The following is a 54,871-nucleotide window of genomic DNA, read 5'->3' as shown; positions in this document are numbered from 1 at the left end:
GACGATGACGACGACGTCCAGACCGTGTGGGGCAATTACGAAGTCTCCGACGCGGTCATGGAAAAGCTGGGGTGAAGATCTTTCCCTCTCCCGTCGGGAGAGGGAGGGAGGCGCGGCAGGGCACCCATGAAAGTAATATTTTCATGGAAACCGAAAGCGCCGGAAGGGTGAGTGCAGTGACGCGCCCGAGCCTGCCCTCACCCTCCCATGCTTCGCATGGAGCCCTCCCTCTCACGATGGGAGAGGGGCTTTGATCATCCTCGGCCTCGATCCCGGCCTCGGCACCACCGGCTGGGGCGTCATCCGTGCGGAGGGCAACCGGCTGTCGCATGTCGCCAACGGGCGGCTGAAGACCGCGACCGCCGAGCCGCTTGCGCGCCGGCTCGCCCATCTCGACACGATGCTCGCCGCGGTGATCGCCGACCACGCGCCTCAGGCCGCGGCGGTGGAGGAAGTGTTCGTCAACTCGAACGCGCAATCCACCCTAAAGCTCGGGCAGGCGCGCGGCGTCGTGCTGCTGGGCGTCGCGCGGGTGGGGATCGACCCCGGCGAATATGCCGCGACTTTGGTCAAGAAGGCGGTGGTCGGCACCGGCGGCGCGGAAAAGGCGCAGGTCCATGCGATGGTGTCCATCCTGCTGCCCGGCGTGAAGATCGACGGCCCCGACGCAGCGGACGCGCTGGCGGTAGCGATCTGCCACGCGCATCACTTGGCCAGCGCGCGGGCGCTACGCTGATCCTCCCCGGCACGGGGAGGTGGCTGGCGCAGCCAGACGGAGGGGGCGGGCGGCAAGCGATGCGCTCACGAGAGAATCATCGCGCACATTTGCCTTCCCAGGCATGCGGTGTTCCGCTTATGTCCCAACCGTGACTTTCGCCTCATTCCGCCACGCCGTCAGACGGGACGGCTGCGCCGCCCCGCTGCCCGCCGTGGCGTCTCCGCGATTTGCTTGCGCAAATCGCTGGGCGCCCGCGCCATGATCGCACATCTCAAAGGTATCCTGACCAGCACCGCCGCCGATCACGCCGTGATCGACGTCGGCGGGGTCGGCTATCTCGTCGGCGCGTCGGCGCGCACGCTCGATGCGCTCGGCGCCGTGGGCGATGGCGTGACGCTGCACACCGAGATGCTGGTGGGCGAGGATTTCCTGCGCCTCGTCGGCTTCGCGACCGCCGCCGAGCGCGACTGGTTCCGCCTGCTGACCGGCGTGCAGGGCGTCGGCGCGCGCGTGGCGCTCGGCATCCTCTCCGCATTCGGTCCGGACGAACTCGTCCGCGCGGTCGCCGCACAGGACAAGGCAATGGTCGCGCGCGCCAACGGTGTCGGCCCGAAACTCGCCGAACGCATTGTCCGCGAATTGAAGGACAAGGTCGGCGCCGTGTCGTTGGGCGCCCTTGGCACCACCCCGATCACCGCCGGCAGCGCCGCCGGCGACGCGCTCTCCGCCCTCGGCAACCTCGGCTTCAAACCCGCCGAGGCCACCGCCGCAGTGACCGCGGCTGAGGAGGAACTGGGCCCGGGCGCCACCCTCGACGCGCTGGTGCGACTAGCGCTGCGGAAGGCGGCGAAGTAAAGGGAGATTACGCCATGCAGTATCATTTTGAAGCCTATGGCCCCTTTGTTGTCGACTTTGACGAAGGATATGATTGGGTGCCTGGTAAGATCTGGTGGTCGGGCGTAGATGAGAATTATGATGGAGTTTCATCAGCAATAGGATGTTATGCTTTCGCATCCGGAGGTGCAAACCCCATCCCTTGGTACGTTGGCAAATGTGAAAATAGTAAAGGTTTCAAGAATGAAGTTTTTGCTACTCACAAAGTGGCTCATTTCCGCGCGATGGCGAGTCAATGTTCCGGGCCATATCATATTTACCTGTTTCCTTTGATATCCGGAGAATTTGACTCGGATTGGATATACGCAACAGGTAAATCCGCGAAACAAGTAATTGCTTGGCTAGAAACGTCACTTATTGCTATGGCTTATGCTAGAAATCCAGAATTGTTGAATTGGGCGCATACACGATTTTTAAGGTCGGCGCGGGTTCGCGGATTGATGGATCACAACCTCGATGGCGCACACGATGAGGCTCGAATGGCACGCAAGACCTTTTTAGGCCGTGGATGACCGACGACCGCATCCTGACCCCTGCGCGCCGCGCTGAGGACGTCGACGCCGCGCTACGTCCCAAGACGCTCGACGAATTCGTTGGGCAGCGGGCGGCGCGCGACAATCTGCGGGTGTTTATCGACGCGGCGAAGTCGCGCGGCGATGCGCTCGATCATGTGCTGTTCTTCGGGCCGCCGGGGCTCGGCAAGACGACGCTCGCGCAGATCGTCGCGCGCGAGATGGGGGTGGGCTTCCGAGCCACGTCCGGGCCGGTCATCGCCAAATCGGGCGACCTTGCCGCGCTGCTGACCAATCTGGAGGACGGCGAAGTCCTGTTCATCGACGAGATCCACCGCCTGAACCCCGCGGTCGAGGAGGTGCTGTATCCGGCGATGGAGGACCGCGCGCTCGACCTGATGATCGGGGAGGGGCCGTCGGCGCGCAGCGTCCGCATCGATTTGCCGAAATTCACGCTCGTCGGCGCGACGACGCGGCAGGGTCTGCTGACGACACCCCTGCGCGACCGCTTCGGCATCCCGGTGCGACTACAGTTCTATACCGAGGACGAATTGCTGCGCGTCGTCACCCGCGCCGCCGGGCTGCTCGACCTGCATGTCGCAGAGGACGGCGCGCGCGAGATCGCCCGGCGCTCCCGCGGCACGCCGCGCATCGCCGGGCGGCTGCTGCGCCGGGTGCGTGATTTCGCCAATGTCGCGGGCGAAGTGACCGTCGACGCCCGCGCCGCCGACCGCGCGCTGACCCGGCTCGAGGTCGACGGGCTCGGCCTCGACGCGATGGACCGCCGCTATCTGACCATGATCGCCGACATCTACCGCGGAGGGCCGGTGGGCGTCGAAACACTCGCCGCGGGCCTCAGCGAACCGCGCGACACGATCGAGGAAGTGATCGAGCCCTATCTGATCCAGCTCGGCCTGGTCGCCCGCACCGCGCGCGGGCGGTGCCTGAATGGGGCGGCGTGGAAGCATCTGGGGCTCGATCCGCCGGCGGCAGTGCAGGATGGGTTGTTCGACTAGAAGGGGAAACTGTTCAGGGAAGGCGCGAAGGCGCTAAGAGGTATTCGCGCAGAGGCGCAGAGGGCGCAGGGGCGGTGCGGTCGAGGCGTCGCAGGCTTCAACCAACGCGTCGTTGGAAGGCGCTCCGCGCCGATCGGATCGGAGCCGTCCCCACTTCCTCTGCGTCCTCTGCGCCTCCGCGCCTCTGCGCGGAAACCCCTTTCTACCTTCGCGCCTTCGCGCCTTCCCCAAACCGTTTCCTGCCTACCCCCAGACAACCGGTGCGATTCCGCCGACGAACGGGGTTACGCGCGCAGCCCGCATCGGTTAACAGCCTGTGGCATGACGGCCACAGTGGACAATCTCCCGCTCGAAGGGCGCTTCGAGGGGGTCGAGCATCACTTTCCGCTGCGCGTCTATTTCGAGGACACCGACCTGTCGGGCGTCGTCTATCACGCCAATTATCTGCGCTACATGGAGCGCGCCCGATCGGCGATGCTGCGCGCGGCGGGGATCGACCAGCGCGCGGTGTTCGAAGCCGGGGAGGGGGTGTACGCCATCCGCGACCTCGCGATCCGCTTCGCCGCGCCTGCGCGGCTCGACGACACGCTGACCGTCGTCTCGCGGCTGGTGACCTTGCGCGCGGCGGCGGTCGTCATTCATCAACAGGTCATGCGCGGCACGCTTGTCTTGACTCAGGCGACGGTCGAGGCCGCGTTCGTCACGCCATCGGGCCGACCGCGGCGCCAGCCGTCCGACTGGATGGCGACGTTCGAACGGCTTTTGAGCCAGGGGGAATAAAGTACGACATGGAATTGATCGCCAATGCCGATGCCGCGACGCTGTCGCCGGTCGCGCTGTTCCTGCAGGCCGATTTCGTCGTGAAGGCGGTGATGCTCGGCCTGATAGCGGCCAGCATCTGGACGTGGGGCATCATCGCGATGTTCCGGACGCGCCTGGGCAAGGTGCGCAAGGGTACCGAGCAGTTCGAGGTCGATTACCGCAAGGCCGCCGATATCGACGCCTTCTACAAGGCGCAGAGCGACCGCGACCTGCCGGTGGCGCGGGTCTTCGCCGCGGGGGTCGCCGAATGGCGGCGATCGACCGCGGGCAAGGTCGTGGATCGCGACGGCACGCGCGAGCGGCTGGCGACGACGATGGGCGCCGCCGCGGCGCATGAGGTGGACGTGCTGAGCGACCGGCTGAACGTGCTCGCCACCATCGGATCGGTCGCGCCGTTCGTCGGGCTGTTCGGCACCGTCTGGGGCATCATGCGCGCCTTCACCAGCATCGCCAGCCAGCAGAATTCCTCGCTCGCCGTCGTCGCGCCGGGCATCGCCGAGGCACTGTTCGCCACCGCGATCGGCCTGTTCGCGGCGATTCCCGCTGTCATCGCCTACAACCGCTTCTCGCACGGCGTGAACCGGATCGAGGCGCGGCTGAACCGCTTCGCCGACGGCTTCCACGCGACGCTCAGCCGGCAGCTGGATTCGGATCGGTGACGCCGTGGCGATGAACCTCCCCTCCCAGCGTGGCCGGGGCCGCCGGGCGCCGATGGCGGACATCAATGTCACCCCGCTGGTCGACGTGATGCTGGTGCTGCTCATCATCTTCATGGTCACCGCGCCGCTCCTGACCGCGGGTGTGCCCGTCAACCTGCCCGACAGCCGCGCGAAGCCGCTCGACCAGGATGCCAAGCCCATCGACATGGCGATCGACGAGCAGGGCCGGGTGTTCCTCGACAAGGCCGACGTCACCGCGACCCTGCCCGAAACGCTCGCCGGGATCGCTGCAAAGGCGCCCGCCGCGAAGCCGCCGCAGGTGTTCCTGCGCGCCGACACGACGCTTGGCTACGGCAAGGTGATGGGCGTGATGGGCGAACTCAACCGCGCCGGGCTGAACCGCGTCGCGCTGGTGACGAACGCGGAAGCGCCGGGCACCTGATGGAGCGGGCGGAGAAATACGGGCTGGGGGTGGCGGCGGCAGGGCATATCCTGCTGTTCGGGCTGCTGTCGGTCGGGTTCCTCGCCACGCCCAATCCGCTGAAGCTGGAAACCAAGCCGATCGACATCTCGCTGGTCGACGCGGTCGCGCTGGAGAGCGCCGCCCCGGCCGCGACCGAGGCACCGGCAACGTCGCAGGCCCCTGACGTAGGCCCGCCCGAGGATGCTGCGCCAGCGCCGGCCCCCGAGGTAGCTGAACCCGCGCCCGCTCCCGTGCCGCCCGCGCCGACCCCGCCACGCTCAGCGCCACCCAAGCCGCAGCCGACGCCGCCCGAGCCGGCCAAGCCCGCGCCGCCGCGCCCGGCGCCGGCGCCGAAGCCCGCACCCGTGACGAAGCCCGCTCCGCCAAAGCCCGCCGCTGCCAAGCCCGCGCCGGCCAAGCCTGCGCCTGCAAAGGCCGCGCCCGCTCAGCCGGCCCGCACCCGCCCCGGATTGGCCCGCCCGAACGTCGCGCCCGAACGCGCCGGCACCAGCCCGGCATCGAAGGCCACGCGCCCGCGCGGCAGCATGCTCGGCGACGATTTCCGCAAGAGCCTCGCGATCTCGAGCGAAAAGGGCACGGGCCAGGCCCCCCGCGCCGCCGCGGTGAGTGCGCAGGCTCAGGCGGGGCTTGGAAGCGCGATCATACGGCAGGTGCAGCCTTGCGCGAATCGGATTCCAAATCCTGGACCAGGTGCGAACCAGATTGTCACAAAACTTAGGATCAGGATGAACCCTGACGGTGCTCTCGCCGGTCGCCCTGCCGTACTCAGCCAGAGTGGCGTGTCGGACGAGAATGAGCGCTACTCCCAGCGCGTCGGCGAACTCGCCGCCGCCGCGGTCATCCAGTGCGCGCCCTACAAGCTGCCGTCCGAGCTGTACGAGAACGGGTGGAAGGATATCATCATCAATTATCGGCTGCCGGGATGACCAGCGGCCAACACACCCGTTCGTGTCGAGTAGAGACCGAGCTTGTCGAGGGCTCGTATCGAGACATCGGCGCCGCGGGTGAACACCTCTCGATGACGCGCTCTCGACGTTGCTCGATCGCTACTCGAGGCGAACGGTAGGAATAGGAACATGGTTCGTCGCATAGCTTATCTGGTTGGGGCGCTTGCTGCATCGCTCGCCACCCCCGCACTCGCGCAGGTCGAGGTCGATGTCGTCGGCGGCATTTCCGCGCCGATGCCGATCGCGATCCCGGCGATGCCGACGCCCGCGCCGCAGCAGACCGCCGCCGGCTCCACCGACGCGCTCGGGCGGCAGCTGGCGGAGATCGTCACCAACGACCTGCGCAACTCCGGGCTGTTCAAGCCGATCGGCCCCGACAAGCTGCGCACCATCGGCCAGGATCAGGTCACAGCGCCCGATTTTCCGTACTGGGGCGGCACCGGCGCGCAGGCGCTGGTGCAGGGCTTCGTCCGTGCCAACGGCGACGGCACGCTGACGGTCGGCTGCTATCTGTACGACGTGTTCGCGAAGACCGAACTGACGCGGCAGGGCTTCGTCGTGCCGCCATCCGACTGGCGCCGCGCCGCGCATAAATGCGCCGACACCGTCTATACCCGCCTGTCGGGCGAGGGGCCGTATTTCGACAGCCGCATCGTCTATGTTTCGGAGACGGGGCCGAAGGCACGACGCGTCAAGCGGCTCGCCATCATGGATCAGGACGGCGCCAACCACCGTTTCCTGACCAACGGCCAGTCGATTGTGCTGACCCCGCGCTTCGCACCCAACCAGCAGCAGATCGTCTATATGAGCTATCTCGACGACCGGCCCACGCTCTACGTCTACGACATCGGCGCCCAGCGCCAGCGCCGCCTGGTGAGCAGCAACGCACTCACCTTCGCACCGCGGGTGTCGCCGAACGGCCAGTGGGTCATCTTCTCGATGGCGCAGGCCGGCACCACCAACATCTACCGCGTGCCGATCGGCGGGGGCGCGCCGCAGCGGCTGACCAACGGCGCCAGCATCGACACCGGCGGCAGCTATTCGCCCGACGGGTCGAAGATCGTATTCGAAAGCGATCGTTCGGGCACGCAGCAGCTCTATGTGATGAACGCCGACGGGTCGAACCAGCAGCGCATCAGCTTCGGCGGCGGGCGCTATGCGACCCCGGCGTGGAGCCCGCGCGGTGACCTGATCGCCTTCACCCGCATCGGCGGCGGCGCGTTCCGCATCGGCGTGATGTCGCCGTCGGGCGGGGGCGAGAAATTGCTGACCGAGGCATGGGGTGACGAGGGGCCGAGCTGGTCGCCGAACGGCCGCGTCCTCACCTTCTTCCGCGCCGCACAGGGCTCGGCCAAGGCCGATGTCTGGTCGGTCGACCTGACCGGCGTCAACGAACGCCGCATCCCGACCCCGCTCGACGGGTCCGATCCCAGCTGGGGGCCGCTGCGCCCCTGACATTTCCGCCATCGAAAAGGAGACCCGATCATGGCCACTACGAAAACTCGCGCGATCGTCATCGCCGCCGCGCTGATCGCAACCGCCGGCTGCGCCAAGAAGCGCCCCGCCGTCCTGCCGCCCGCGCCCGAGGGCATCGCGGGTCAGGTCGATCCCAACGCCGGCCAGAACACCGGCCCGGGTACCGGCGCGGTCGTGCCCGGCAGCCGGGAGGACTTCATGCGCTCCGTCACCAGCGACACGGTGCTGTTCGGGCTCGACATGTTCGACATCGATTCGCAAGCGCGCGCCGTGCTCGACACCCAGGCGCAGTGGCTTCAGCGGTATCCGAACGTCCGCATCTCGGTCGAGGGCCACTGCGATGAGCGCGGCACCCGCGAATACAACCTCGCGCTTGGCGATCGCCGCGCCAACGCCGCCAAGAACTATCTGATCGCGCGCGGCGTCGACGCAGGCCGCATTTCGACCATCAGCTACGGCAAGGAACGCCCCGCCGCGCAAGGGTCGGACGAGGCCAGCTACGCTCAGAACCGCCGCGCCGTGACGGTGACGTTGCAGTAGTCCCTTTAAGCCCTCTCCCCGTTGGGGAGAGGGTTGGGAGAGGGGCCTACCACGGGCGCCAAGTCTCGGTGAGACACCATCCCCTCTCCCAAACCCTCTCTCCAAGGGGAGAGGGCTTCATGACCTTGACCCCTCCATAATCCCGATATAAATGTGATATCACATTAACGGGAGGTGGAGATGATCGAGTCGTCACGTGAGCGCCGCGCGCTGAGCCATAGCGTCGAGGTGCCGGCCAGCACCGCGAACGGCTTTGCGATGCTGGGCTTCATGCTGGTTGCGGTGCTGGTCGCCGGATTTTTCGTCGTGTCGCTGGCGAACGATCGCCTGGACCCCGTGTTCGCGCTGGTGCCGGCGGGGGCCATGCTGGTCGCGGCGTTCGTCGCCTGCGGCTTCTACATGCTCCAGCCCAATCAGGCGGCGGCGATCACGTTGTTCGGCGCGTACCGCGGTACCGACCGGACGGAAGGGCTGCGCTGGGTCCTCCCGTGGATGATCCGCAAGAAGATCGCGGTGCGCGCCAACAACATCATTTCCGACCGGATCAAGGTCAACGACCTGCGCGGCAACCCGATCGAGATGGCGGCGCAGGTGGTGTGGCGCGTGACCGACACCGCGCAGGCGCTGTTCGACGTCGACGATTACCGCGCGTTCGTGCTGGTGCAGATCGAGGCGGCGGTGCGGACGATCGGGTCACGTTATCCGTACGACGATTTCGAGCATCAGGAAGTGACGCTACGCGGCAACCACGACCAGATCGGCGGCGAACTGCGTGAGGAGTTGATCGCGCGGCTTACCGTTTCGGGCATCACCGTCGACGAATGCGGTTTCACGCACTTGGCCTACGCACAGGAGATCGCGGGCGCGATGCTGCGGCGTCAACAGGCGCAGGCGGTCGTCGCCGCGCGCCAGACCCTGGTCGAGGGTGCGGTCGGCATGGTCGAAATGGCGCTCGACCTTTTGAGCGAAAAGAACGTCGTCGAGCTGGATGACGAACGCCGCGCGTCGATGGTCAGCAACCTGATGGTCGTGCTGTGCGGCGACCGCGATGCGCAACCCGTGGTGAACGCCGGCACGCTGTATCAATAGGCCGGGCCGGTGACCGCTCCCCCGAAAAAGGCGTTCCCCCTGCGCCTCGATCCCGCGCTCCACGCGGCGATCGAGCGCGCGGCGGCGGCGGACCTGCGCAGCGTGAACGCTGAGGTCGAATGCCTGCTGCGCGAGGCGCTGGCGCGGCGGGGGGTAAAAGTCGCAGCACCGGAAAAGGCACGGCGGGGGCGGCCGCCCAAGACGGGAGAGGGTGAATGATGTCGGGATATTTCAGGCAGTTCGGATGGTCGCAGCCGGTACGTGACGGCTATTGGTTCGCCCAGAAGCGATACGGTTTCGGCGCGGTGCCGGCGACGCTTGCCGGGTGGGTTGCCACCGCGCTCTATGTCCTCGCGATCGGCCTGATCGTGAAGGCGATGCATTCGGACGAGGTGAAGCTGATCCTCGGCGGCGCACTCACGGTCGCCTTCCTGGCGATCACGTGGCTCAAGACCGATGGCGGCTGGCGCTGGCGGTGGGGGTCGTCCGATCGCTAGATGCGTCCGCAGTCGCTTGGCGCGGGCCGTCCGGCGAAGCGGTCGCCGATCCAGTCGAGCGTCGTCGTCGCACTGTCGGCGGCGCTGGTGATGTGGCCGCCCTTCGTCGCCATCGTCACGTAGCGCACGCGCGCGCGGCCCGTGCACAGCCGGCGGGCGAAGGCGCGCGTCACCTCTGGCGCCACGATCTTGTCGCCGCTGTTCTGCGCGATCAGCAGCGGTGCACCCGGCGGATTCTGTCCGGCACTGTTGATCCGCGCCAACCGTGCCCACGGCTGGATCCTGCCCAGATCGACCCCGCGCAGGTCGCGACGCAGCGCGAGCAGCCCGATCGCGGTGCCGATCTTCAGTGGTTTGCCCGTCGTCAGGCAATTCTGCGCAAGCCGCCCGATCAGCCGCCCGGTCGCCGGCCTGCCCAGCGTCGACAGGTCGGCGCGGTAGAACGCCTGCCAGCTATGTGCGGCGAACGCGGTCAGATACGCGCGCGCCGTGGGATCGGCACCACCGGTCAGATTGGCCACCAGGTCGGTCGGCGGCGCCGCCGCGGCGATCCCGACCAGACGCAACTCGGGCGCATAGCTGCGCGCGCGCTCGCCCGTGAACAGCGCGGCGTGGCCCCCTTGCGATTCGCCCCACACCGCGAAACTGTCCCCCGCGCCGGCGACCCGTATCCCCCGCGCCGCGCGCACCGAATCGAGTACGGCATGCGCGGCATTGTCGCCGACCAGGAACGGATGCGGCTGCGGCGTGCCGAGGCCGGGATAGTCGGTCGCAACCACGACATAGCCGCGCCGCAGCGCATCGGTCAGGCCGGGCGTCATCGTGAAGAACGCCGGGCTGAGCGACGGCGCGCACGCCGGGGTGACGCCCCAGGTGCCGTGCGCCCAGGCGATGACGCGGCGTCCTTCGCGCGGCGGCGACGCGGTCGGCGCGACGACCACGCCGGTCACTTGTTCGGGCGCGCCGCGATCGGTGCGCGATGTGTAGCGGATGCGCCATGCCTGCGCCCCGGCGGGCGCGCCGGCCAGCGGCTCGGCGGCGATCAGCGTGCCGGCGGCCTGGGCGATTGCGGGAAGCGGCGACACCGCGATGGCGATCGCGCCGATCCTAGCGGCCCGCACCCACATCCCGCCCGAATGCATCATCGACTCGGTCTCCGCGCCACGACAGCGCGCGGAGCGTCGCATGTTTACTTCGCGGGCGGTAGCGCCGCCGGAGCGAACGCCTCGTCGAGCAACCGCGCCAGCCGCAGTCCGCCCTTCATCACCTGCTCGCGCGCCGGCACGACCAGCTTCGCGATCGTCGCCTCGTCGAGGTGCGAGCGCGCCGGCGCAGGGCCGCACGGATCGCCCATCGCGGTCGCGTACACCGATGCCTTCGCGACCTGCCAGCTGTCGCGGCTCCAGTCCTCGATCGATCCGGCCTGCACCGGCGCCTTCGCAGCGGGCGAATAGACCCGCACCAGGCTCGGCGGGGTGGAGATCGCGCGCTCGGCGAGTGGCCCATCCCAGATCGAATGGAGGTTGAACTTCTCCGGCGCATAGATGCCGTAGTCGGCCCGCGCGCGATTGCCGCCCAGGTCGCCGCGATCGCCGGCGTGCAGCGGCTGGTGAAGATCGCCGACGAAGTGGACCAGGAACGCGAGCGCCTGCACCTTCTCGCGCACCGGCACGGCCTTGTCCTGCAACAGCTTCACGTCGCGTTCGATCTGCGCGGATACGCAATTGCCGTCCCTGCACGCCGACTTCACGTCGAACGGCTTGCAGATGTCGACGTTCTGGTAGTGCCACGAATAGGCATAGCTGAACCGCTGGCCGAGCGGTTTCACGCAGTCCGCCCACACGCTCGCCTGCTCGATGGTGCGCGCCGGGCACGTCGGCGTCTCGAGCAAACGCGACTGTCGCAGCAGCGCATCGATCTTCGCGCGGGTGGCGGGCGATACGTTGCGGTAGGCAATGCTCGCGACCGTCTCGTGGCCATATTCCCAATAGGCCGAAGCCGGGGCGGCAATGATGGTCGCGACGAACGCGAGGGCGGCGGCGAGGGTGCGGATCATAGCGGCAGACCTAGCGCTCGCCCGCGCCGCGGGAAAGCGCGTTCGCTGCACCGGCGGGGCGGTCAGCGGATTGAGCGGCGCTGCCGATCGGCGTATCCCGGCGCGATGGACATTCATGGCAGCTGTCACTGCGGCGCGGTGCGGATCGAAGTACCGGCGGCGCCGACATGGGTCGCCGACTGCAACTGCTCGCTGTGCCGCAAGCTCGCGTGGCGCGTCGCCTATTACCCGCCCGAACAGGTCCGCGTGACCGGCCCGACCACTGCCTATGTCTGGGGCGACCGCATGATCGGCATCCACCACTGCCCGACCTGCGGCTGCGGCACCCACTGGGATACGCTCGGCGAAGACTTCGGCAAGATGGGCATCAACGCCCGCCTGCTCGACGGTTTCGACGAAAGCGCGGTCGAGGTGCGCAAGTTCGACAACGCGGCCGACTAGGCGGCTCCCCCCGAGCGCCGGACGGCTAGCCTATTTCTCGTCGCCGTAGATCGCCACCACCCGTTCTCCCTCCGCCGACGCGCGCCCGCGGTACATGCCCGGCGTGTTAAAGCTCCACGCCATTTCGCCCGACGGCCCGGTCAGGATCACGCCGCCGCTGCCGCCCATCGTCTTCACTTCGCCCATCACCGTGTCGCCGGCGGCCTTCAGCGTCTCGCCCTTGAAGCGGACGCGCGCGCAGATTTCGTGGGCGACGCCCTCGCGGATGAAGAACTCGCCCGCGCCGGTGGCGGAGACGGCGCAGGCGCGGTCGTCGGCGTAGGTGCCGGCGCCGATCAGCGGGCTGTCGCCGACGCGGCCCCACCGCTTGCCGGTGACCCCGCCGGTCGAGGTCGCGGCGGCGACATGGCCCGCCGCGTCGCGCGCCACCGCGCCGACGGTGCCGTATTTCATGTCGACGTCGAACCAGCCGACCTTCTTCGCCTTCAATTCGTCCAGCTGCCGCTTGCGCTCGGGCGTCGCGAACCAGCTCGGGTCGGCCTGTTCGAGCCCGTTCTCGGCTGAGAAGACGTCGGCGCCCTTGCCGGCCAGCATCACGTGCGGGCTGTCAGTCATCACCTTGCGCGCGAGGCTCACCGGGTGGCGGGTGCGCGTGACGCCGGCGACCGCTCCGGCGGCGCGCGTCGACCCGTCCATGATCGCGGCGTCGAGTTCGTTGGTGCCTTCATAGGTGAACACCGCGCCGCGCCCGGCGTTGAACTGGGGATCGTCCTCCAGCACCTGGATCGCCGCCTCGACCGCGTCGACCGCGCTGCCGCCTTTGGCCAGCACCGCCTGTCCCGCATCGAGCGCGGCGTTCAGCCCGGCGCGCGCCGCCGCTTCCTTCTCCGGCGTCATCCGGTCGCGCTCGATCACTCCCGCACCGCCGTGGATGACGAGCGTCCAGCCGGGCTTGGCGGTCTGGGCGGCAACAGGGGCGGACATGACAAGGGCTCCGATCAGCAGGATGAGGCGCATGGGCACGACTTTCGTCATAGGGTCGGCGTCATAGGGTCGGCTCGGTCGTAGCAGGTTGCGCAGGCGTCGCCACCTTCGGCCGCAACCCGATCAGCGGGCGGGCCCAGCCGATCTCGCGGCCGCCCAGGTAGAACACCCAGCAGGCGGCGATGGTGATGAGCGTGAGCGCGCCGAACTCCGCCGCCGCTGGCAGCGCGAGCGGCAGCAGCCACCACACGCCGACGACGATCGCGGTCTGGTGGATGATATAGAAGGGGAACACCGCCTCGGTCAGCATCGGGCGCCAGCGGTGGTCGCGGTTCAGATACGCCTCCGCCACGCCGATCAGCGCGACGATCGCCGCCCAGGTGTGCGGCTGGCGTGCCCACACCGACAGGTCGGACACCCACTGCGGCGGGCGAGCGAGGCCGGGATACGCGACCTCGATCACGACGGTGACGGCGTAGCTGGCAATCGCGAGGAACGCCGCCGGCTTCCACCATCGCACCATCGCCGCCATCGCCGCGTCCGACCCGGCCAGGCCGTAGCCGAACAGGAAGGCAGGGAAATAGGCGAGGTGGGCGACCCCGTCGTTCCAGACGTCGTGGCTGTCGCTCCACCGCTGGAACACGACCACCTGCGTCGCGAACAACCAAAGGATCGGCAGCGTGAGGACACCGATGCCCCCGAACACCCGGTCGAACGCGGCCTGCGCGCGTGGCGGCGTGGGGAGGGCGACGAGCACGCCGAGCACCACCGTGTAGAGCCACAGATAGGCGACGAACCACAGGTGGTTCCACGTCGGCAGCACCAGCCCGTCGAGCATGCCGAAGCGGAAGTAATCATGGGTCAGGAAGTGCCAGTAGGACGCGGTATAGCCATGCTGGGTGGTAAGCTCGACCCACGACTGCGGCGGCACGATGACGAGGATGCCGAACGCGAGCGGCACCAGCAGCCGCCACGATCGGTGCACGACAAAACTCCCCGCCGACCGCCACCGCCGCAACAGCGCGCGGCTGGCATAGCCCGACACTAGGAACAGCAGCGTCAACCGCCACGGGCTGATCGCCAGCATCGGGATCGCCACCCAGTCGATCGTCGGCGCCACCTTCGCGTGGAACGGCCAAGCCACGAAGACCATGCCGATATGGTAGAGGATCAGGATCGCAAACGCCCCGATCCGCAGCCAGTCCATGCCATAATGCCGTGCCATCGCGCGGCGGCGTAGCGGAGGGGCCGGGCGGGGGGAAGCGCAGGAATCCTCCCCGGCACGGGGGGGGGGGACCGCGAAGCGGTGGAGGGGGAGCGGCACAAACGGTGCGTGCGCGGAGGCCCCCTCCGTCGCGCGTTCCGCGCGTCACCCCTACCGCGGTGGCATCCCGATCACCGTCCCGATCCACCCCACCCGGCTCCCGATCGCATAGCCTGCGAAACACGCCGCGAGGCTCGCGACGGCTAGGATGGCGAACTCCGCCAGCAGCGCAAACCCCATCGGCAGCGTCCACCATGCCGCGACGATCAGTGCGGTATGGTGGAGGATGTACGCCGGGAACACCGCCCGCGCGAGCGGCCCGCGCCACGCATGGTCGCGGTTCAGCCAGCGATCGGCAGCCTGGAACAGCACGCAGATCATGCTCCACGCCATCGCGATCCGCGCCGCACGGTCGAGCGCCATCAGCGCGTGCGGGGGGAGCGCCTCGCCCGGATAGCGCACCTCTATTCCGACGACGACCATCCCGGCGAGCAGCGCGGTGGCGATCGCCGGCACGAACACGCTCGCCAGCGGCGGCCACAGCGTGCGGTGGCCGGCCAGCACGAACCCTAGGCCGAACATCGGCGCATATTCGGCATGCCCCGCCCAGTCGCTGAACAGCCCCTGCCGCTCGGCGACCACGAACATCAGCGCGAGCTTTACGGTCGCCAGCGCCACGATCGGCGCCCACAAAAGCCGCCGTCCCTCCGCCAGCCACGCGGCCAGCGGCGCTGCGCGCCATCCCAGCGCCAGCACTGCGCCCAGCCCCAGCGTGTACGCCCACAGATACGCGACGAACCACAGATGCTCCCAGCTCGGGAAGCCGACGCCGTGGAATGCGCCGACGCGCCAGTAATCGACCGCCCAGAAATGCAGATAGCCCGGTGCATAGCCGCCGCCGCGCACTCGCACCCACATCTCGACCGGCACGAACACCGCCATGCCGAACGCCAGCGGCACCAGCAGCCGGGCGCTGCGCGATCGCAAAAAGACGGTGACATCGGGCGTCCGCACGAACAGCTTCGCGCTGGCATAGCCCGATACCGCGAACAGCAGCGCGAGGCGCCACGGCGTCAGGAAGGCCATCGGCGCGATCAGCGCGGGGTAGGTCGTGGCGGACTTCACCACCCAGCCCCACGGCGCGAAGACCATGCCGATGTGATACAGGATCAGCAGCGCGAACGCGCCGATGCGCAGCCAGTCCATGCCGTAATGGCGCTGGCGGGCCGGCATCGCGGCGGTAATGTTCGGCTCGTGGCGCACGCCCCGCCGTTACCGGGTCTAGGATAACGATGCGTTAGCGTTTGCGCCGGTTTCCCTCATCCTTTCGGAGGGCTATATGGCGGCGCATCAGTCTGGAGCGTTTCCCCATGTCCGTTCGACCCTGGCGCGATATCGTGCGCCGCCAAAGCCGCCAGATCATGGTCGGCAACGTGCCCGTCGGCGGCGATGCGCCGGTCACGGTCCAGACGATGACGAACACGCCGACCAGCGATGCAGTCGCGACGATCGACCAGATCCGCCGCTGCGAGGATGCCGGGGTCGACATCATCCGCGTGTCCTGCCCCGATGTGGAAAGCACCGCCGCGCTGAAGACCATCGTCCGTGCCGCGCGCGTGCCGATCGTCGCCGACATCCATTTCCACTACAAGCGCGCGCTGGAAGCGGCGGACGCGGGTGCTGCGTGCCTGCGCATCAATCCGGGCAACATCGGCTCGTCCGAGCGCGTGCGCGAAGTCGTCAACGCCGCCAAGGCCAATGGCTGCGCGATCCGCATCGGGGTGAACGCCGGTAGCCTGGAAAAGGACCTGCTCGAGAAATACGGCGAGCCCTGTCCCGAGGCGCTGGTCGAAAGCGCGCTCGACCATATCAAGCTGCTCCAGGACCACGATTTCCACGAATTCAAGGTGGCGGTGAAGGCGTCCGACCTGTTCCTCGCGGTCGCCGCCTATCAGCAGCTCGCCGAGGCGGTCGATTGCCCGCTGCACCTTGGCATCACCGAAGCCGGCGGGTTCGTCGGCGGTACCGTCAAGTCGGCGATCGGGATCGGCAGCCTGCTCTGGTACGGCATCGGCGATACCATCCGCGTGTCGTTGTCGGCGGAGCCCGAGGAGGAAGTCCGCGTCGGGTTCGAGATCCTGAAGGCGCTCGGCATCCGCAACCGCGGCGTCCGCGTCGTCAGCTGCCCCAGCTGCGCGCGTCAGGGCTTCGACGTGATCCGCACCGTCCAGGCGCTGGAGGAACGCCTCCAGCACATCCGCACGCCGATGAGCCTCTCGGTCCTCGGCTGCGTCGTCAACGGCCCCGGCGAGGCGCGCGAAACCGACATCGGCCTGACCGGCGGCGGCAACGGCAAGCACATGGTGTACCTGTCGGGCGTCACCGACCACACGGTCGAGAGCGCCGACATGCTCGACCACATCGTCAAGCTGGTCGAGGCCAAGGCGCACGAGATCGAGACGGGCGTGTCGAAGGCGGCGGCGTGAAGTGTGCGGGGCTGGCGGTCGCGATCGCCCTCATCCTATCCCCGTTCGTGCTGAGCGCAGTCGAAGCACATGCCCCAAACGCCGCGCTTGAGGCACGTGCTTCGACTTCGGCGCGTGGCGCCGAAGTTTATCCTGAGCCTGTCGAAGGGCTCAGCACGAACGGGGTGGGGGCAGAATCGGAAGGCGAGACGAGCGCGAGCGGTGCGGCCCACCCCGAAGCCAAACCCTTCCCATCCCCCTCCCGCGCCCGCGCCGACATCGCCGCCGCGCTCACCCGCGCGCGCGCGAACGGCCACCGCGTCCTCGTCATCTTCGGCGGCAACTGGTGCCACGACAGCCGCGCGCTCGCCGGCTGGTTCGCGACCCCGCGGTTCCGGGCGATGCTCGACCCCCACTATGAGATCGTATGGGTGAATGTCGGCAAGAAGACGAAGAACCTCGACATCGCGCGCAGCTATGGTCTCGATGGCGTGCCGGGCACCCCGACCGTCCTGATGCTCGATGCCGCGGGAAAGCCGCTCAACCTTGCCGACGCACCCACGTGGCGCAACGCCGCGTCGCGCAGCGCGGACGCGATCTACGACCATTTCGCGAGAGGCTAGCTGCCGCCGATCACGTTGATCGTGAAGGCGATGACCCCCAGATTGAACACGAACGCCGCCAGGCAGTGGAAAGTCACCGTGCGGCGTACGCCGCGATCGGTGATGCTCACGTCCGACGTCTGGAATGTCATCCCCAGCGTGAACGCGAAATAGATGAAGTCCCAGTAATCGGGCTCGTCGCACTCCGGGAAATCGAGTCCCGCCGCATCCCCTGAATCGTCACCCTTCGAATAATAGAGGTGCGCATAGTGGAGTGCGTAGACGGTGTTGGCGAACAGCCACGATAGCGCCAGCGTACCGATGACCAGCGCGATCGTCAGCGGCGGCGGCGCGCCCTTCGCGGCCAGCTCGCCGACCACTGCGGCCAGGATCGCGATGGAGGTCGCGCCCGTGATGCCCAGCAGAACGACGCGGTTGGCGTCGTTGCGCTCGGCGGCGTCGCGCATCGCATCGGCATCCGACCTGGTCAGCAGCGGGACGATCGACAGCAGGAACACCGTAGCCGCGATATCGAAGCCGACCATGATCCCCGTCGACCAGCCCGATCGCGCGATCGCGATCGGCACCGCGACCGCGGCGATGACGCAGAACGCCAGGAAACGGGGCGGGGCGATGCGGTTGCCGATCGATTGCTGGCGCGTGCTCATCGCGCTGGTATAGGCGCTCGCAATGCCAACGCCAGCGGGGGAAGGGGCGCATGACGAACGACACGCCAGTCCGCCCCGCGACCGCCTTCGCCGTCGCCGCGCTCGGCATCTTCGTGTTCTCCGGCATGGACGCGGTGATGAAGGGCCTCGTGCTCGCGCTCGGCGTCTATACGACGATGTTCTGGCGCAGCCTGGCCGGCGCCATCCTGTCGGGGGCGCTCTACGCCGGCACGCGCAGCCCCTGGCCGACGCGTGCGGCGATGCGGCTGCACCTGATCCGCGGTCTCGTCAGTGTCGTGATGGCGCTCAGCTTCTTCTGGGGGCTGGCGCGCATCCCGATGGCGCAGGCGATCGCGCTCGCCTTCATCGCGCCGATCCTCTCGCTGTTCCTCGCCGCCCTGATCCTGAAGGAACACGTGCCGCGCGGGTCGGTCATCGCCTGCGCGTGCGCTGCGGGCGGGGTCGCGCTGATCCTGACCGGGCAGGCACGCGCCGACCTGGGGCGCGAGGCGCTGGCCGGTACCATCGCCGTGCTGCTCTCGGCGGTCTGCTATGCCTTCAACATCATCCTGATGCGCGCGCAGGCGCAGGTCGCCAAACCGATCGAAGTCGCGTTCTGGCAAAGCCTGATCGTGTCCACCTGCCTGCTCATCGCCGCGCCGTGGTTCGCGGACGTGCCCGACAGCCAGCATATCCCGACGATCCTGGGCGCCGCGGTGCTCGCCACCGTCTCGCTGCTGCTGCTCGGCTGGGCGTATCAGCACGGCGAGGCGAGCTATCTCGCGCCGACCGAATATACGTCGTTCGTGTGGGCGGCGATCCTCGGCTGGCTGGTGTTCGCCGAACCGCTGTCGCCGTGGACGCTGGCCGGTGCCGCGCTCATCGTCGCGGGCTGTTTCATCGCGGCGCGGGGGAAACCCACCGCCGTCCCCCAACTCGAGGTAGCTCCATGACCGTCGCCATCCGCCCCGCCGTCCTCGCCGACGTTCCGGTCATCCTGCGCTTCGTCCGCGAGCTCGCGGAGTATGAGCGCGCCGCCGACAAGGTCGTCGCGACCGAAACACTGCTGGCCGACGCGCTGTTCGCGCAGCAGCCCGCGGCCTATGCGGTCGTCGCTGAGGTGGATGGCGTGCCGGTCGGCATGGCGCTCTACTTCTTCAATTTCTCGACCTGGACCGGCTGGCGCGGGCTGTATCTGGAGGATCTCTACGTCACCCCCGATGCGCGCGGGAGCGGGGTGGGCGGCGCACTGCTCACGCATCTCGCCGGCATCGCGGTCGCGCGCGGCTGTACGCGGTTCGAATGGGCGGTGCTCGACTGGAACGCGCCGGCGATCGCCTTCTACCTGTCGAAGGGCGCGGAGCCGATGAACGAATGGCGCACGTACCGCGTGTCGGGCGATGCGCTGACCCGGCTGGCGGAGGGCGCATAATGGCGGCGGACGAGGGCCTGATCGCCTGGGTCGCGGAGGCGACCGAGCCGCTCGGCACGCTGACGAAGCGCGCGATGATGGGCGGCGCGACGCTGTACCTCGACGGACAGGTCTTCGGAATCGTCGACGATGACGCGCTGTGGCTGAAGTCCGATAAGGTCAGCGATCCCGAATGGGACGCCGCCGGATGCGAACGGTTCAGCTTCACCGCCAGCGACGGCAGCGTCGCGACGATGAACTACCGCCGCGCGCCCGACGATGTGTACGACGACGCCGACGCGCTCAGGCGCTGGGCGGCGCTGGCACTGGAGGCGGGGCTGCGCGCGCCGAAAAAAGCGAAGGCCGCCAGGAAGCCAAAAGCGCCGAAAGCAGGATCGTCACCCAGGAAATCGTGAAGCCGAGCATCATGACCGGCGAGGGGCCGTTCAGCCATCCCGCGACTGCGGTGCAGACGCCGATGGTAACGAACAGCGCCGCGACGAAGCCGGGCAGGCGCATATGTGACAGCAGCAGGATCGCGATGCCCGCCGTGCCCGCCGCGAGCAGCGCGAACTTGATGTGCACCGGCCACCACAAGGCGTCGATGAGCGTGGGGGGGCCGGGCAGGTCGGCAAGAATGCGGTAGAGCAGCGCGCCCTCGATCTGGTCGCACAGCGCCGCGAGCAGGATCGCGCCGATCACCAACCACCTGATCCGTTCCCCGGCGAAGGCCGGGGCCGAGCTATGGGCCGCTCGCGACTGAACCCCGGCCTTCGCCGGGGAACAGGCAAGCGCCGCGAACACCAGGAACGCCGCATACGCCGGGATGAACCCCAGCGCATCGAGCAGCAGCCCGGTCTTCTGCGCCGCAACCAGCGCCGACCGGCACGGCTCCGCACCGAACAGCATCGCAACGTGCGCCGGCGACCGCACGAACTCGAACGCGATAATCGGCCCCAGTCCACCGGTCGGCCCGCACGCCACCAGCCCCGGTATCTGCCCGAAGCCCCACGAACACAGGAACGCCGCCACGCCTGCCGCTGCACACCAGCGCCAGGCGTTGGCAGGGGTCATTCGCCGTTGTCGGCCCGGGCGGCCTTGTCGGCCTTGTACGCCTCGATGGCTTCGAGCGTGATCCGCTTGGCTTCCTCGGCATCGCCCCACTGGCCGATGCGCACCCACTTCTCGGACTCCAGGTCCTTGTAGTGCTTGAAGAAATGCTCGATCTGCTGGAGCACGATCGACGGCAGATCCTGCCGCTCGCCGACGTCCGAATAATAGGGGAAGGTCGTGTCGACCGGCACGCACACCAGCTTCTCGTCGCCGCCGGCCTCGTCTTCCAGCTTCAGCACGCCGATCGGGCGCGCGCGCACGACGCAGCCCGGTACGAACGGCGAGCGTGCGACGACCAGCGCGTCCAATGGATCGCCGTCGGGCGACAGCGTATGGGGCACGAAGCCGTAGTTCGCCGGATAGCGCATCGGTGTGTGCAGGATGCGATCGACGAACAGCGCGCCGCTGGCCTTGTCGAACTCGTACTTGACGGGCTCGCCGCCCACCGGAACCTCGATGATGACGTTCAGGCTGTTGGGCGGATCGTCGCCCACCGGGATCAGGTCGATCCGCATGTCTGTACCTTCCTTCTCAACTAGACCGTTCGTGTCGAGTAGCGACCGAGTAGCGTGGAACACGCGTATCGAGGGCGCGTATCGAGACAATGTTCCCGATACGCCGCCTCGACAGGCTCGACGGCTACTCGAAACGAACGGTTCGGGCTAAATCACTTCGCCGTCAGCAGGCGGTCCAGACCATTGGTCGCGGTGCCCACTTTCTCGAGGCGCGGGTAGCGCAGGCCCCCGTGATAGTCGAGCGCGACGTCGCGATATTTGCTGCCCGTCTTGGTCAGCAGCCGGATCGGCTCCTTCGACGTCTTGGCCGCCTTCACCGCGTCCTTCAGCTTGTCGCCGGTGTACGCGTCGCCGTTGACCGCGACGATCGTCGTGGCGACGTCGAAGCCGGCATCGAACGCCGGCGAATCCCACATCACCGCGCGCACCGCGCCGTCGCTCGCCACCGTCATGCCCAGCGAATAGGCGAAGCTCACGGTCTTCGACGCCTTCTCGCCCGCCTTGGCCACCGCGTTCGGCTCGTCGCCATAGACCAGCTTGTAGCCGTTCCCCTCGAACCCGCCGAGCGGCGCGCGGTCGCTGACCTTGTTGACGCGGGTGTCGAGGAAGGTCGCCCAGTCATAGGGGGTGACGCCATTCAGCGTCTTCACCACGTCGTCGAACGTGTAGGTCACCTCACCCCAGTCGCCGTCGTTGATCCCGAAGAAGGCGCGCGCGAAATCGTCCATCGACTTCGCACCGCGGGTCTGCTTGCGGATGATCGCATCTGCCTCCAGCCAGATCAGCGCACCCTCGATGTAATAATCCTCGGGCCGCTGCCAGCTCGTCCAGCCCTTGGGCTTGCGCGCGGCCATGATCGGGTCGTTGGTGGTGTCGACCAGCGGGCGCCACGTGCGGCCCTTGCTGGCATCAAGGCCCGCCGCCCAGCCGGCGAAATTGTCGAGCGCTTCCTGCTTCGACAACATCCCCGATCGCGCGCCCAGCACCACGCCCCAGAATTGCGTCTGCCCCTCGTACACCCAGAGCAGGCTGTCGCGCATCGGCGTGCGGAAATCGGGGGTCCACAGGTCGGCGCCGCGGCGGAACTTGCCGTTCCAGCTGTGCGTGAATTCATGCGGCAGCAGGTCGCGGTCGCCCACCGCATCCTTCCACTCGGTGAAATAGCCCAAATCCACGCCGTTCTCGCTCGAGCGGTGATGCTCCAGCCCGATCCCGCCGATCTCATCGCTGATCGACAGCAGGAATTCGTACTTGTCGTAATGCTGCGCGCCGAACAGCTTCACCGACTGGTCGACCAGGTTCTTGTGCAGGCCGATCACTTCCGGGGTCGCGGCCAGCTCCTTGGCCGAATCGGCGACCACGTTCAGGCCGACGCGCGGGGTCAGCTCCCACCGCTTGAAATAGCGGCCGGCGAACACCGGCGAATCGATCAGCGTCTCATAGCTGGTCTGCTGGTAGCTGTAGGTGGAGCCACTCGCCTTGCTCGGCAGGCCCGATGCCGCGGTCCAGCCGGCGGGATACTTCACGGTCGCCTGGATCGGGATGCGACGGGTGTAATAGCCCGCCGGGTACAGGCTGACCTGCTCGAACTGGAGGTTCAGCATATTGGGCGTGACGGAGATGCGGCCCTGGTTCGGCGCGGTCGCGGTCACGAACTGGAAATCGAGGTTGAGCGCCTTGGCGCCCGCCGGCACGTCGACATGAAACGCATAGACGTCGACCGGATCGCGCCGCCACGGCACCGCCTTGCCGCCCGCCGTCACCTTCAGGCCCGCCAGCTTCTCGATCTCGCCGCGCGGACCGTGCTTGCCCGGCAGCCACGACGGCATCAGCAGCACCATGTGCCCGGCATCGGCGACCGGCACGACCTGCTTCACGCGGTAGATGCCCTGCGCGATGTTGGTGGCATCGACGTCCAGCTGGATCACGCCCGGATAGGCGACGTCGCGCGCCTCGGGAATGTCGTTGGGCAGCGGCGCGGTCGCCGCCGGCTCGGTATTGCGGACCTGGGCCGAGGATGTCGCGGCGGTGGAGGCGAGGAGCAGGGCGGCAAGCGCGAGGGTGCGGGTCATCGGTGGCCTTCTCGAAGCGATGGGATGACAGATGCTTAGGGGGCTATCGGTGGCTCCGTAAAGTGCCGTCCACTGCATATCCTTCACCGCTTGCTTACCAATCGCCGCTAGCAGTCGGGCGCATGTACCACGACACCCATCTTGCCGCGCAGTCACGGACCGATCCGCGCCCGGCGTCGGCGGTCAGCCACGGGGTCGGGTTTGCGGGGCTCGGCGGGCTGCTGGTGTGGGTCGGCGTGGCGCGCTGGTTCGGGATGGACGGGCCGTATGCGGCGCTGTGCAACCTCATCGCCTGCGGCATGCCGATGGTCGTCTGGTCGCTGGCCGTCGACAAGGTGCACCGCAATCCCTCGACCGGGATCGACTGGACGAACGTGAAGCCGTGGCGCGCGACGATCGACGTGTCGCTGACGAAGCTCGCCGGGTTGTGGCTCACCTGGGGCGGCATCGCCGCGATCTACGCGGTCGGCAAATTCTATTGGGAGGGCAATTTCGCCTTCGCGATGTGGTGTTTCTCGGTCGCCGCGCCGTGGGTCGTCGCGGCATCGATTCCCTGGGTGCTCTGGATGGACCGCCGCCTGGTCGAGCCGCGCGACGGTGCCTGGGCGCTCGGCGCGTGGATGCTCAACCTCGACGAACCCTATGAGCGCGAGGCGATCTACGCCCATCTGCGCAGCTGGGGCGTGAAGGCGTTCTTCCTCGCCTTCATGCTCGCGATCGTGCCGGGGGGATTCGGTGAGTTCATCCGCGGCGACATGTCGATGCTGCTGCACGATCCGGTCGCGCTGGCGCAGTGGCTCATCACCTTCATGTTCGTAATCGACGTGGCGTTCGCGACGGTCGGCTATCTCCTTACCTTCCGCGCGCTCGATTCGCACATCCGCCAGGCGCAGCCCTATGCGGCAGGATGGATGGCGGCGCTGATCTGCTACCCGCCGTTCATCCTGATGGCCGACGGCGGCCCGCTCGACTATCACATCGGCACGTCGGACTGGACCGCGTGGTTCGCCGGCCACCCGGTGCTGCTGGCGGGGACCGGCGCGGTGCTGGTCGCGCTGACCGCGATCTATGCCTGGGCGACGATGGCGTTCGGCCTGCGCTTCTCGAATCTCACCCACCGCGGCATCATGACCCACGGGCCCTATGCCTTCAGCCGCCACCCGGCCTATCTCAGCAAGAACCTGTTCTGGTGGATCTCGACCATCCCGATCCTGTCGACCACGGGGAGCTGGGCGGACGCAGCGCGTAACACTGCGCTGATGGCGGTCGTCAGCGGCGTCTATTACTGGCGCGCCAAGACCGAAGAACGGCATCTCGGGCTAGACCCGGCCTACCAGGCCTATGACGGGTGGATGGCGCGCAACGGATTGATCCCGCGGATGTTCGCCCGCCTGTCGCGCTGAACCCGAACGCTCAGTCCTCGACTTGCGACGACGTGTGGCTGCCGATGCTCAGCGTCAGCTGCGTCGACAGCGCATGATCCATTTGCGCCGGTGACCCGCTGCGCCCCGGACGATATTGGTTGAGATAGCCGACATCGACGCTGCTCAGTTTCCCCAGCGGGATCGTGAAGCCGACGCTGTTGCGCATCCGCTCATACCCGCTCCGCTGACCCCAGCGCGTCGCGTTGGGCAGGTAGAAGCTCTCATGGCTGATGAACAATTTGAGCCCGCCTTTTCCCAGCGGCTGATTGTAGCGCAGCAACGGGCGGATGCGGAATCCGATCTCGTCGCCGCCCGGATGAAACCGCTCGTCGACGCGCAACCGCCCGACTAAGCGCCCGAACGTCGCCACGATGTGCTGGCGCAGCCGGTTCTCGTCCTCGCTACGGTTGCCGTTGTGAAACCCGACGCGGCGATAGCCGAAGCCCAGCTCGATCTGGTCCGACACGCGATACGCCACGATCCCGCCGAGTTCGGTCTGGAACAGCCCGCCCTGCCTGTCGCCGATCCGCGCGATCTGCTCGAGCGTCAGTTTCACCCGCTCGGCGAGCGGGGCACTGGCGTTCACCTGCAACCACAGCTGCGCGTCCTCATCCTGCGCGTGCGCGGGCACCGCCGTCAGCATCGCTGCAACCAGCGCGGACCAGCGCGCCGCGCGCTTCAGAAGCTGTACTCGCCGTACACCCGCGACACGTCCTGCCCCCACGCGCCGTGGTAGCGATCGAGCAGCACCTGCGCCGGCACCTTCCCCGACCGCACGATCGCGCGCAGCGGGTCGAGGAACCCGGCCTCGCTGTCGCCCGCACCGTTCAGCCGCGCGCGCGCAGTCAGCCCGGCATTCGCGATGTCGAGCACTTCGCCGGCGATATCGCGCAACGTGCCCCCACCCGGGATCGGCGCGTCCAGCGCCAGCCGCGGCACCGCAGTCCTCAACGCCTCGCGCTCCTCCATCGTCCAGTGCTTCACCACGTCCCACGCCGCATCCAGCGCGCCGTCATCGTATAGCAGCCCGACCCACAGTGCTGGCAACGCGCAGATGCTGTCCCACGGCCCACCGTCGGCCCCGCGCATCTCCAGGAAGGTCTTCAGCCGCACTTCGGGAAAGGCGGTGGAGAGATGGTCGTTCCAGTCGTCCATCGTCGGCGTCTCGCCGGGCAGGACGCTCAGCTCACCCTTCAGGAAGTCGCGGAAGGAAAGGCCGGCGGCGTCGATGTAGCGCCCCTCGCGGTAAACGAAGTACATCGGCACATCGAGCGCGTATTCGGCATAGCGTTCGTAGCCGAAACCCTCCTCGAACACGAACGGCAGCATCCCCGTCCGATGCGGGTCGGTGTCCGACCAGATGTGGCTGCGATAGCTCAGCATGCCGTTCGGCTTGCCTTCGGTGAACGGCGAATTCGCGAACAACGCTGTGGCGAGCGGTTGCAGCGCGAGGCTCGTGCGGAACTTCTTCGCCATGTCGGCCTCGGACGCATAATCCAGGTTCACCTGGATCGTGCAGGTCCTGAGCATCATGTCTAGCCCGAGCGACCCCACCCGCGGCATGTGGTCCAGCATGATGCCATACCGCCCCTTGGGCATCCGCGGCAGGTCCGCGCGCGTCTTGTCTGGCCACATGCCAAGCCCCAGGAACCCGATCCCAAGCTTCTCGCCCACCGCCTTCACCTGTTTCAGGTGGCGCCCGGTCTCGGCACAGGTCTGGTGCAGGTTTTCCAGCGGCGCGCCCGACAGCTCGAACTGCCCGGCGGGTTCCAGGCTGACCGAACCGTCGTCGCCCGACAGCGCGATGACCTTGTCGCCCTCGAACACCGGCTTCCATCCGAACTGCTCCAGCTCGCCCAGCAGGGCGCGGATGCCGCCCGGCTCGTCATAGCTCGGCGCGTGATGATCGGCGGTCGAGTACACGAACTTCTCATGCTCGGTGCCGATCCGCCACCGCTCCTTCGGCTTCTCGCCGCGGGCGAAGCTGGCATAGAGCTGCTCGACCGACTCGATGGCGGGAGAGGGGGTTGCCGAGGCAGTCTTCGTCGTCATCCGCGGCCCTTACGCCGGGGCAGAGGCGGACGCTAGTGGGGCGCAAAATCCTCCCCGCTCGCGGGGAGGGGGACCAGCCGCAGGCTGGTGGAGGGGGCGTGCCGCGAGCGCTGCGGTGGAGAATGGCCCCCTCCGTCAGCCTCCGGCTGCCATCTCCCCGTACCGGGAGGAATGGCGCCTACCAATCCCCAGCCGCGGCCATCCACAACGCGACCGCCGCCGCCGCCGCGGTATCCGCGCGCAAGATGCGGGGGCCGAGCGCGACGCCGACCGCCTGTGGCAATTCCCGGATCGCGTCGCGCTCGGCGGAGTCGAAGCCGCCTTCCGGCCCGATCAGGATAGCCGCCGGCCCGGCATGCGCGCGCATCGCGGCGAGTGCTGGCGCGCCGCCGGTTTCGTCCGCGAAGAACAACGCCCGATCCGCCGGCCAGTCGCGCAACATTGCGGCGAGCTTCACCACCGGGTCGAGCGCCGGCACCGCGGTGCGCCCGCATTGCTCCGCCGCCTCGATCATGTGCGCGGTCAGCCGATCGAGGTTCACCCGGTCCACCACCGTCCGCCGCGTTTCGACCAGCGCCAGCCGCGCGACGCCCAGTTCGCACGCCTTCTCCGCCAGCCAGTCGATCCGGCCTTTCTTCAGCGGCGCGGCGACCAGCCACAGGTCGGGCACCGACTCCGCCGCGCGCAGCTGCTCGCGCACCACCAGAGTCAGGTCGCGTTTGCCGACGCTCTCGGCCACGCCCAGCCATTCGCCCGACGTTCCGTCGAACAGCTTCACCGGATCGCCGATCTTCGTCCGCATCACCGACACCAGATAATGCGCCTGCGCCCCGTCGAGGCGGATCGCCGCGCCCTGCGCCAGCGGTTCGGTGATGAAGAGGCGAGGGGTCGATTGCGGCGGCCAGGCGGGGGTAGCGGGCATATCGTCCCCCTAACCGCTGCCAGGCGAGCGCGCCACAATTGCGATCGTGTCGCAAACGGAACAAGCGTCCGCGCCGCGCGCTCCCCCGCAATGATCGCTTCGCTTATGGCCCAGTTGGCCGACACTCCCGAACTGCTGCCGCTGGCTCGCGTGTCGCTGACCTATCTGTGGCGGCACGGGAAGCTGCCCGATCTCAGGGCGCCGACGACCTTCACCGAGCTGGTCCAGCACCGCAAGCTCAACGACCGCGATCCGCGCCTGCCGATGCTCGCCGACAAGGTGGCGGTGAAAGCGCACGTCGCCGACCGGCTGGGCGGGGAATGGGTGATCCCGACCTTGTGGCACGGCACGCGGCTGCCCGACGCGCCGCAATGGCCGGCACCGTTCGTCGTGAAATCGCGCCACGGCTGCAATCAGAACGCGTTCGTGCTGGACGACGACATCGACTGGCCGGCGATCCGGCGTGCGTCGCGCCGATGGATGGGGACGCGCTACGGCGGCTGGCTCGACGAATGGCTTTACGGCGCGATTCCCCGCGGGCTGCTGGTCGAACCGTTCGTGGGGGAGGCGGGGCGACTGCCGCTCGATTACAAGCTCTACGTCTTCGGCGGGCGAGTCGAATATATCCAGGTTCACCTCGACCGCGCAGGCGCACATCGCTGGGTGCTGTTCGACCGCGACTGGGCGCGTGTCTCGACACCCACGGGCGACGATCCGGCCCCGCCGGTGTCGCTGTCGGCGATGATCGCGGCGGCGGAAACGCTGGGCGAGGACATCGATTTCGTCCGCGCCGATTTCTACGAAATCGCCGGGCGACCGATGTTCGGCGAGCTGACCTTCTATCCCGGCTCCGGCCTCGACCCGTTCGATCCGCCCGCGCTCGACGCCCGCATTGGCGCGTCGTGGCTGCGGGTACGCCCGGCGCCGGCACCCGCGTCCGCCGATTGGGGCGACGGGGTGCCCTCCGCTATTTGACGACGCGCGTCCACACCTGCTGCTTGCAGCCGAAGCCGCCGAACAGGCAGCCCTCGCCGACCAGGCGGTTGCGCCCTTCCAGGGTGATCGTGCCCGAAAAGCTGCGGTCGATGTCGGGCACATAGACCTCACCCTCCCACGCGCCATCGCCGGTCGGCTGGAAATCGCGGAACAGCTGCGCGCCGACCAGCGTGCGCCCGCGCGCGGCGACGTCGGCCTTGGCCTTCGGGCTCGCCCAAATCACTGTCCCGCACATGCCGGCATCGCGCCCGCGGCCACACGGCGCCGCGCGCAGGTGGACGCTGTTCGACGCATTGCGCCATACCCCCGCCCAGCCGGGTGCGGGCGGGGCGGCGGGTGCCGCTGCGGTCGCCAGCGCGACGATGGTCATGGCAATCGGCAGGCGCGGCATACACGAATCTCCATCCAGTCGTGGTGCGGCCAACGCACGAACGCGCGGCAACGCTCCATCGCGCCCCTGTCCTACACGCCGGCGATCTGTCAGGACCGGCTTATGATTACGCGATCCGTCCATCCGCGCCCCGGCGTGGCGCCTGAAAGGGGGCCGGACACCCCCCGATCGGCCGTCAACTTTGTCAACATTCGCGCATGATCGCGCCCCAGATCGTCCCCGATACCGAACACCGCGGGCTCGTCGGTTCGCTCCCGCCGCGCCTGCGCGCATTCGCCTCGCTCGCGCGATTCGACCGGCCGATCGGGTGGTGGCTGCTGTTCTGGCCCGGCGCCTGGAGCGTCGCGCTGGCGGGCGGCGCCTTCGCGCGTTGGGATCTGATCTTGTGGCTGCTGCTCGGCAGCATCGCGATGCGTGGGGCAGGGTGCGTCTATAACGACATCGTCGACCGCGACCTCGACCGACAGGTGGCACGCACCGCGTCGCGCCCGGTCGCCAGTGGGGCGATATCGGTGAGGGCGGCGTGGGTTTGGCTCGTCATCCTCAGCCTCATCGGCCTCGTCGTCCTGCTGCAACTCCACCTGCCCGCCGCGATCGTCGCGGTGGCCAGCCTCGCGCCCGTCGCCGCCTATCCCTTCATGAAGCGCATCACCTGGTGGCCGCAGGCGTGGCTGGGGATCGTGTTCAGCTGGGCGGCGCTGGTCGGCTGGGTCGAGGTTGCGGGGGATTTCGGCTGGGCGGCGGCTTTGCTCTACGCCGGCGGCATCGCGTGGGTGATCGGATACGACACGATCTACGCGCTTCAGGATGTCGAGGACGACGCGCTGATCGGCGTGCGGTCGTCGGCACGGGCGTTGGGGGCGGGGGTGCGCGGCGGCGTCGCCGGCTTCTATGCGCTTGCCCTGCTGCTGTGGGGCGCGGCGATCTGGCTGGTGCGCGGCGACTGGCTGGCACTCGTCGCGCTGCTGCCGATGGCGCTGCATCTCGGCTGGCAGGTCACGACATTGGTGCCCGCCGACGGCGCGGGTGCGCTCGCCCGCTTCCGGTCGAACCGCAATGCGGGCGCGCTGATGTTCCTCGCCTGCGTGGTCGTGGGGACCACGCTTTGACGTTCCACCCCGCCATCCCTACCTCGGCGCGATGCTGACGCCTGCCCAAGCCACCGATACCGCCGCCGCCATCGTCGCGCGCGCCCGCGCCGCCGGGGCCGATGCCGCCGATGCCGTGTTCGCCGCCGACGCCGCGACCGCGGTGCAGGTGCGGATGGGCGCGCTGGAGGATGTCGGTCGCGCCGAAAGCGCCGAACTTGGCCTGCGCGTGTTCGTCGGCCATCGCTCGGCCAGCGTCTCCACCTCCGACCTGTCCGACGATGCGCTGGCGACCTTGGTCGACCGCGCGGTCGCGATGGCGCGGCTGGCGCCCGAAGACCCCTGGGCCGGCCTCGCTCCCGCCGACCGCCTGCTGACTGGCATCAAGCCCGACCTCGACCTCGACGACCACGGCGACCCCGCCCCCGACGCGTTGAAGGCACGCGCGCTCGCGGTCGAGGAGGCCGCGCGGTCGGTGCCGGGCGTCACGATGAGCGACGGCGCGTCCGCCTCCGCCTCGCGCGTCACCATCGCGCTGGCCACCAGCCACGGTTTTTCCGGCGGCTATTCGCTCAGCAGCTACAATGCCTCCGCCAGCGTCCTCGCCGGCGAAACCGGCGCGATGGAGCGCGACTACGCCACCCACACCGTCCGCCATCTGTCGATGCTCGACGCGCCCGAGGCGATCGGGCGCCTTGCGGGAGAGCGCGTCGCCGCGCGGGTCAATCCGGGGCGGATACAGGGCGGTGCGATGCCGGTGGTGTTCGATCGGCGCATCGCCGGGGGACTGATCGGCGCGTTGCTGAGCGCGATCAGCGGCGCGGCGATCGCGCGGCAGACCAGCTTCCTGCTCCACGCGCTCGGCACCCCCGTCCTGCCCAAGGGCGTCCACATCCTCGACGACCCGCACCGCCCGCGCGGGCTGCGCTCGAAACCGTTCGATGGTGAGGGGCTGCCGGTATCGCCCACGCGCATCGTCGACGACGGGGTGCTCCAGACCTGGCTGATGGACAGCGCCGCCGCGCGCCAATTGGGGCTCGAGCCGACCGGCCACGCTTCCCGCGGCGTTAGCGGATCGCCGGGCGCCACTGCGACCAACGTCCACCTAACCGCCGGCGCGACCCCGCGCGCGACGCTGATCGGGGAGATCGATCGCGGCGTGCTGGTGACCGAAGTGATCGGCCACGGCGTCAACGGCGTCACCGGCGACTACAGCCTGGGTGCGGCGGGCTTCCTGATCGAACGCGGGGAGATCACCCGACCCGTCAGCGAATTCACCATCGCTGGCAATCTGAAGGCCATGTTCCTGGCTCTGACCCCGGCCAGCGATCTGGAATTCCGCGGCAGCATGAACGCGCCCAGTCTGCGCATCGACGGCATGATGGTCGCCGGTGGCTGACCTGACCGCGGCGGTCGCGGGCATCGCGCGGGAGGCGGGGGCGCTGGCGCTCGCGAAGTGGCGCACCGACTTCCGCCGCTGGGAGAAATCGCCCGGCAACCCGGTGTGCGAGGTCGATCTGGAGGTCGACGCGATGTTGCGGGCCCGGCTGGAGGCGCTGCTGCCCGAGGCCGGCTGGCTGTCCGAGGAGACGCTCGACAACGCCGCGCGGCTGGCGAGCGAGCGGGTGTGGGTGGTCGATCCGATCGACGGCACCCGCGATTACGTGCGCGGGCGCCCCGGTTGGGCGGTGTCGATTGCATTGGTAGAGCGCGGCGTGCCGGTGATCGGCGTGCTCGACGCGCCGGCACGAGACGAAGTGTGGATCGCCGAGCGGGGCAATGGCGCGACCCGCAACGGAGCGTCGATCCGGGTCGCCAATCGAGACTCTCTGGCCGGCGCCCGCGTCCCCGCCGATAGCCTCCCGCGCGTCGATGCCGACCTGGCGATGGTGCCCAAGCCCAATTCGATCGCACTCCGCATCGCGATGGTGGCGGCAGGAAAGGCCGACCTGGTCGCGACGGTACGCTGGGGCCACGAATGGGACGTCGCCGCCGCCGCGCTGATCGCGACCGAGGCCGGCGCCACGGTCAGCGACGCATTCGGCGACCCGCTAGCGTTCAATACCCACGACGCGCGCGCGTTCGGCGTGCTCGCGGCAGCGCCCGGCATCCACGCGGCGGCGGTGGAAAGGCTGGCGGAGCGGGCGCGGGCGGCGGTGTAACCCCCATCCGTTCGTTTCGAGCGAAGTCGAGAAACGGGTCCGAGCGCAGGTTTCTCGACTGCGCTCGAAACGAACGGAGAGGGGAGTCAAGCCGTCACGATTCCCCCATCCACCACCGCGACGGGCCACGGCGTCAGCGCCTGCCCCGCACACGGCCCGCCCACGCACACCCCGTCCTCGACCCTGAACAGCGCCCCGTGCCAACTGCACGCAATCAGCGATCCGTCCGGGGTCAGATACTCGTCCAGCCGCTGCGCCATCGGCACCTGCATGTGCGGGCAGCGATCGACATAGCCGACCACCCCATCCCCTCGCCGCACCACGAAGCCGTGAAATCGTCCGGCGCGCAACTGGAGCACGAAATTGCGCGCCTTGCCGTCGGCGACCTGATCGATCGGGCCGAGCTTTACCCCCGGCGGAGTGGCGTACACCCGAGCCGCATCGCTCACCGGGGCAGCTGCGCCTTGGCAAAGCCCGACCACACGTCGTCATAGTCGAGCTGCATCGTCGGCGCCTCGCTCGCCCAGCGGGTCGGGCGGACGACGTGGCGCGTCTCGAACATGAACGCCATCGTGCCGTCGATCTTGTGGGGCTTCAGGTCTGCCGCGACCGCCTTTTCATAGCTCGCCTGGTCGGGCCCGTGGCCGTTCATCTGATTGTGCAGCGACGCGCCGCCCGGCGCGAAGCCGCCTTCCTTCGCATCATAGGCGCCGGTGATCAGGCCCATGAACTCGCTCATCACGTTGCGGTGGAACCACGGCGGGCGGAACGTGTCCTCCGCCACCATCCAGCGCGGCGGGAAGATCACGAAGTCGCAATTCGCGGTGCCCGGCGTATCGCTCGGCGCGGTCAGCACGGTGAAGATCGACGGGTCGGGATGGTCGAAGCTGACGGTGTTGATCGTGTTGAACCGCGTCAGGTCGTAGCGGCACGGTGCCAGATTGCCGTGCCACGCCACCACGTCGAACGGCGAATGGTCGAGCCGCGTCCGCCACAGCCCGCCCTGGAATTTCTGGATGACGTCGCACGGGGCATCGCTGTCCTCGTACCACGCCGCCGGAGTCTCGAAATCGCGCGGATTGGCCAGGCCGTTGGCGCCGATCGGCCCGAGGTCGGGCAGGCGGAACAGCGCGCCGTAGTTTTCGCAGACATAGCCGCGCGCCTTGCCATCGGGCAGGGTGATGCGGAATCGCACACCGCGCGGGATCAGCGCGATCGACAGCGGGGCGACGTCGATCCGCCCCATCTCGGTCTCGATGTGGAGCGCGCCCTCCTGCGGCACGATCAGCAACTCGCCGTCAGCGGAAAAGAACGCCCGCTGCATGTCGGCGGTCGCGGCGTAGAGGTGGATGCCGACCCCGGTCTGCTCGGCGACGCTTCCGGTGCCGCCGTAGGTGACGAGCCCGTCGATCCAGTCGGTCGCCGCGTCCGGATAGGGCAAAGGATCCCAGCGCAGCCGGTTGGGGGAGGGCGGCACATCGTCGAACGGCGCCGACTTCAGATCCGGCGCGCCGTCATAGAGGGTGAAGGCGGGGTGGTTGGCGGTCGGGCGCAGGCGGTAGAGCCAGCTGCGGCGGTTCTCGCTACGCGGCGCGGTGAAGGCGGTGCCGGACAGTTGCTCTGCATAGAGCCCGAACGGTGTCTTCTGCGGGCTGTTGCGCCCGACCGGCAGAGCGCCGGGCACCGCCTCGGTCGCAATGTGGTTGGCGAAGCCGGGGGTGTAGTGCTGGTCTGCCATCATCTTACTCCGCCACCCCGGCGCAGGCCGGGGTCCAGTTACGCGCCGGTCCGGACGCGGCCCGCCGGCCCGTCAGTCGCGGCGAAGCCGCGCCCTGTGGGCCGGCTCCGTTCCCGCTGGCCGGGCGCGGGCCTCGCCTGCGCTCGGCATCGCGGCCGACGCTTATGCGTCGACCTGGATTACGCCGCGTCGAATCTGGTCGAGTTCAATCGACTCAAACAGCGCCTGGAAATTGCCGTTGCCGAACCCTTCGTTGCCCTTGCGCTGGATGACCTCGAAGAATATCGGCCCGAACATGTTTTCGGTGAAGATCTGGAGCAGGATGCCTTCGTCGCCGACATTGCCGTCGATCAGGATGCGGTTGCGGCGCAGGCGTTCCAGGTCTTCGCCGTGGCCGGGCACGCGCTTGTCGACCAGCTCGTAATAGGTCTCGATCGTGTCCTGCAGCTTCACGCCGCGCGCGCGCAGCCGCTCGACCGTGTCGAAGATGTCGGGCGTGGTCAGCGCGAGGTGCTGGATGCCCTCGCCCTTATACTCGCGGATGAATTCCTCGATCTGGCTCTTGTCGTCCTGGCTTTCGTTCAGGGGAATGCGGATCGCCTTGTCGGGGGCGATCATCGCTTGGCTGAACAGGCCCGTCGCCTGGCCCTTGATGTCGAAATACTTCTGTTCCTCGAACCCGAACAGCTCCTTGTAGAAGGCGCTCCACACCTGCATCTGCCCGCGGCGGACGTTGTGGGTCAGGTGGTCGAGCAGGTCGAGGCCGACGTTGTTCTCCGCCTCCGCTTCCTGCCAGCCGGGGATTTCGGCCCAGTCGGCGTACAGGTCGGTGCCGTCCTGGATGAAGTACAGGTAGGAACCGCCGATCCCCTCGATCACGGTATCGTCCTCGACGGTGCGCTTGGCACCATGCTCCAGCGCCCAGCGCATCGCTTCGGCGGGGTCGGACACGCGGAACGCCATCGCGCTTGCCGAGGGGCCGTGCGCCGCGCGGAACTCGGCGACGCGGCCGCTCTCGTCGCGGTTGAGCATCAGGTTGATGCGCCCCTGCTTGTAGCGGGTGATCGACTTGGTCGGGTGGGTGTGGCTGGGGACGAAGCCCAGTTGCTCGAACTGGCGCGCCATCGCGTCCGGATCGGGCGAGGTGAATTCGACGAATTCGAAGCCGTTGAGGCCCAACGGGTTGATGGTGTCGGTCATGGCGCGTCCTCGGAAATGGAGCTCGAAAAGCAGGCCAGCCAAATACGCCTGCGCCGATTTAGTGTCAAATGTTACCAGTTACGCCGCGGCGAGCGCCTCCGCGAGTGCGTGGTTCTGGCTCCGCTGGCGCAGCATCGACGCGATCAGCAGTAGGTTCAGCACGACGATTTCAGCGAGGAGGAACCAACGCACGTCGGCCACCAGCATCGCCGCCGCCAGGATGAAGGCGCGTGGATTCGGCCCGACCAGCTTCGACGTCGCCAGCAAGGCCCCGGCACGCTGGCGCACCGCCGCCCGCATCCGCTCGGTCCGCGCCGGATCGCCGGAAGCGCGGGCGAAGGCGGCATCGACCGCATCGGCGCTGCGGTTCATGGCCAGCGCCACGCCCAGGTATAGCCGCGTCAGCCACCCGAGCAGCCCACCGCGCGCCGCCGCGGCGCCCGGCGTCTGCTTCATCCACGGCACGCCGTACGCCCACCACAGATACACGCGCTTCTGGCTCTCGGCGTGATTGGTCTGGACGGCATGGCTCGCCCCTGCGGTCAGCGCGAGCGCCCACGCCGGCCCGCTGCCGATGGTGTCCGCCAGTTGCAGCGTCAGCACGACGTAGAGGATGACATGGCCTAGATAGTCGCTCGCCCCGTCGATCATCTCGCCCAACGGCGACGTCCGCCCGGTCATCCGCGCCAAGTCGCCGTCGGCCCCGTCGACGACATGCCACGCCAGGTGGCAGGCAAAGCCCAGCGCCACCGAAACCGGCCACGGCAGCCCGGCATAGGCCGCGGTCGCCGCGACCAGCAGCAGGCATCCGAACACCGATACCATGTTCGGCGTGACGCGCGTCGGCGCCAGTATCCGCGCCAAGCGCCACGACAGCGGATGATAGACGCGGGCGTTCAGCCAGTCCTGCAATTCGGGGGGGCGCCCGGGGCGCGTGGGGGCATCCATGACGCTCACGATAATGCGCCGTACCGAGCGCGTCTGCCCCCAAACGGTCCTTGACTTAAATGTGTAACGGGCGCCCTGTCGCGCACCTTCATATCTCTCAGGGAACGACATGGCCAAGATCAAGGTCGCCATCATCGGCGTCGGAAATTGCGCGAGCTCACTGGTTCAAGGCATCACCTATTACGCGGACGAAGAACGCCAGGCGCGCGGCCTGATCCATCGTGACATCGGCCAGTACGGACCCACCGACGTCGAATTCGTCCTCGCCATCGACACCGACGGGCGCAAGGTCGGCAAGGATCTGGCCGAGGCGATCTTCGCCATGCCGAACTGCACGACGGTGTTCGAAAAGGACATTCCGTCGACCGGCGTGACCGTGATGATGGGCAATACGCTCGACGGCATGGCCGCGCACATGTTCGACGTGGCCGGCGGCCGCGGGTTCGAGCGCGCCGACCAGCCCGACGCCACTGCCGAGCAGATCGTCGAGGCCATCAAGGCCTCGGGCGCGGAGGTGCTCATCAACTTCCTGCCCGTGGGCTCGGAAGAGGCGACGCGCTTCTACATGGAATGCGCGCTCCAGGCCGGGGTTGGCGTGGTCAACTGCATGCCCGTCTTCATCGCCAGCGATCCGAAGTGGGAAGCCCGCTTCCGCGAGGCGAACCTGCCGATCGTCGGCGACGACGTGAAGGCGCAGCTGGGTGCGACCATCGTGCACCGCGCGCTGTCGTCGCTGTTCCGCGCCCGCGGCGTGCCGCTGGAGCGGACGTACCAGCTGAACACCGGTGGCAACACCGACTTCATGAACATGCTCGACCGTGCGCGGCTCGCGTCCAAGAAGACGAGCAAGACCGAATCGGTCCAGTCGGTGCTCGCCGAGCGGATGGCGAACGAGAACATCCACGTCGGCCCAAGCGACTATGTGCCTTGGCTCGACGACAACAAGCTGTGCTTCCTGCGGCTGGAGGGCAAGCTGTTCGGCGACGTGCCGATGAACATCGAAGTGCGCCTGTCGGTCGAGGACAGTCCGAATTCGGCGGGCGTCGTGATCGACGCCATCCGCTGCTGCAAGCTGGCGCTCGACCGCGGTGTCGGCGGTGCGCTGACCGGGCCGTCGGCCTATTTCTGCAAGCATCCCGCCGAGCAGTTCAGTGACGATGTCGCCGCGCAGATGACGCGCGACTTCATCAGCGGCCCGGTCGAGGTCATCCCCGCCTGAGCCGCCGGCCATGCACTGCCTGATTATCGCAGCCGGCTTCGGCAGCCGGCTGCGGGACATTTCCCCGTCGAAGCCGCTGACCCCGGTCGGCGGTCGTCCGCTGATCGCGCAGGTGATCGCGCGGGCGGCGGCGGGCGGTGCCAGCCGGTTCACCGTGGTGACGGGGTATGAGGGCGACCGCGTAGAGGCTTTTCTGCGCGATCTGGCTGCCGATACCGGCATCTCGATCGACACCGTGCGGGTCGCCGACTGGTCGTTGCCCAACGGTCATTCTGTGCTGGCCGGAGCCGAGAGCATCACCGGCGACTTCCTGCTGACGATGGCCGACCATCTGATCGACCCGGCGATGGTCGCCGGACTGATCGCACGCGGTAGCGACGGCGCCGGGCTGGTCCTCGCCATCGACCGCGATCTCGCCAATCCGCTGGTCGATCTGGACGACGTGATGAAGGTATCGACCGCCCCGGACGGTGCGATCCTCGCGATCGGCAAGGACATCGCGACCTATGACGCGTTCGATACCGGCCTGTTCCTGGTGACGCCCGCGCTGATCGACGCGATCCGCGCGGCGGTGGCCGGCGGTGCGGCGGGCAGCCTGTCAGACGGCGTGCAGGCGCTCGCCCGGGCGGGGCGGGCGATGACCCACGACGTCACCGGATATGGCTGGATCGACGTCGACGACCCGGCCGCGCTGGCCAAGGCGGAGGCCTGGCTGGCCGCCTAGAACAGCAGCTTGCGCAAACTGATCGACACCACCCGTCCGGTGGGATCGAGCAAGTCGGGCTGATAATTCAGCGGCACGGTGCCGGTCGCGTCGGTCACCTTCAGCTTCGCGTCGAACACGTTGCGCACCGCCAGCTGGACGCGCAGCCCGCGCAGCACCGGATGGTCGCGCGTCACCTTCATCAGCGGATTAAAGTCGGCGAACGCGCGGAGCGTCAGCGTCGTCAGCGGTGCGAAGTTCAGGTCGGTCGGCGCGCGGGGCGTGCCGCCGCGCACGAACGTCCCCGACTGCCAGTTGCCCGACGCGCGCAGGCCGTAGCCGCCGCGCGTGATCCCGGCGTTGAATTCCAGCTGGTGCTTGGCCCGCCCGCCGCGCGTGTCGAGCGCGTCGCCGTCGAGCAGGTCGAGCTGCGGAACGCCGGGGCGGATCAGCACGCTGTCCTCCAGTCGCCAAGTGTGGAACACCGAGACTTGCAGGCGTCCGACGTTGCCGAGCGCGCGTGCCTGCGGAGAGGCGAAAAACGCCTGCGCGCGGGGCGAATTGGGGTTGAAGTTGCCGCCGCCGAAGCCGCCCCCGCCGAAGCCGCCGCGACCCTCGCCGCGCTGACCCTCGCTGCGCCGACCCTCACCACCCTCGGCGCGGGGCGCATCACCCGATGCCGGTGGGGGAGCCGTGCTGCCGGGTTGCACCGCCGGAGCCGCGCCGTCGCCCTGACCGCCGCGCCGTCCGCCGAATCCTCCGAAGCCGCTCGCCGGGCGCTCGGGCATCTTGCCCAGCCGCCGCGAGAAGGTGATGCCGGTGCGCAGCTGCTGCTGGTCGGATCGCGCGAAATTGACCGGGCGATTGTCGAACCGCACCAATTGGCCGGCGGCGTCGCGAGTGAAGCGGTCGGGGAATGCCGCCTCCAGCGCCGCAGTCGGCGCGGGCAGGCTGGCGATCGGGCTCAGCGTGCGCGTCGCGGTATATTCCGCACTCAGCCGCAGGTCGACGCTGTTGAGCGGGGTCACGTTCAGCGTCAGCGCGGTCACGCGGCGCGAATCCGCGCGCAGATTGGGATTGCCGCCGTCGATGCGCTGCACGTCCACGCTCTGCCCGGTGACGAAGTCGAAGATGCGTGCGGCCGGGGTCACGATGACCGGATTGGTCAGCTGCGCCGTGGTCGGTGCGCCGTCCTCGTCGTTGACGCTCGCCAGGAAAAAGACCTGCGGGATCGGCGACCAGTTGAGGCCGTAGCCATAGGTGGTGAGCGCGCCGAAATCCGAGGTGCGATCGACCGCGTAGCTGCCGTTGAGCGACAGATTGCCGATCGCCGCCAGCACGTCGTTGCGGCGGCTGGTGATCGGCACGTCGACGCGGACTTGCCCGCTGCCGACGCCACGGGTCGTGCCGCTGGTGGTGGCGACGCCGGCGCGAATCGCACGCGCGTCGAAATCGCTGTTCTCGAACCCTGCCTTCACGCTGGCGTTGACCTTGCCTGCGGGCAGGGTGAGCAGCGGGCCATTGGCGACGCCCTCGACATTGGCGACGTTCGATACCGATCGCGCGAAATCCTGCGCATAGGGGCCGACGAGCGCCGCGTCGAAGCGGGCGAACGGATTGATCGCCGGATCGTTGGCCGCGATCCGGGCGGCGAGCGGGGTGAAGTCGATGCCGGCATCGGTCAGCGTGCGCGACAGGGTGCGATCATAGTTGCTTGTCAGCGACCAGCGCCACGTGCCGACATCGCCGTTCAGGGCGAGCCCGACATGGGCGAGCGTGCCGTCGGCGCTCCGCTCGCGCGGTCCTGCCTCAAGCAGATAGCGGTTGACCGTCACCGGATTGGTGAACGGCGAAAACGGGTTGCCCGCGGGCACGGTGAAGCTGGTGCTGGCGAGGCCGAGTTCGGAATCGCTGCTGGTCGATTCCAGATTGACGTTCAGTGACGCCGCGACCTTCCCGATCGGGCGGCTGTAGGTGCCGTTGGCGGAGAATTTGCGGGTCGCGGCGGCCAGCGTGCGGTACGCGCCGAAGTCGCTGGAATTGGCCGGGTTGAGGAACGCCGACGCGGGCAGGCGGCCCGTCGCGCCCTCTGGTACGCCGGCCACGGTCGCGCCGCCGAGCGAGGGGTCTATCACCGCCTGGCCGTTCGCGGGCGTCAGGTTGCCGAGGATGCCGTAGGGGCGCGTCGGCGGGGTCGGCACGATGTCGCGGTCGTCCTCGTAGATCGGGGTCGCGCCGTCATAATGCACGTTGACGTTCAGCCGCTTGTCGCGGGCGATGCGGACGATGTTGACGTCGGACGCCGCGGTATAGCGGTCGCCCGCGGTCGCGCCGCTGCCCTGAAGCTCGGCGGTGACCGCGCGGAAGCGGCGGCGCAGGACGATGTTCACGACGCGCTGGTCGGCGCGGTAGCCCAGCTGCTGCGCGGCCTCGGGCGGCAGGATCTCGGTGCGCTCGATTGCCTCGGTCGGCAGGTCGCGGATTTCGCGGAAGCCCGAGATGCGGCGCCCGTTCAGCAGCACCACCGGCTGCCCGCCGTCGCGCCCGCGACCGGCGCCGATCTGCGGGGACAGCTCGGCGAGCAGTTCGGTGATCGAGCTGACGCCGTAGGCGCGGATATCGGCGGCGCGGATAACCTGTTCGGGCTTGATGTCGCCCGGCACCGACCCGCGTTCGCGCTGGCCGACCACCGTGATCGGTTCGCTCTCGGCACCGTCGCCGGCTTCGGTTTCCGCCTCGGGCGCGGGCGTCGGCGCAGGCGCGCTCTGGGCATAGGCACCCCCCGGTGTCAGGAACGCCGCGGTGGTCGCGAGCAGGAACGGGATACGCGTCATCGGTTACAGGCCCAGTCGGTCGGTGGAATCTTGGCGCAGGTGGCGCCCCGCAGCGGGCCGCCTAACAGCGATTTGTCGCAAAAGCGTGGCAAGCCCCGAAAATCTGCGACTGTGCAGCGAAATGCCGCGTCCGATCGGTGAGCGGCGGCGCGTGGCGGCGCGTGGCGGCACCAACCGCACGGTGCGCCCCACGAACCGCGCAGCGACCGCTTGGCAGCGGGCCGCTCCCCGCCGTAGCAGGGGCGCATGGACGGCGATCATTCGAGCCAGGCGCAGGCGGGCGAACGCTTCACGGCGCGCGTGTCGGCGATCACGATCCTGTTGTTCTGGCTCGCCCAGTTTTCCCTGCTGACGACGCAGCGGCTGGTGTTCGGCGCGGGCGACGACTGGAGCTACCTGCCGCCGCGCCTCGTCGTCGCGCTGGTCGGGATCGCGCTGTCGTTTGCGATCCTGGCATTCCACCGCCGCACCCGGTCACGCACGATCGCGCGGCGACTGGGATTCGCGATCGGCGCGGCGCTGGCCGGGGCGATCGTCCATGCGCTCGCCAATTTCCTGGTCTTCCACCTGTTCATGCCGGAGGTGAGCGGGCGCGAGGCCAATGTGCCGGGCTATCTGTTCGCGGTGTTCCAGTGGTTCTGGGCCTATTCGGCGATGTCGGGACTGCTGCTGGCGATCGTCTATTCGGGCGAGTTGCGCGATCACGAATGGCGATCGGCGCAGTTGCAGCGCGAGGCGCACAGCGCGCACCTGAGGGCGCTGCGCTACCAGTTGAACCCGCATTTCATGTTCAACACGCTCAATTCGATCGCATCGCTCATCAGCGCGAAGAAGGTGGAACCCGCCGAGCAGATGGTCGAGAATCTGTCCGATTTCCTGCGCGCAGGCCTCGCGCTCGATCCCAACGAGGACATCCCGCTCGCCAAGGAAGTCGAGCTGCAGGAAGTGTATCTGGCGATCGAGGCGGTGCGCTTTCCGGAGCGGCTGGTGGTAGCGATCGACATTCCCGATGCGGTGCGCGGGGCGCGCGTGCCAAGCCTGATCACCCAGCCGTTGATCGAGAATGCGGTGCGCCACGCCGTCGCCGGATCGACCGCGCCGGTAACGCTGACGGTGACGGCGTGGGTGGAGGACGACCGGCTCGCCATCCGCGTCGCCGACAGCGGCAGCAACGGCGCCGCCCCGCGCCATGCCTCGCCCGGTACCGGCGTGGGCCTGCGCAACGTCGCCGAACGGCTGATCGCACGCTATGGCGAGGATTGCCGCTTCGCCGCGGGCAAGACGCCGGACGGCGGCTTCGCGGTCAGCTTCGCCGTGCCGCTGTCGGGAGGGACCGTGTGATCCGGGTGCTGATCTGCGACGACGAGCCGCTGGCGGTGGAGCGGTTGCGCGACCTGGTGCTGCGGCTGCCCGGGACCGAGGTCGTGGGTACCGCCACCGACGGGCGCGCGGCGCTGGCCGGGGTCGCGGAGCATCGGCCCGACGCGGTGCTGCTGGACATCGAAATGCCGGCGCTCGATGGGTTCGACGTGGTCGAGGCACTGGCGGGGGCGGAGGGGACGCCGCCGCTGATCGTGTTCGTCACCGCCTATCCGCAGTTCGCGGCGCATGCGTTCGACACCGGCGCGATCGATTTCCTGACCAAGCCCGTGCGGCTCGCGCGGCTCGACACCGCGATCGAGCGGGTGCGCCGTGCGCTCGACGATCGCAGCGCCGCAGCGCGGCTCGCCGATCTCGCCGCCCAGGTCGAGACGCTTCGGGCCGAGCGACGCGGCGAGCCGTCGCAGACCGGGCATCTGTGGGTACAGCGGCGCGGCGAAAACGTGCGTATCGACCTGGCGCAGGTCGACCGTGTCCAGTCGGAGGGCGAATATGTCCGCATCCACCACGGCGACGCCTCCTATCTCCACCGTGAGCCGATCAGCACGCTGATCGACCGGTTCGAGCCGCAGAAATTCGTGCGCATCCATCGCTCGCACATCGTGAACCGGGACCGCGTTGCGTCGATCCGGCGGCGGCCCGCGGGCGGCTATACGATCGTCACCGACACCGGCGAGCTGCTGCCGGTCGGGCGCAACTATCGCGCGGTGGTGCGGACACTGGTGGGGAAGGGCGAGAGCTGACGCGACAGGGCTTGCGCGCGCGCGGCGGAGCGCAGACACTGCCGGCCATGCGCACGACCATCCTCGCCGCCACGCTGCTGCTCGCCGCCTGCGACAGCGCGCCCACGACCCCCGCCCGCACCACACCCGAAGGCCCGAGCGATATCCAGGCCCGGGTGATCGCGCTCAGCGACAACGAACGCAACCTGGTCTTCATCCGCGCGCTGCGCGACGCCAACAAGGATTGTCAGGGCGTGACGAAGTCGGAACGCCAGACGATCCCCGGCGCGTCGGACCCGCTGTGGGTCGCCACCTGCCAGGGTGGTGCGACCTACGGCATCACGATCGGGCGCGACGGCGTAGCGCAGGTCGTGGGCGCGCAATAGGGGGGCGTCGGGGTCGGAGCTGTCGGTAACTCGACCCGCCCCGTTCGATTCAAGCGTAGTCGAGAAACAGGCCGCGCGCATCTCGCCGGCGGTTTCTAGACTACGCTTGAAATGAACGGGCTTCTTGGGAAGCGGCGTGAGGGGCGGCATCCACCGCCCCCCACGCCAACCCTTACAGCCCGACGATACCCCCGTCGGTCCGCGTAATCACGATCGTCGCCGAGCGCGGGCGTACGCCTGCCGCTGCGGCGGTCTGGTTGTCGGGCCAGTTGCTCGTCGGCGCCGCGGCGGTGCCGTTCTGGCCGGGGTGCTGGATGTTGACGAACAGCGTGCGACCGTCGGGCGTCGTGTCCACCCCGGTCACCGCGGCCTCGACCGGGCCGACCAGGAACCGCTTCAGCGCGGCACCCGGCGCCTTGCCGATGCGGGTTGCCTGGGTGGTGCCGCTGTTGGTCACCGTCTTGTCGATCGCGGTGCCGCCGTCGCCGACGCCGCCGGGGAGGCCCGCCAGCATCTGGTTGTTGGTGACGTCGCGGTACGCCTGATCGTCGGTCTGGAGCCACAGCAGCGGCGAGCCCAGCCCCGAGGGGTTCGATCCCCGCCCGAAGCGCAGGCCCTCCGGCCCCGAGAAGTCGTTGGTCGCATCGAGCGCCGAGATGTTGATGTTGGTCGCATCGAGGTCCGAACCCGCACCGAAGACGTAGATGTCCCAAGTGAAGGTCGTGCCCTCGAGACCGCCGGTACCCTCGCGCATGCGCAGGACATGGCCGTTGCGGTTGCCGACCTGGGCGCTCGGTGCATCGACATAGGCGCGCGGGTTGGGGCCGTTGGTGTTGGCGGGCGTGCGCTGGTCGTTGCCCTTCAGCGACACGAAGATGTCGCCGGTCAGCGCGTTGATCGTGCTCCACGCCGGCGTGTCCATCGGCGTCGCCGCCAGGATATCGCCGGCGATGCGGGCGTGGGTCAGCACGTCGGCCTGGTCGGTGAAGCTGTAGGTCGCGTTGGCCGCATCGAGCCCGCCGGTCCCGAACGTCAGCGGCAGCCAGGTGCCGGTGCCATCGTTGGCGAATTTCGCGACGTACAGCGTGCCCGTGTCGAAATATTTGTCGCCGATCGACATGCGGTCGGTCGCCCCCGCATCGGCGGAGGCATAGGCCGTGCCCGAAACGAACTTGTAGAGATATTCGTTCTCGCCGGCGTCGCCCATGTACACTACCGGCTTCGCCCCGGCGATGAAGTTGGAGGTCGCGACGCCCGAATGAGCGAGGCGGCCGAGCGCGGTGCGCTTCCGCACGGTCGCCGCCTTGTCATAGGGATCGACCTCGACGATCCAGCCGAACTGGTTGGGTTCGTTGCGATAGTCGGCGGTCGCCGACGCGCCGGTCGCCTGCGCGTCCCAACGCGCGTAGAGCGAATTGCCGGTGACGGTCGCCCAGCCATAGAGCCCGGTGGTGCTGGTCACGCCGTAGCGGGTGAGGGCGCGGACCTGCTTGGTCGTGCGGCGCGCGTCGTCGGCGGCGGGGGGACGGCGGAAATAGCGCGCCCATTTCTCCTCGCTCGACAGCGCGGTACCCCAGGCGGTCTGCGCCAGCGCGCTGTTGCCGATCGTGCCGCGCCCGGCGGTGCCGTCGGCGGAGAAGGCGGTCTGGACCAGCGCATTGCCCTTGACCGGTCCGTTGATCGCAACCGCGGTCGAGGGGGTGACGCGGCGGTTATAGGCGCTCGCCTGCACGGGCGCGAAGCCGCTGGTGCCGGCGGCGATTTCGACCACGCTCAGCCCGTGCGCTTCGGTTTCCTTCAGCACCTCCGCCTCGGGTCGGACGCCGCCTGCCGAGGTCGGGCCGGCGGGGTGGAGGTACGCCTGGGTAATCCCCTCGTGATTCATCGCCAGCAGGCCGCGCGCGCTGTTCGACACGTCGACCCCGGTGCCGGTCGCGACCAGCCCGAAATAATAGAAGCCCGCGCCATGATCGCCCGCGCGGTTCGCGAAATCGGTGTCCGCGCCCGTATTCGCATAAGCCGCGGTCGATGCCGCGATCGGGTCGCCGGTGCGGTACAGCACCGACACCGCATAGCCGCTCGGGATCGTCACCACGTCGTTGCGGTTCTTCGCGACCGCCGTGAAGCCGATCACGCCGACGCCGACCGTCACGTTGACGTCGGCGGAGGCGGTGTTGCCCGAATTGTCGGTCGCGGTGAAGCGGATCACGATGACCGAACTCGCGGTCACGGCAGGTGCGGTGAAGCTGGTAGTCAGGCCGGTCGTCGCCGACAGCGTCACCGCGGCGCCGCCGACCTGCACGAAGCTGGTCGAGGCGACGCTGCCGTCGTCGGTCGCGGTCGCGGTGATCGTCACGCGGTTGCCCGCGGTCGTCGTGGTGGGGGAGGCGGTCGCGGTGACCGTGGGGGGCGGGTTGGCGGTCGACCCGCCACCACCGCCGCCGCACGCCGCCAGCACCGACCCGCCGATGACCACCGTCGCTGCAGCGGAAGCCGAGCCCTTCAGCGCGGCGCGGCGCGAATACCGCTGCTCGATCAGATCGCCGATGCTGGGATTGCGGGTGTCGGTCATACTCAAATCCTCGGGTACAGGCTCGCAGACGGGGTGCTGGCGCACCTACTCGATGCCGTCCTAGCGAACGCACCGGCTTTTGCCACCCCCGCCGCGCGCCGATTGCGACGGGGTGCGGGCGGCGGATTGATGCGTAGGGCGTTCGCGCCTAGGCCGGCGCGCGATGGCCGACGATGCGCCCCCCAACCCCAGCCTGCTGGCGCGGCTCGGCACGCTGCCCCCTGTGTCGATCGGGCGCCGGGCGGCGGGGATCGTGGCGGTGCTGCTGATACTGGCGCCGGTCGCGACGCTGCTGGGCGCAAAGCTGCTGACCGCGGCGGCGCGGCACGACGCAGCGGCGGTCGCGGCGGCACAGGGTCCGCGGATCGCGGCGGCGCGGGCGCAGGCGGCGCAGCGGCGCGCGCTGGCGACCGTGATCGACCGGCCGACCCTCGGGACCACACTGGAAGGGCTGGCGCGGGCGCTGCCGCGCGAGACGCAGCTGGTGCGCGCGGGGCGGGGCGCAGACGGTCGCCTGGCGATCGAGGCGAGCACCGCCGATCCCGACCGGCTGCGCGCCGGGCTGCGGCGCGATCCCGCGACAGCGCACCTGCGCGACGCCGGGCAGCGCCGCGGCGATGCGGCGTTGGTCGTCGCGATGGACGAGCCGTGAGGGGGCTGCCGCCGATTCTTGTGGCGCTCGCTGTGGCTGCGGTCGGGTGGGCGCTGCTGGCGTTGCCGGTTCGCTCCGCACTCGGCGAGCTTGCTGTGACGCGGGGCGAGCGCGCGCGGGTCGTGGTGCACGCGGCGATCGATCCGGTGCCGGCAATCGCGCGCGATCAGGCCATCGCGATCGGATCGCGGGCGGCGGCGACGCGCGCGCTGGAGGCGCGGGTGCGCGCGCTCGCCGGGCGTGGCGGCGTGCTGGTCGAGGCGGTCAGCGCGGTCGATGGCGCGGGGCTCGCGCGCATCCGGTTGCGCGCATCGGGGTCGGAGCGGGCGGTCGTCGCCTTCGCCGACGCGCTCGAGCGCGGGCGTCCGCTCGCGCGGTTCGACGGCTGGTCGATCGCCGCGGACGGGGCGTCGGTGCGGCTGGAGGGGGAGGTGGCGGCGCCGTGGCGATAACGCGCGCGGAATGGGGCGGACTCGCGCTGGCCGCGGTAATCGCGGTGGCGGCGCCGGCCCTGCTGCTGCGGTCCGCTGCGGACGAGGCCGTGGTCGTGCCGGCGCCACTGGTGCTGCCGCCGGCAGCGCCCGACCTCGCCCGTGCCTATGCGCGCCCGCTGTTCGGCGGCGCGGCGAGCGCGCCGGCGGCCGGCACCCCCGCCGATGCGCCCGAGCTGGCCGGCATCGTCGGGCGGATCGGGCGCGACGCGGTGGCGATGGTGCGCGGCGCCGACGGGCGCACGCGGACGTTGGACGTGGGCGAAAGCGTCGATGGCTGGACGCTCGAGTCGCTCGCGATCGACGCGGCCTTCTTCACGCGCGGCGGGCAGCGAGCGCGGGTGGCGTTGCCGATGGGGGAGGCGGGCTAGGGCTTCGAGGCTGGCCCCGCCGTGGGCAAAGCCCACGTCGTCGGACGCGACTGTAGCCGCGCCGGCCGGGCGCGTGCTCGGCTTTGCCTTCGCAGCGGGGCCGTGCGGCTTTGCCGCCACGCCCCTCGCGCCCGCCTAGTAAACCCCATCGATCTCCAGCGTCAGCCTGGGCTTCGGCGGGCTGAGCAACAGGCTGCCGCCCTTGCGCAGCGTCTGCTCCTCACCGCGCAGGCGGGCGTAGCGTGCGGCGGTCGCGGTCTGCGCATCCTCGCCGTTGCGCAGGATCGTCGGCTTCAGGAAGATGAACAGCGTGCGCTTCGTGCGCGATTCGCGGCGCGACTTGAAGAGTTCGCCCAGCACCGGAATGTCGCCCAGCACCGGCACCTGGCTCTTGGTCAGCTGGCGGTCGTCGGTGATGAGGCCGCCGAGCACGATCGTCTGGCCATTGTCGGCGAGCACCGTCGTGTTGATCGCGCGGCGATTGGTGATGATGTCGGCGGCGGTGGAGAGCTGTGCGGTCGCCAGCGACGACGCCTCTTGCGCGATTTCCAGCCGGATGGTGTCGCCAGCATTGATCCGCGGCAGCACGCGCAGCGTCAGGCCGACGTCCTTGCGCTCGATCGTCGTATAAGGGTTAGCGGTGCCGTTGCCGGTCAGGATCGATCCGGTGACGAACGGCACGTTCTGCGCCGCGACGAACTCGCCGATCTTGTTGTCGAGCGTCGTGATCTGCGGGGTCGAGAGCAGGTTGGCCTTGGTGGATACGCTGAGCGCGCGCACCAGGATCGAGAAATTGTCGCCGAACGCGATGTTGCCGCTCAGCCCCTCACCGATCAGTCCGGCAGCCGGCACGCCGAGCACGCCGAGGATTGTGCCGAGCGAAGCGATCCCCTGCGAACTGAACGACGTGCCGACGCCTTCCGCCTGGGTCAGCGCGACGCCCGAGGTGCCGAGCTGGATCGCCAGCGCCTCGGCATCGTCGCCGGTGATCTCGGCGATCGCCGCCTCGATCAGCACCTGCGGGCGGCGGACGTCGAGGTCGGGGATCAGCCGCTCGATGCTGGCGACCGCGGTCGGCGTGCCGCGCACGACGATGGCGTTGATGTCGGGCGCGGGCTGTACGGTCAGCTCCGCGGTGGCGAAGCCCTGCGGCGTGGTTTCGCTCTGGGTGCCGATCTGGCCGGTCGTGCCGCCGTTGCTGGTGGCGGCGGTCGTGCCATTGGTGGCGGACGCGCTCGACGCGGCGTTGCTGGCGATCATCGACGACAGCGCGCTGGTCGGGTTAGTGGGATTGGCGAGGCCACCGGTGCCGCGCGCCGACAGCGACCGTGCAACCGGGTTGGTGACGCTGCCCGATTCCTGCCCCAGGATGCCGCGGAGCACGTCGGTCACGGCCTCGGCATCGGCATAGTTCAGCCGGAACACGCGGGTGACGGGCGTGGCGCCGCCGGGCGCATCGAGCGCCTGCGCCATGCGCCGCGCCTCGGCGACCGCGGCGGGGGCGCCGCGCACGATCACCGAATTGCTGCGCGGATCGCCGGCGACACGCGCGCCGCTGGCGTCGCCCAGCACGCCCTGCAACGCGGCGGCGACATCGGCGGCATTGCCGTTGCGCAGCACGATCGTCGTGAAGGTCGATCCGCCGCCGCCGTCGAGCGAGCGCGCCAGCGCCTCGATCCGGCGGACGTTGTCGGCATAGTCGGTGACGACGATGGCGTTTGGCTGGGTCAGCGGTTCGACGCTGCCGAAGGTCGCGACCAGCGGGCGGACGATGCGCGCGGCATCGGCAGAGGGCACGGTGCCCAGCCGGATCATGCGCGTTACAAGCTGTTGCCCGCCGGCACCCCGGCTCGGCACGCCGCCGTCGCGCACCGCACTCGCCTGCGGAACGATCCGCCACGCGCGGCCCGACCGCACTGCGGCAAAGCCGTTGGCGCGCAGCACCGACTGGAACAGGTCCCACACCCCGGCCTGGCTCAGCGGCTCGGCGGAGGTCACCGTCACCTGGCCCTTCACCGTCGGGTCGAGGATCAGCGTGCGGCCGGTCAGCCGGCTGATCTGTTCGGCGACGTCGGCGATCTCCACCCCGCGCATGTTGACGACGATGTCGTTCGGGGCTGGCACGCCCTGTGCCGACAGCGTCGAGCCGGCAAGGGCGAGGGCGAGCATCGTGATGCGAATCGGATGGGGCACGTCGAAAACCCTAGCGGACGGGAATGGTCAGCGTCACGGGCTTGCCGTCGCGCTGGATCGTGATCTGGGCGGTGCCGCTGGCCTGCGCCTTGGCAAAGGCGTCGCGCGCGGCGTCGGGCGTGGCGACGGCCTGGCCGTTGACCTGGCTCACCAGATCGCCGGGGCGCAGGCCGGGCGGGGCGTTCTCGCCGATGCGGTACCCGCCCGCCGCCGGCTGCGCGTCGAGCCGGTTGATGAGCGCTGCGGCATCCGGGACAGCGGAGGTCGCCGGGTTCGCCAGCGTCGGCGGGGCGTTGATCGTGACCGCAGGCGCCGCCACCACAGTGCCCGGCGCCACCGGCTTCGCGAACGGATCGGGGAAGGCGAGGAATTCGGTGCGCCCGCCGTTCAGCAGCAGCACGCGGTTGATCTGGATCGCCTGGATGGTGGCGCCGGTCACCGCTTCGCCCACCTTGTACGGCTTGGGCACGTCGCTGCCGTTGGCGATATAGGCGATCGACAGGCTTTCGGGCCGGGCGAAGACGATGCCCTTCAGCACCAGCGGCAGGCCGGTGGCGGGCGCACCCTCTCCATTCGCGCCCGCGCGCCCGAACGGGGCGAGCGCGATCGCGGGCGCGACGTCGGCAACGGGCGCGGCGCGGCGGACCTGTGGCACGGTGACCGCGCCGGTATCGGCATGGCCGCCGATCCGCCAAGTCAGATGCGCGAGCGCAACGGCGATCGACATGATGACGAGCGCGGTCAGCACGTCGAGCGCCTGCGCGATGCGATACGGCGTCATCTCGAAGCGGCGCAGGATCATCGGCGCGGCTCCTCTGGGCGCGGCTGGTCGAGGAATCCGTCGAGCGTCGCGGTCGGCGACTTCGCCCCCTCCTCGAACACTGCCACGCGGACCTTCGCGATCTCGGGATCGTCGGTGGCGCTGCGGGCAGTGCGGACTTGCCAGTTGGTGTCGAGCATCGTCACCCGCTCGCCGCCCGGCGCGCCGATGCCGAGTTCGGCCATGCGGTTTTCCGCCACCCACATCGCCGCCGATCGCCGCTCCATCGCGCGGGTCGAATCGATATGCTGCTCCATCGCGCCGACCAGCCCGACCGTGGCGATCGCCAGCACCGCGAGCGCGACCAGCGCCTCGATCAGCGAGAAGCCGGCGTCATTCCTCCCCCGCGGCATCATCGCCCCTCGCTCTGTGCGACCGTCGCGGTCAGCCCGTCGTAGCGGACCGTCCACTGCTGCCCGCCCGAGGTCAGCACCGCGGTCAGCGGCTTCGACACGCCGTCGACGCCGAGCACCAGCGGCGGGCGCTGGTCGAGCATCATCGCCATGCCGCCGGGCAGGACGTGGTGGTCGAGCTTCGGCGTCCCCTGCGGCACCTGGCCGTCGGAGGCGACTTTCACGAAGCCATAGCCGCTGTCGTCGACGGTCAGCGCGACCATCCGGTCGCCGAGCATCGCATCGTCCGCCGCGGCTTCCAGCCGGTTCGCGAAGCGCCGCGCCTCGCTTTCGACCGATGGCGCGCGGGTGGCAGCGCCGATGCCGAGCGTCACGCCGCCCGCGGCGACGCCGATGATTGCGAGCACGACCAGCATCTCGACGAGGGTCATGCCGAGATCGAAATCCTCCCCGGCACGGGGAGGTGGCAGCGCAACGCGCTGACGGAGAGGGCGGGCCGCAAGCGGAGCGTTCGGGGTTAGCCCCCTCCGTCGCCGCTGCGCGCCACCTCCCCGTGCCGGGGAGGATCTGGGAGCAACGGTCCTCACTTCGCGCCCGTCAGGTCCGCATCGAGGCCTTCGCCGCCGTCCTTGCCGTCCTTGCCGAACGACTTCAACGCAAAGCCGCCGGGAGCGGGGGCCGCATAAACATACGGGTTGCCCCACGGATCGACCGGGAGCTGCGGAAGATAGCCCTCCGCCGACCAGTTGGCGGGCACCGGCGTCGCAGTCGGCTTCTCGACCAGCGCCTTCAGCCCCTGCGCGGTCGTCGGATACTGACCGTTGTCGAGCCGGTACATCTTCAGTGCCGCGCCGATCGTGCGGATATCGGTGTTGGCGGTGGTCACGCGCGCCTGGTCGGGGCGACCGATGACGTTGGGGACGATCAGTGCCGCGACCAGCGCGATGATCGCCAGCACGACGATCATCTCGACCAGCGTCAGGCCTTCGTCGCCGCTTATGCCCTCACGCGCCTTGCGGGTCGGCGCCCACGCTGCCACGGTGTCACGAAACTGTCGGAAAAAACTGCGCATTCGCTCGCCCATGCTCATCACCGGTGACACCCCTGTTACAGCCGAAACGGCCCGGCGCGCCAGCCTTGGTGCGCTGGACCCGGTGCGCGTGTCTGGCCCGGCGGGCATCTGGACGCTCGACGGCGCGGCGGTAGTCGCCTCGGACGGCGACGGACCGGCGACCGTGCTGGTGCCGAGCGAGGGCGTGCTGCTGCTGGCCGTCGACCTGCCGATCGCCAACCGTGCCAAGCGGCTGGCGGCGCTGCCCTTCGCGATCGAGGATCGCATCGCCGAGCCGCTGGAAAGCGTCCACATCGCGCTCGGCGTCGAGCTGTCTCCCCGCCGCTTCCTCGTGGGCGTCGTGCGCCACGATCGCATCGCTGAGTGGATCGCGCGGGTCGAGGATGCCGGGCTGGACCATGCCGCGCTCGTGCCCGACTGTCTCGCGCTGCCGGTGCCGGGGGCGGGGGAGTGGTCGGTCGAACTGGGCGAAACCCGCGCGCTGGTGCGGGCCGGCGACGGCACCGGCTTCGCCGTCCCCGCGTTGATGCTCCGCACCGCCTGGGCCGCGGCGGGGCAGCCGCGTACGATCGCGTACGGAGCGGCGCTGCCCGCGGATATGGCGGCGGGCGCGGACAGCTTGGCGCTCGATCCGATCGGGCGGCGGCTGCTCGCCCCCGCGCTTGACCTGCGCCAGGGCACATATGCCCGCCGGCTCCGCTCGCTGCCGTCGTTCGGCAAGCGGCTGGCCAAGATCGTCGCGATCGGCGTCGCCGCGCATGTCGGCATCGCGCTGGCCGACACCGTCGCGCTGCGCGGCATCGCGAACGCCCGCGCCGACGAGACGCGCGCGCTGGTCACCTCGCTGTCGCCGGGCACCATTGTCGCGGGCGACGATTTCGCCGCGACCGTCGCCGATCTGCTGCCGGCACCCGGAGCGAGCGGCGGCGCCAACGCCTTCCTGCCCGCCGCCACGCGGCTCGCGACGGCGCTTGCGCCGCTCGGCCCGACGCTGACGGCGCGGTCGATGCGGCTGGAGGGCGGACGGCTGACGATGGACGTCGATTCGACCGACCCGGCGCTTGCCACGCGGATTGCGCAGGCACTGACCGACAACGGCATCGCCGGCACGGTCACCAACACCGCCGGCGGCATCCGCATTACGGCGCCCGCGGCATGAAGATCGTGCGCATCATCGAACTCCCCGCGCTCGAGGCGGCGTGGCTGCGCCTTGCGACATGGTGGTCGGGGCTCAGCCGGCGCGAGCAATGGCTGGTCGGGACGCTCGGCGTGCTGCTGGCACTGGCGATCCTGGTGTACGGCGTTGTGAAGCCCCTGCAGGCCAGCCGCGCGCAGTCGCTGGCCGATATCCGCACGTACGAGACGCTGTCGGCCCGCGTCCGCGCCGCCGGCAACCTCGGCCCTGCGCCAGGCCCTGCGCCGCGCACCGGCAGTCCGGTCGAAATGCTCACCCAGTCCGCCGCCGCCTATGGCCTGACCGTGCAGGTCGAGGCGACGCCATCGGGCGTCCGCGCGACCGTCGCCGACGCCGACTATGCGAGCGTGATGAACTGGATGGCCGATGTCGCCCGCACCACCGGGCTGACGGCGACGCAGGTCGATCTGCGTCGCGGCGCCGCGATCGGTCGTGTGGCGGCGATGATCGAGTATCGCGGGTGACCGACACGCTGATCGTCACCGAAACCGTCGCCCCGCCGCCGCCCGCGCTGCTGCCCTATAGCTATGCGCGGCGCAACGGCGTGGTGCTGCGCGCGGGGGAGTGCCTGCACCGCCCCGACGTGCCGCTGGATGCGATGCTGGAGGTGCAGCGCATCCATCCGTCCGCCGTCTTCGTCGCGGTCACGCCCGAGGCGTTCGATGCGGCGCTGTCGGGCATTTACGGGCAGGGCGCCGCACAGGCCGCCGAGTTCGAGATGGACGAAATGGACCTCGCCGCCCTCGCCGACAGTGCCGCAGCGATCGACGACCTGCTCGACACCCGCGACGATTCGCCGGTCATCAAGCTCATCAACGCCCTGCTGCTCGAGGCGGTGAAGGAGGGCGCGTCCGACGTCCATATCGAGACGACCGAGAAGACGCTGGTCGTCCGCTTCCGCATCGACGGCGTGTTGCGCGACGTAGTTACGCCGCAGCGCGCGCTGGCACCGCTGTTGGTCAGCCGGATCAAGGTGATGGCGAAGCTCGACATTGCCGAGAAGCGCGTGCCGCAGGATGGGCGCGTGACGCTGCGCATCGGTGGGCACGACGTCGACGCGCGCGTGTCGACCATCCCGACCCAGCATGGCGAGCGGGTGGTGATGCGGTTGCTGGAGAAGGGTTCGCTGCGCCTCGACCTCAAGACGCTGGGGATGAGCGGGCGCGACGTCGATGTCTTCTCGCGCCTGCTGGAGCGCCCGCACGGGATGCTGCTGGTGACCGGGCCGACCGGCTCGGGCAAGACCACCAGCCTCTATGCGGCGCTCACCCGGCTCAACGATCGCAAGCGCAACGTGATGACGGTCGAGGACCCGATCGAATACGAACTGGCCGGCATCGCCCAGACCCAGGTCAATCCGCGCACCGACATGACGTTCGCTCGGGGCTTGCGCGCCATCCTGCGTCAGGATCCCGACGTCATCATGGTCGGCGAAATCCGCGACCAGGAAACCGCCGAGGTCGCGGTTCGCTCGGCGATGACCGGGCATTTCGTCCTGTCGACGCTGCACACCAATTCTGCGGTCGGATCGATCACCCGGCTGATCGACATGGGGGTCGAACGCTATCTGCTCGCGCCGATGCTCGTCGGACTGGTCGCGCAACGGCTGGTGCGGCAGCTGTGCCGCGACTGCGCGCGCGCCGACGTGGCGAGCGAGGGCGATGCGCGGATGCTCGGCGGCGGACTGACCGTCGGCGAGACGGTGTGGCGCGCCGAGGGCTGCGACGCCTGCCACGGTGAAG

At 69.1% G+C, this 54,871-nt stretch carries 60 protein-coding genes (2 of these 60 running past the window's edge); 36 read left to right on the top strand and 24 right to left on the bottom strand.

Going from position 1 to position 54,871, the window contains the following annotated elements; translation table 11 throughout:
• The 14 genes from M9980_RS08610 to M9980_RS08545 all read left to right on the top strand — a co-directional run.
• Positions 1-75: the end of a YebC/PmpR family DNA-binding transcriptional regulator gene (locus M9980_RS08610; protein ID WP_250749302.1), read on the top strand. The gene continues 669 nt to the left of window position 1, outside the view; only the last 75 of its 744 coding nucleotides appear in the window; its start codon lies off the left edge, out of view; its stop codon occupies positions 73-75.
• A 175-nt stretch (positions 76-250) separates the two neighbouring features.
• On the top strand, positions 251-736 hold the full coding sequence (gene ruvC, locus M9980_RS08605) for a crossover junction endodeoxyribonuclease RuvC (protein WP_250749300.1): 486 nt from the start codon (positions 251-253) through the stop codon (positions 734-736).
• Positions 737-976: 240 nt separating this feature from the next.
• Positions 977-1,573 carry a Holliday junction branch migration protein RuvA gene (ruvA, locus tag M9980_RS08600; protein ID WP_250749297.1) on the top strand — a complete coding sequence of 199 codons (597 nt, stop codon included), beginning with the start codon at positions 977-979 and terminating at the stop codon, positions 1,571-1,573.
• Between the two features lie 14 nt (positions 1,574-1,587).
• Positions 1,588-2,124 (top strand): hypothetical protein, encoded by a 537-nt coding sequence (locus M9980_RS08595; RefSeq protein ID WP_250749294.1) that lies wholly within the window; start codon positions 1,588-1,590, stop codon positions 2,122-2,124.
• Positions 2,121-3,140 carry a Holliday junction branch migration DNA helicase RuvB gene (ruvB, locus tag M9980_RS08590; RefSeq protein ID WP_250749291.1) on the top strand — a complete coding sequence of 340 codons (1,020 nt, stop codon included), beginning with the start codon at positions 2,121-2,123 and terminating at the stop codon, positions 3,138-3,140. The genes M9980_RS08595 and ruvB overlap by 4 nt, the downstream gene beginning before the upstream one ends.
• 321 nt (positions 3,141-3,461) lie before the next feature.
• Complete coding sequence (gene ybgC / locus M9980_RS08585) at positions 3,462-3,920, top strand: tol-pal system-associated acyl-CoA thioesterase (protein WP_250749288.1); 459 nt, start codon at positions 3,462-3,464, stop codon at positions 3,918-3,920.
• 8 nt (positions 3,921-3,928) lie between these two features.
• Entirely contained in the window at positions 3,929-4,621 is a 693-nt protein-coding gene (gene tolQ, locus M9980_RS08580; protein ID WP_250749285.1) for a protein TolQ, read from the top strand.
• A 4-nt stretch (positions 4,622-4,625) separates the two neighbouring features.
• Positions 4,626-5,063: a protein TolR gene (gene tolR, locus M9980_RS08575; RefSeq protein ID WP_250749282.1), complete on the top strand. Its 438-nt coding sequence runs from the start codon at positions 4,626-4,628 to the stop codon at positions 5,061-5,063.
• Positions 5,063-6,031 carry a cell envelope biogenesis protein TolA gene (locus M9980_RS08570; protein WP_250749280.1) on the top strand — a complete coding sequence of 323 codons (969 nt, stop codon included), beginning with the start codon at positions 5,063-5,065 and terminating at the stop codon, positions 6,029-6,031. Before tolR ends, M9980_RS08570 begins: the two co-directional genes overlap by 1 nt.
• 150 nt (positions 6,032-6,181) lie before the next feature.
• The gene (tolB, locus tag M9980_RS08565; protein ID WP_250749278.1) at positions 6,182-7,507 is read left to right on the top strand and encodes a Tol-Pal system beta propeller repeat protein TolB; all 1,326 of its coding nucleotides are present in this window, start codon (positions 6,182-6,184) and stop codon (positions 7,505-7,507) included.
• Between the two features lie 30 nt (positions 7,508-7,537).
• Positions 7,538-8,068, top strand: a complete 531-nt coding sequence (pal, locus tag M9980_RS08560; RefSeq protein ID WP_250749276.1) for a peptidoglycan-associated lipoprotein Pal — start codon at positions 7,538-7,540, stop codon at positions 8,066-8,068.
• Positions 8,069-8,248: 180 nt separating this feature from the next.
• Positions 8,249-9,157, top strand: coding sequence for an SPFH domain-containing protein (locus M9980_RS08555; RefSeq protein WP_250749269.1), 909 nt, complete (start codon positions 8,249-8,251; stop codon positions 9,155-9,157).
• A 9-nt stretch (positions 9,158-9,166) separates the two neighbouring features.
• On the top strand, positions 9,167-9,376 hold the full coding sequence (locus tag M9980_RS08550) for a type II toxin-antitoxin system antitoxin (protein WP_250749266.1): 210 nt from the start codon (positions 9,167-9,169) through the stop codon (positions 9,374-9,376).
• The gene (locus tag M9980_RS08545; RefSeq protein WP_250749262.1) at positions 9,373-9,654 is read left to right on the top strand and encodes a hypothetical protein; all 282 of its coding nucleotides are present in this window, start codon (positions 9,373-9,375) and stop codon (positions 9,652-9,654) included. The genes M9980_RS08550 and M9980_RS08545 overlap by 4 nt, the downstream gene beginning before the upstream one ends.
• Here M9980_RS08545 and M9980_RS08540 read toward each other — a convergent pair.
• Together M9980_RS08540 and M9980_RS08535 are read right to left on the bottom strand one after the other, a co-directional pair.
• A complete protein-coding gene (locus M9980_RS08540) occupies positions 9,651-10,799 on the bottom strand; it encodes an alpha/beta fold hydrolase (RefSeq protein ID WP_250749259.1) in 1,149 nt (382 codons plus the stop codon). The genes M9980_RS08545 and M9980_RS08540 overlap by 4 nt on opposite strands.
• A 44-nt stretch (positions 10,800-10,843) precedes the next feature.
• Entirely contained in the window at positions 10,844-11,710 is an 867-nt protein-coding gene (locus M9980_RS08535) for a S1/P1 nuclease (protein ID WP_250749256.1), read from the bottom strand.
• Between the two features lie 105 nt (positions 11,711-11,815).
• On the opposite strand from M9980_RS08535, the gene M9980_RS08530 reads away from it, so the two are divergent.
• Positions 11,816-12,151: a GFA family protein gene (locus tag M9980_RS08530; protein ID WP_250749253.1), complete on the top strand. Its 336-nt coding sequence runs from the start codon at positions 11,816-11,818 to the stop codon at positions 12,149-12,151.
• Between the two features lie 30 nt (positions 12,152-12,181).
• Here M9980_RS08530 and M9980_RS08525 read toward each other — a convergent pair whose 3' ends face one another.
• The 3 genes from M9980_RS08525 to M9980_RS08515 form a co-directional block, all read right to left on the bottom strand.
• Positions 12,182-13,135: an isoaspartyl peptidase/L-asparaginase family protein gene (locus tag M9980_RS08525; protein WP_250749250.1), complete on the bottom strand. Its 954-nt coding sequence runs from the start codon at positions 13,133-13,135 to the stop codon at positions 12,182-12,184.
• 61 nt (positions 13,136-13,196) lie between these two features.
• Positions 13,197-14,360, bottom strand: coding sequence for an acyltransferase family protein (locus M9980_RS08520; RefSeq protein ID WP_250749247.1), 1,164 nt, complete (start codon positions 14,358-14,360; stop codon positions 13,197-13,199).
• A 150-nt stretch (positions 14,361-14,510) separates the two neighbouring features.
• Positions 14,511-15,662, bottom strand: a complete 1,152-nt coding sequence (locus M9980_RS08515; protein WP_250749245.1) for an acyltransferase family protein — start codon at positions 15,660-15,662, stop codon at positions 14,511-14,513.
• A gap of 107 nt (positions 15,663-15,769) precedes the next feature.
• Here M9980_RS08515 and ispG point away from each other — a divergent pair, with 107 nt between their 5' ends.
• Positions 15,770-16,885: a flavodoxin-dependent (E)-4-hydroxy-3-methylbut-2-enyl-diphosphate synthase gene (gene ispG, locus M9980_RS08510; RefSeq protein WP_250749242.1), complete on the top strand. Its 1,116-nt coding sequence runs from the start codon at positions 15,770-15,772 to the stop codon at positions 16,883-16,885.
• 164 nt (positions 16,886-17,049) lie between these two features.
• The gene (locus tag M9980_RS08505; RefSeq protein ID WP_250749239.1) at positions 17,050-17,487 is read left to right on the top strand and encodes a thioredoxin family protein; all 438 of its coding nucleotides are present in this window, start codon (positions 17,050-17,052) and stop codon (positions 17,485-17,487) included.
• Here the strand turns inward: M9980_RS08505 and M9980_RS08500 are convergent.
• Complete coding sequence (locus M9980_RS08500; RefSeq protein WP_250749236.1) at positions 17,484-18,134, bottom strand: DUF1345 domain-containing protein; 651 nt, start codon at positions 18,132-18,134, stop codon at positions 17,484-17,486. The two genes, M9980_RS08505 and M9980_RS08500, sit on opposite strands and share 4 nt — an antisense overlap.
• A 50-nt stretch (positions 18,135-18,184) precedes the next feature.
• Here M9980_RS08500 and M9980_RS08495 point away from each other — a divergent pair, with 50 nt between their 5' ends.
• The 3 genes from M9980_RS08495 to M9980_RS08485 are packed head-to-tail and all read left to right on the top strand — an operon-like array spanning position 18,185 to position 19,961.
• Entirely contained in the window at positions 18,185-19,087 is a 903-nt protein-coding gene (locus M9980_RS08495) for a DMT family transporter (protein WP_250749234.1), read from the top strand.
• Entirely contained in the window at positions 19,084-19,566 is a 483-nt protein-coding gene (locus M9980_RS08490) for a GNAT family N-acetyltransferase (RefSeq protein WP_250749231.1), read from the top strand. The genes M9980_RS08495 and M9980_RS08490 overlap by 4 nt, the downstream gene beginning before the upstream one ends.
• The gene (locus M9980_RS08485; protein WP_250749228.1) at positions 19,566-19,961 is read left to right on the top strand and encodes a TfoX/Sxy family protein; all 396 of its coding nucleotides are present in this window, start codon (positions 19,566-19,568) and stop codon (positions 19,959-19,961) included. The genes M9980_RS08490 and M9980_RS08485 overlap by 1 nt, the downstream gene beginning before the upstream one ends.
• On the opposite strand, the gene M9980_RS08480 is transcribed toward M9980_RS08485, so the two are convergent.
• The 3 genes from M9980_RS08480 to M9980_RS08470 all read right to left on the bottom strand — a co-directional run bounded on the left by M9980_RS08480 (position 19,849) and on the right by M9980_RS08470 (position 23,245).
• Complete coding sequence (locus M9980_RS08480; protein WP_250749225.1) at positions 19,849-20,619, bottom strand: hypothetical protein; 771 nt, start codon at positions 20,617-20,619, stop codon at positions 19,849-19,851. The genes M9980_RS08485 and M9980_RS08480 overlap by 113 nt on opposite strands.
• Positions 20,616-21,173, bottom strand: a complete 558-nt coding sequence (gene ppa, locus M9980_RS08475) for an inorganic diphosphatase (RefSeq protein ID WP_250749222.1) — start codon at positions 21,171-21,173, stop codon at positions 20,616-20,618. Before ppa ends, M9980_RS08480 begins: the two co-directional genes overlap by 4 nt.
• Positions 21,174-21,325: 152 nt before the next feature.
• Positions 21,326-23,245: a M61 family metallopeptidase gene (locus M9980_RS08470; RefSeq protein ID WP_250749219.1), complete on the bottom strand. Its 1,920-nt coding sequence runs from the start codon at positions 23,243-23,245 to the stop codon at positions 21,326-21,328.
• A gap of 122 nt (positions 23,246-23,367) precedes the next feature.
• Between M9980_RS08470 and M9980_RS08465 the strand changes: the two genes are divergently transcribed.
• The gene (locus tag M9980_RS08465) at positions 23,368-24,648 is read left to right on the top strand and encodes a methyltransferase family protein (protein ID WP_250749216.1); all 1,281 of its coding nucleotides are present in this window, start codon (positions 23,368-23,370) and stop codon (positions 24,646-24,648) included.
• 10 nt (positions 24,649-24,658) lie between these two features.
• On the opposite strand, the gene M9980_RS08460 is transcribed toward M9980_RS08465, so the two are convergent.
• The 3 genes from M9980_RS08460 to M9980_RS08450 all read right to left on the bottom strand — a co-directional run bounded on the left by M9980_RS08460 (position 24,659) and on the right by M9980_RS08450 (position 27,643).
• Positions 24,659-25,312, bottom strand: coding sequence for a DUF2490 domain-containing protein (locus M9980_RS08460; RefSeq protein WP_250749214.1), 654 nt, complete (start codon positions 25,310-25,312; stop codon positions 24,659-24,661).
• 35 nt (positions 25,313-25,347) lie between these two features.
• Positions 25,348-26,721 (bottom strand): glutamate--cysteine ligase, encoded by a 1,374-nt coding sequence (locus M9980_RS08455; RefSeq protein ID WP_250749211.1) that lies wholly within the window; start codon positions 26,719-26,721, stop codon positions 25,348-25,350.
• Positions 26,722-26,899: 178 nt separating this feature from the next.
• On the bottom strand, positions 26,900-27,643 hold the full coding sequence (locus M9980_RS08450) for a 16S rRNA (uracil(1498)-N(3))-methyltransferase (RefSeq protein WP_250749208.1): 744 nt from the start codon (positions 27,641-27,643) through the stop codon (positions 26,900-26,902).
• A gap of 90 nt (positions 27,644-27,733) precedes the next feature.
• On the opposite strand from M9980_RS08450, the gene M9980_RS08445 reads away from it, so the two are divergent.
• Complete coding sequence (locus M9980_RS08445) at positions 27,734-28,618, top strand: ATP-grasp fold amidoligase family protein (RefSeq protein WP_250749205.1); 885 nt, start codon at positions 27,734-27,736, stop codon at positions 28,616-28,618.
• On the opposite strand, the gene M9980_RS08440 is transcribed toward M9980_RS08445, so the two are convergent.
• A complete protein-coding gene (locus tag M9980_RS08440) occupies positions 28,611-29,030 on the bottom strand; it encodes a DUF2147 domain-containing protein (RefSeq protein ID WP_250749202.1) in 420 nt (139 codons plus the stop codon). The two genes, M9980_RS08445 and M9980_RS08440, sit on opposite strands and share 8 nt — an antisense overlap.
• 197 nt (positions 29,031-29,227) lie before the next feature.
• On the opposite strand from M9980_RS08440, the gene ubiA reads away from it, so the two are divergent.
• Genes ubiA through M9980_RS08425 form a run of 3 tightly spaced genes read left to right on the top strand, consistent with a single transcriptional unit; the run spans position 29,228 to position 32,280 of the window.
• Positions 29,228-30,139 (top strand): 4-hydroxybenzoate octaprenyltransferase, encoded by a 912-nt coding sequence (gene ubiA / locus M9980_RS08435; protein ID WP_250749199.1) that lies wholly within the window; start codon positions 29,228-29,230, stop codon positions 30,137-30,139.
• Positions 30,140-30,170: 31 nt separating this feature from the next.
• Positions 30,171-31,517, top strand: coding sequence for a TldD/PmbA family protein (locus M9980_RS08430; RefSeq protein WP_250749197.1), 1,347 nt, complete (start codon positions 30,171-30,173; stop codon positions 31,515-31,517).
• The gene (locus M9980_RS08425; protein WP_250749195.1) at positions 31,510-32,280 is read left to right on the top strand and encodes a 3'(2'),5'-bisphosphate nucleotidase CysQ; all 771 of its coding nucleotides are present in this window, start codon (positions 31,510-31,512) and stop codon (positions 32,278-32,280) included. Before M9980_RS08430 ends, M9980_RS08425 begins: the two co-directional genes overlap by 8 nt.
• An 86-nt stretch (positions 32,281-32,366) precedes the next feature.
• Here the strand turns inward: M9980_RS08425 and M9980_RS08420 are convergent, their stop codons facing one another.
• The 4 genes from M9980_RS08420 to M9980_RS08405 all read right to left on the bottom strand — a co-directional run bounded on the left by M9980_RS08420 (position 32,367) and on the right by M9980_RS08405 (position 36,166).
• On the bottom strand, positions 32,367-32,729 hold the full coding sequence (locus M9980_RS08420) for a Rieske (2Fe-2S) protein (protein ID WP_250749193.1): 363 nt from the start codon (positions 32,727-32,729) through the stop codon (positions 32,367-32,369).
• Entirely contained in the window at positions 32,726-34,021 is a 1,296-nt protein-coding gene (gene hmgA, locus M9980_RS08415; protein WP_250749192.1) for a homogentisate 1,2-dioxygenase, read from the bottom strand. The genes M9980_RS08420 and hmgA overlap by 4 nt, the downstream gene beginning before the upstream one ends.
• A 159-nt stretch (positions 34,022-34,180) precedes the next feature.
• Positions 34,181-35,218: a 4-hydroxyphenylpyruvate dioxygenase gene (gene hppD / locus M9980_RS08410; protein WP_250749191.1), complete on the bottom strand. Its 1,038-nt coding sequence runs from the start codon at positions 35,216-35,218 to the stop codon at positions 34,181-34,183.
• Positions 35,219-35,296: 78 nt separating this feature from the next.
• The gene (locus M9980_RS08405; RefSeq protein WP_250754853.1) at positions 35,297-36,166 is read right to left on the bottom strand and encodes a CDP-alcohol phosphatidyltransferase family protein; all 870 of its coding nucleotides are present in this window, start codon (positions 36,164-36,166) and stop codon (positions 35,297-35,299) included.
• Positions 36,167-36,275: 109 nt separating this feature from the next.
• Here M9980_RS08405 and M9980_RS08400 point away from each other — a divergent pair, with 109 nt between their 5' ends.
• Together M9980_RS08400 and M9980_RS08395 are read left to right on the top strand one after the other, a co-directional pair.
• Positions 36,276-37,385: an inositol-3-phosphate synthase gene (locus tag M9980_RS08400; RefSeq protein WP_250749189.1), complete on the top strand. Its 1,110-nt coding sequence runs from the start codon at positions 36,276-36,278 to the stop codon at positions 37,383-37,385.
• Positions 37,386-37,395: 10 nt separating this feature from the next.
• Positions 37,396-38,109 (top strand): phosphocholine cytidylyltransferase family protein, encoded by a 714-nt coding sequence (locus tag M9980_RS08395; protein ID WP_250749187.1) that lies wholly within the window; start codon positions 37,396-37,398, stop codon positions 38,107-38,109.
• Here the strand turns inward: M9980_RS08395 and M9980_RS08390 are convergent.
• Positions 38,106-40,922 (bottom strand): TonB-dependent receptor, encoded by a 2,817-nt coding sequence (locus tag M9980_RS08390; RefSeq protein WP_250749185.1) that lies wholly within the window; start codon positions 40,920-40,922, stop codon positions 38,106-38,108. The two genes, M9980_RS08395 and M9980_RS08390, sit on opposite strands and share 4 nt — an antisense overlap.
• 246 nt (positions 40,923-41,168) lie before the next feature.
• Here M9980_RS08390 and M9980_RS08385 point away from each other — a divergent pair, with 246 nt between their 5' ends.
• From M9980_RS08385 to M9980_RS08375, 3 genes are read left to right on the top strand one after another with little or no spacing between them, the layout of a single operon-like run.
• Positions 41,169-42,263, top strand: coding sequence for a sensor histidine kinase (locus M9980_RS08385; RefSeq protein WP_250749183.1), 1,095 nt, complete (start codon positions 41,169-41,171; stop codon positions 42,261-42,263).
• Positions 42,260-43,045 (top strand): LytR/AlgR family response regulator transcription factor, encoded by a 786-nt coding sequence (locus M9980_RS08380; protein ID WP_250749180.1) that lies wholly within the window; start codon positions 42,260-42,262, stop codon positions 43,043-43,045. The genes M9980_RS08385 and M9980_RS08380 overlap by 4 nt, the downstream gene beginning before the upstream one ends.
• Before the next feature lie 47 nt (positions 43,046-43,092).
• Complete coding sequence (locus tag M9980_RS08375; protein WP_250749178.1) at positions 43,093-43,410, top strand: hypothetical protein; 318 nt, start codon at positions 43,093-43,095, stop codon at positions 43,408-43,410.
• A gap of 172 nt (positions 43,411-43,582) precedes the next feature.
• On the opposite strand, the gene M9980_RS08370 is transcribed toward M9980_RS08375, so the two are convergent.
• A complete protein-coding gene (locus tag M9980_RS08370) occupies positions 43,583-45,982 on the bottom strand; it encodes a PhoX family protein (protein ID WP_250749175.1) in 2,400 nt (799 codons plus the stop codon).
• 163 nt (positions 45,983-46,145) lie between these two features.
• Between M9980_RS08370 and M9980_RS08365 the strand changes: the two genes are divergently transcribed.
• Genes M9980_RS08365 through M9980_RS08355 form a run of 3 tightly spaced genes read left to right on the top strand, consistent with a single transcriptional unit; the run spans position 46,146 to position 47,496 of the window.
• Positions 46,146-46,634: a hypothetical protein gene (locus tag M9980_RS08365; protein WP_250749172.1), complete on the top strand. Its 489-nt coding sequence runs from the start codon at positions 46,146-46,148 to the stop codon at positions 46,632-46,634.
• Complete coding sequence (locus M9980_RS08360; protein ID WP_250749169.1) at positions 46,631-47,086, top strand: hypothetical protein; 456 nt, start codon at positions 46,631-46,633, stop codon at positions 47,084-47,086. The genes M9980_RS08365 and M9980_RS08360 overlap by 4 nt, the downstream gene beginning before the upstream one ends.
• Positions 47,077-47,496 carry a hypothetical protein gene (locus M9980_RS08355; protein ID WP_250749166.1) on the top strand — a complete coding sequence of 140 codons (420 nt, stop codon included), beginning with the start codon at positions 47,077-47,079 and terminating at the stop codon, positions 47,494-47,496. Before M9980_RS08360 ends, M9980_RS08355 begins: the two co-directional genes overlap by 10 nt.
• A 135-nt stretch (positions 47,497-47,631) precedes the next feature.
• Here M9980_RS08355 and gspD read toward each other — a convergent pair whose 3' ends face one another.
• From gspD to gspG, 5 genes are all read right to left on the bottom strand, one after another.
• Positions 47,632-49,689 (bottom strand): type II secretion system secretin GspD, encoded by a 2,058-nt coding sequence (gene gspD, locus M9980_RS08350; protein WP_250749163.1) that lies wholly within the window; start codon positions 49,687-49,689, stop codon positions 47,632-47,634.
• A gap of 10 nt (positions 49,690-49,699) precedes the next feature.
• Entirely contained in the window at positions 49,700-50,491 is a 792-nt protein-coding gene (locus M9980_RS08345) for a type II secretion system protein N (protein WP_250749161.1), read from the bottom strand.
• Positions 50,488-50,865 (bottom strand): type II secretion system minor pseudopilin GspI, encoded by a 378-nt coding sequence (gene gspI, locus M9980_RS08340; protein ID WP_250749159.1) that lies wholly within the window; start codon positions 50,863-50,865, stop codon positions 50,488-50,490. Before gspI ends, M9980_RS08345 begins: the two co-directional genes overlap by 4 nt.
• Complete coding sequence (locus M9980_RS08335; RefSeq protein ID WP_250749157.1) at positions 50,862-51,293, bottom strand: GspH/FimT family pseudopilin; 432 nt, start codon at positions 51,291-51,293, stop codon at positions 50,862-50,864. The genes gspI and M9980_RS08335 overlap by 4 nt, the downstream gene beginning before the upstream one ends.
• Positions 51,294-51,445: 152 nt before the next feature.
• A complete protein-coding gene (gspG, locus tag M9980_RS08330; protein ID WP_277998296.1) occupies positions 51,446-51,901 on the bottom strand; it encodes a type II secretion system major pseudopilin GspG in 456 nt (151 codons plus the stop codon).
• 43 nt (positions 51,902-51,944) lie between these two features.
• Between gspG and gspL the strand changes: the two genes are divergently transcribed.
• The 3 genes in view from gspL to M9980_RS08315 are tightly spaced (each overlapping or abutting the next) and all read left to right on the top strand, a layout consistent with a single transcriptional unit that may run on beyond the window.
• Positions 51,945-53,093: a type II secretion system protein GspL gene (gene gspL, locus M9980_RS08325; protein ID WP_250749155.1), complete on the top strand. Its 1,149-nt coding sequence runs from the start codon at positions 51,945-51,947 to the stop codon at positions 53,091-53,093.
• Positions 53,090-53,593: a type II secretion system protein M gene (locus M9980_RS08320; RefSeq protein ID WP_250749153.1), complete on the top strand. Its 504-nt coding sequence runs from the start codon at positions 53,090-53,092 to the stop codon at positions 53,591-53,593. Before gspL ends, M9980_RS08320 begins: the two co-directional genes overlap by 4 nt.
• Positions 53,590-54,871 carry the 5' portion of a GspE/PulE family protein gene (locus M9980_RS08315; RefSeq protein WP_250749151.1) on the top strand. 206 nt of this gene lie beyond the right edge of the window, so the window shows 1,282 of its 1,488 coding nt (coding positions 1-1,282); it begins with the start codon at positions 53,590-53,592; its stop codon lies off the right edge, out of view. The genes M9980_RS08320 and M9980_RS08315 overlap by 4 nt, the downstream gene beginning before the upstream one ends.

It is taken from the genome of Sphingomonas donggukensis, assembly GCF_023674425.1.
GTDB classification, from domain to species: domain Bacteria; phylum Pseudomonadota; class Alphaproteobacteria; order Sphingomonadales; family Sphingomonadaceae; genus Sphingomonas; species Sphingomonas donggukensis.
The sequence above is the reverse complement of the archived record's forward strand: the minus strand, read 5'-3'. Positions and strand labels throughout refer to the sequence as shown.

Coding starts and splice junctions, on each gene's coding strand:
- ruvA (WP_250749297.1), top strand. CDS start 977: ATGATCGCACATCTCAAAGGTATCCTGACCAGCACCGCCGCCGATCAC.
- M9980_RS08595 (WP_250749294.1), top strand. CDS start 1,588: ATGCAGTATCATTTTGAAGCCTATGGCCCCTTTGTTGTCGACTTTGAC.
- ruvB (WP_250749291.1), top strand. CDS start 2,121: ATGACCGACGACCGCATCCTGACCCCTGCGCGCCGCGCTGAGGACGTC.
- ybgC (WP_250749288.1), top strand. CDS start 3,462: ATGACGGCCACAGTGGACAATCTCCCGCTCGAAGGGCGCTTCGAGGGG.
- tolQ (WP_250749285.1), top strand. CDS start 3,929: ATGGAATTGATCGCCAATGCCGATGCCGCGACGCTGTCGCCGGTCGCG.
- M9980_RS08570 (WP_250749280.1), top strand. CDS start 5,063: ATGGAGCGGGCGGAGAAATACGGGCTGGGGGTGGCGGCGGCAGGGCAT.
- tolB (WP_250749278.1), top strand. CDS start 6,182: ATGGTTCGTCGCATAGCTTATCTGGTTGGGGCGCTTGCTGCATCGCTC.
- pal (WP_250749276.1), top strand. CDS start 7,538: ATGGCCACTACGAAAACTCGCGCGATCGTCATCGCCGCCGCGCTGATC.
- M9980_RS08555 (WP_250749269.1), top strand. CDS start 8,249: ATGATCGAGTCGTCACGTGAGCGCCGCGCGCTGAGCCATAGCGTCGAG.
- M9980_RS08545 (WP_250749262.1), top strand. CDS start 9,373: ATGATGTCGGGATATTTCAGGCAGTTCGGATGGTCGCAGCCGGTACGT.
- M9980_RS08540 (WP_250749259.1), bottom strand. CDS start 10,799: ATGATGCATTCGGGCGGGATGTGGGTGCGGGCCGCTAGGATCGGCGCG.
- M9980_RS08535 (WP_250749256.1), bottom strand. CDS start 11,710: ATGATCCGCACCCTCGCCGCCGCCCTCGCGTTCGTCGCGACCATCATT.
- M9980_RS08530 (WP_250749253.1), top strand. CDS start 11,816: ATGGACATTCATGGCAGCTGTCACTGCGGCGCGGTGCGGATCGAAGTA.
- M9980_RS08525 (WP_250749250.1), bottom strand. CDS start 13,135: ATGTCCGCCCCTGTTGCCGCCCAGACCGCCAAGCCCGGCTGGACGCTC.
- M9980_RS08520 (WP_250749247.1), bottom strand. CDS start 14,360: ATGGCACGGCATTATGGCATGGACTGGCTGCGGATCGGGGCGTTTGCG.
- ispG (WP_250749242.1), top strand. CDS start 15,770: ATGTCCGTTCGACCCTGGCGCGATATCGTGCGCCGCCAAAGCCGCCAG.
- M9980_RS08500 (WP_250749236.1), bottom strand. CDS start 18,134: ATGAGCACGCGCCAGCAATCGATCGGCAACCGCATCGCCCCGCCCCGT.
- M9980_RS08495 (WP_250749234.1), top strand. CDS start 18,185: ATGACGAACGACACGCCAGTCCGCCCCGCGACCGCCTTCGCCGTCGCC.
- M9980_RS08490 (WP_250749231.1), top strand. CDS start 19,084: ATGACCGTCGCCATCCGCCCCGCCGTCCTCGCCGACGTTCCGGTCATC.
- M9980_RS08485 (WP_250749228.1), top strand. CDS start 19,566: ATGGCGGCGGACGAGGGCCTGATCGCCTGGGTCGCGGAGGCGACCGAG.
- M9980_RS08480 (WP_250749225.1), bottom strand. CDS start 20,619: ATGACCCCTGCCAACGCCTGGCGCTGGTGTGCAGCGGCAGGCGTGGCG.
- ppa (WP_250749222.1), bottom strand. CDS start 21,173: ATGCGGATCGACCTGATCCCGGTGGGCGACGATCCGCCCAACAGCCTG.
- M9980_RS08470 (WP_250749219.1), bottom strand. CDS start 23,245: ATGACCCGCACCCTCGCGCTTGCCGCCCTGCTCCTCGCCTCCACCGCC.
- M9980_RS08465 (WP_250749216.1), top strand. CDS start 23,368: ATGTACCACGACACCCATCTTGCCGCGCAGTCACGGACCGATCCGCGC.
- M9980_RS08460 (WP_250749214.1), bottom strand. CDS start 25,312: ATGCTGACGGCGGTGCCCGCGCACGCGCAGGATGAGGACGCGCAGCTG.
- M9980_RS08455 (WP_250749211.1), bottom strand. CDS start 26,721: ATGACGACGAAGACTGCCTCGGCAACCCCCTCTCCCGCCATCGAGTCG.
- M9980_RS08450 (WP_250749208.1), bottom strand. CDS start 27,643: ATGCCCGCTACCCCCGCCTGGCCGCCGCAATCGACCCCTCGCCTCTTC.
- M9980_RS08445 (WP_250749205.1), top strand. CDS start 27,734: ATGATCGCTTCGCTTATGGCCCAGTTGGCCGACACTCCCGAACTGCTG.
- M9980_RS08440 (WP_250749202.1), bottom strand. CDS start 29,030: ATGCCGCGCCTGCCGATTGCCATGACCATCGTCGCGCTGGCGACCGCA.
- ubiA (WP_250749199.1), top strand. CDS start 29,228: ATGATCGCGCCCCAGATCGTCCCCGATACCGAACACCGCGGGCTCGTC.
- M9980_RS08430 (WP_250749197.1), top strand. CDS start 30,171: ATGCTGACGCCTGCCCAAGCCACCGATACCGCCGCCGCCATCGTCGCG.
- hmgA (WP_250749192.1), bottom strand. CDS start 34,021: ATGATGGCAGACCAGCACTACACCCCCGGCTTCGCCAACCACATTGCG.
- hppD (WP_250749191.1), bottom strand. CDS start 35,218: ATGACCGACACCATCAACCCGTTGGGCCTCAACGGCTTCGAATTCGTC.
- M9980_RS08405 (WP_250754853.1), bottom strand. CDS start 36,166: ATGGATGCCCCCACGCGCCCCGGGCGCCCCCCCGAATTGCAGGACTGG.
- M9980_RS08400 (WP_250749189.1), top strand. CDS start 36,276: ATGGCCAAGATCAAGGTCGCCATCATCGGCGTCGGAAATTGCGCGAGC.
- M9980_RS08395 (WP_250749187.1), top strand. CDS start 37,396: ATGCACTGCCTGATTATCGCAGCCGGCTTCGGCAGCCGGCTGCGGGAC.
- M9980_RS08390 (WP_250749185.1), bottom strand. CDS start 40,922: ATGACGCGTATCCCGTTCCTGCTCGCGACCACCGCGGCGTTCCTGACA.
- M9980_RS08385 (WP_250749183.1), top strand. CDS start 41,169: ATGGACGGCGATCATTCGAGCCAGGCGCAGGCGGGCGAACGCTTCACG.
- M9980_RS08375 (WP_250749178.1), top strand. CDS start 43,093: ATGCGCACGACCATCCTCGCCGCCACGCTGCTGCTCGCCGCCTGCGAC.
- M9980_RS08370 (WP_250749175.1), bottom strand. CDS start 45,982: ATGACCGACACCCGCAATCCCAGCATCGGCGATCTGATCGAGCAGCGG.
- M9980_RS08365 (WP_250749172.1), top strand. CDS start 46,146: ATGGCCGACGATGCGCCCCCCAACCCCAGCCTGCTGGCGCGGCTCGGC.
- M9980_RS08345 (WP_250749161.1), bottom strand. CDS start 50,491: ATGATCCTGCGCCGCTTCGAGATGACGCCGTATCGCATCGCGCAGGCG.
- gspI (WP_250749159.1), bottom strand. CDS start 50,865: ATGATGCCGCGGGGGAGGAATGACGCCGGCTTCTCGCTGATCGAGGCG.
- M9980_RS08335 (WP_250749157.1), bottom strand. CDS start 51,293: ATGACCCTCGTCGAGATGCTGGTCGTGCTCGCAATCATCGGCGTCGCC.
- gspL (WP_250749155.1), top strand. CDS start 51,945: ATGCTCATCACCGGTGACACCCCTGTTACAGCCGAAACGGCCCGGCGC.
- M9980_RS08320 (WP_250749153.1), top strand. CDS start 53,090: ATGAAGATCGTGCGCATCATCGAACTCCCCGCGCTCGAGGCGGCGTGG.